56 protein-coding genes, 2 tRNA genes and 1 other RNA gene (2 of these 59 only partly in view) are annotated in these 56266 nt (G+C 63.9%); 36 read left to right on the top strand and 23 right to left on the bottom strand.

Annotation, left to right across the window (positions count from 1 at the left end; genetic code table 11):
* A protein-coding gene (locus tag QM615_RS12140) for a prephenate dehydrogenase (RefSeq protein WP_411741383.1) crosses the window boundary here: on the bottom strand, nt 1–176 show its 5' portion. It extends 796 nt beyond the left edge of the window; 176 of the gene's 972 nt are visible here — the first part of the coding sequence; its start codon is at nt 174–176; the stop codon falls past the left edge of the window.
* A gap of 63 nt (nt 177–239) precedes the next feature.
* Between QM615_RS12140 and QM615_RS12135 the strand changes: the two genes are divergently transcribed.
* The 4 genes from QM615_RS12135 (at nt 240) to QM615_RS12120 (ending at nt 1678) form a co-directional block, all read left to right on the top strand.
* Complete coding sequence (locus QM615_RS12135) at nt 240–779, top strand: tRNA adenosine deaminase-associated protein (protein ID WP_068054716.1); 540 nt, start codon at nt 240–242, stop codon at nt 777–779.
* 9 nt (nt 780–788) lie between these two features.
* Nucleotides 789–1238 carry a nucleoside deaminase gene (locus tag QM615_RS12130; RefSeq protein ID WP_411741382.1) on the top strand — a complete coding sequence of 150 codons (450 nt, stop codon included), beginning with the start codon at nt 789–791 and terminating at the stop codon, nt 1236–1238.
* A gap of 93 nt (nt 1239–1331) precedes the next feature.
* Complete coding sequence (locus QM615_RS12125; RefSeq protein ID WP_269596581.1) at nt 1332–1529, top strand: CsbD family protein; 198 nt, start codon at nt 1332–1334, stop codon at nt 1527–1529.
* A 58-nt stretch (nt 1530–1587) separates the two neighbouring features.
* Nucleotides 1588–1678: transfer RNA gene (locus QM615_RS12120), tRNA-Ser, on the top strand.
* 101 nt (nt 1679–1779) lie between these two features.
* Here QM615_RS12120 and QM615_RS12115 read toward each other — a convergent pair.
* The 5 genes from QM615_RS12115 to QM615_RS12095 form a co-directional block, all read right to left on the bottom strand.
* Nucleotides 1780–2745, bottom strand: a complete 966-nt coding sequence (locus tag QM615_RS12115; RefSeq protein ID WP_283347360.1) for a DDE-type integrase/transposase/recombinase — start codon at nt 2743–2745, stop codon at nt 1780–1782.
* Between the two features lie 47 nt (nt 2746–2792).
* Nucleotides 2793–3197 carry a hypothetical protein gene (locus tag QM615_RS12110; RefSeq protein WP_283347359.1) on the bottom strand — a complete coding sequence of 135 codons (405 nt, stop codon included), beginning with the start codon at nt 3195–3197 and terminating at the stop codon, nt 2793–2795.
* Nucleotides 3198–3358: 161 nt separating this feature from the next.
* The gene (locus tag QM615_RS12105) at nt 3359–3820 is read right to left on the bottom strand and encodes a hypothetical protein (RefSeq protein WP_269595534.1); all 462 of its coding nucleotides are present in this window, start codon (nt 3818–3820) and stop codon (nt 3359–3361) included.
* 36 nt (nt 3821–3856) lie between these two features.
* The gene (locus tag QM615_RS12100) at nt 3857–4771 is read right to left on the bottom strand and encodes an alpha/beta hydrolase family protein (RefSeq protein WP_269595535.1); all 915 of its coding nucleotides are present in this window, start codon (nt 4769–4771) and stop codon (nt 3857–3859) included.
* Nucleotides 4768–5778 carry a PHP domain-containing protein gene (locus QM615_RS12095; protein ID WP_269595536.1) on the bottom strand — a complete coding sequence of 337 codons (1011 nt, stop codon included), beginning with the start codon at nt 5776–5778 and terminating at the stop codon, nt 4768–4770. Before QM615_RS12095 ends, QM615_RS12100 begins: the two co-directional genes overlap by 4 nt.
* Nucleotides 5779–5898: 120 nt before the next feature.
* On the opposite strand from QM615_RS12095, the gene QM615_RS12090 reads away from it, so the two are divergent.
* Nucleotides 5899–6588: a YceI family protein gene (locus QM615_RS12090; protein WP_094611979.1), complete on the top strand. Its 690-nt coding sequence runs from the start codon at nt 5899–5901 to the stop codon at nt 6586–6588.
* Here QM615_RS12090 and QM615_RS12085 read toward each other — a convergent pair.
* Nucleotides 6569–7474, bottom strand: coding sequence for a sterol desaturase family protein (locus QM615_RS12085; RefSeq protein ID WP_094611980.1), 906 nt, complete (start codon nt 7472–7474; stop codon nt 6569–6571). The two genes, QM615_RS12090 and QM615_RS12085, sit on opposite strands and share 20 nt — an antisense overlap.
* 105 nt (nt 7475–7579) lie before the next feature.
* On the opposite strand from QM615_RS12085, the gene QM615_RS12080 reads away from it, so the two are divergent.
* The 7 genes from QM615_RS12080 to tgt all read left to right on the top strand — a co-directional run bounded on the left by QM615_RS12080 (nt 7580) and on the right by tgt (nt 16813).
* Nucleotides 7580–8215, top strand: coding sequence for an SOUL family heme-binding protein (locus QM615_RS12080; RefSeq protein ID WP_256978798.1), 636 nt, complete (start codon nt 7580–7582; stop codon nt 8213–8215).
* Nucleotides 8216–8275: 60 nt separating this feature from the next.
* Nucleotides 8276–8734, top strand: a complete 459-nt coding sequence (locus QM615_RS12075) for an RrF2 family transcriptional regulator (RefSeq protein ID WP_269595537.1) — start codon at nt 8276–8278, stop codon at nt 8732–8734.
* An 86-nt stretch (nt 8735–8820) separates the two neighbouring features.
* Complete coding sequence (locus QM615_RS12070) at nt 8821–9471, top strand: acyl-CoA-like ligand-binding transcription factor (protein ID WP_411741350.1); 651 nt, start codon at nt 8821–8823, stop codon at nt 9469–9471.
* A gap of 2 nt (nt 9472–9473) precedes the next feature.
* Nucleotides 9474–11762, top strand: coding sequence for an MMPL family transporter (locus QM615_RS12065; protein ID WP_269595539.1), 2289 nt, complete (start codon nt 9474–9476; stop codon nt 11760–11762).
* 92 nt (nt 11763–11854) lie between these two features.
* Complete coding sequence (locus tag QM615_RS12060) at nt 11855–13585, top strand: ABC transporter ATP-binding protein (protein ID WP_269595540.1); 1731 nt, start codon at nt 11855–11857, stop codon at nt 13583–13585.
* 8 nt (nt 13586–13593) lie between these two features.
* Nucleotides 13594–15540 (top strand): ABC transporter ATP-binding protein, encoded by a 1947-nt coding sequence (locus QM615_RS12055; RefSeq protein WP_283347405.1) that lies wholly within the window; start codon nt 13594–13596, stop codon nt 15538–15540.
* 34 nt (nt 15541–15574) lie between these two features.
* Nucleotides 15575–16813 carry a tRNA guanosine(34) transglycosylase Tgt gene (gene tgt, locus QM615_RS12050; protein WP_094611987.1) on the top strand — a complete coding sequence of 413 codons (1239 nt, stop codon included), beginning with the start codon at nt 15575–15577 and terminating at the stop codon, nt 16811–16813.
* Here tgt and QM615_RS12045 read toward each other — a convergent pair.
* A complete protein-coding gene (locus QM615_RS12045) occupies nt 16767–17423 on the bottom strand; it encodes a pyridoxamine 5'-phosphate oxidase family protein (protein ID WP_502941878.1) in 657 nt (218 codons plus the stop codon). The genes tgt and QM615_RS12045 overlap by 47 nt on opposite strands.
* 178 nt (nt 17424–17601) lie before the next feature.
* Here QM615_RS12045 and QM615_RS12040 point away from each other — a divergent pair, with 178 nt between their 5' ends.
* The 4 genes from QM615_RS12040 to QM615_RS12025 all read left to right on the top strand — a co-directional run bounded on the left by QM615_RS12040 (nt 17602) and on the right by QM615_RS12025 (nt 21329).
* The gene (locus QM615_RS12040) at nt 17602–18321 is read left to right on the top strand and encodes a VIT1/CCC1 transporter family protein (RefSeq protein WP_283347357.1); all 720 of its coding nucleotides are present in this window, start codon (nt 17602–17604) and stop codon (nt 18319–18321) included.
* Between the two features lie 128 nt (nt 18322–18449).
* Nucleotides 18450–19304: a tryptophan 2,3-dioxygenase gene (locus QM615_RS12035; RefSeq protein WP_269595547.1), complete on the top strand. Its 855-nt coding sequence runs from the start codon at nt 18450–18452 to the stop codon at nt 19302–19304.
* Nucleotides 19301–20512: a kynureninase gene (kynU, locus tag QM615_RS12030; protein ID WP_283347356.1), complete on the top strand. Its 1212-nt coding sequence runs from the start codon at nt 19301–19303 to the stop codon at nt 20510–20512. The genes QM615_RS12035 and kynU overlap by 4 nt, the downstream gene beginning before the upstream one ends.
* Entirely contained in the window at nt 20493–21329 is an 837-nt protein-coding gene (locus QM615_RS12025; protein ID WP_269595549.1) for a PaaX family transcriptional regulator, read from the top strand. The genes kynU and QM615_RS12025 overlap by 20 nt, the downstream gene beginning before the upstream one ends.
* Here QM615_RS12025 and QM615_RS12020 read toward each other — a convergent pair.
* The 3 genes from QM615_RS12020 to gluQRS all read right to left on the bottom strand — a co-directional run bounded on the left by QM615_RS12020 (nt 21326) and on the right by gluQRS (nt 23984).
* Nucleotides 21326–22069: a queuosine precursor transporter gene (locus tag QM615_RS12020; RefSeq protein WP_269595550.1), complete on the bottom strand. Its 744-nt coding sequence runs from the start codon at nt 22067–22069 to the stop codon at nt 21326–21328. The two genes, QM615_RS12025 and QM615_RS12020, sit on opposite strands and share 4 nt — an antisense overlap.
* Before the next feature lie 78 nt (nt 22070–22147).
* Nucleotides 22148–23020 carry a hypothetical protein gene (locus QM615_RS12015; protein WP_269595551.1) on the bottom strand — a complete coding sequence of 291 codons (873 nt, stop codon included), beginning with the start codon at nt 23018–23020 and terminating at the stop codon, nt 22148–22150.
* Nucleotides 23021–23123: 103 nt separating this feature from the next.
* Nucleotides 23124–23984: a tRNA glutamyl-Q(34) synthetase GluQRS gene (gene gluQRS, locus QM615_RS12010; RefSeq protein WP_269595552.1), complete on the bottom strand. Its 861-nt coding sequence runs from the start codon at nt 23982–23984 to the stop codon at nt 23124–23126.
* A 295-nt stretch (nt 23985–24279) separates the two neighbouring features.
* On the opposite strand from gluQRS, the gene QM615_RS12005 reads away from it, so the two are divergent.
* Complete coding sequence (locus tag QM615_RS12005; protein ID WP_283347355.1) at nt 24280–25209, top strand: hypothetical protein; 930 nt, start codon at nt 24280–24282, stop codon at nt 25207–25209.
* A gap of 12 nt (nt 25210–25221) precedes the next feature.
* Nucleotides 25222–26619 (top strand): P-loop ATPase, Sll1717 family, encoded by a 1398-nt coding sequence (locus QM615_RS12000; RefSeq protein WP_502941877.1) that lies wholly within the window; start codon nt 25222–25224, stop codon nt 26617–26619.
* 249 nt (nt 26620–26868) lie between these two features.
* On the opposite strand, the gene QM615_RS11995 is transcribed toward QM615_RS12000, so the two are convergent.
* On the bottom strand, nt 26869–27459 hold the full coding sequence (locus QM615_RS11995) for a TIR domain-containing protein (RefSeq protein ID WP_269595554.1): 591 nt from the start codon (nt 27457–27459) through the stop codon (nt 26869–26871).
* Nucleotides 27460–27535: 76 nt separating this feature from the next.
* On the opposite strand from QM615_RS11995, the gene QM615_RS11990 reads away from it, so the two are divergent.
* Nucleotides 27536–28429 (top strand): DUF4231 domain-containing protein, encoded by an 894-nt coding sequence (locus QM615_RS11990; protein ID WP_269595555.1) that lies wholly within the window; start codon nt 27536–27538, stop codon nt 28427–28429.
* 335 nt (nt 28430–28764) lie between these two features.
* Here the strand turns inward: QM615_RS11990 and QM615_RS11985 are convergent, their stop codons facing one another.
* Genes QM615_RS11985 through QM615_RS11970 form a run of 4 tightly spaced genes read right to left on the bottom strand, consistent with a single transcriptional unit; the run spans nt 28765 to nt 32610 of the window.
* The gene (locus QM615_RS11985; RefSeq protein ID WP_269595556.1) at nt 28765–29796 is read right to left on the bottom strand and encodes an ABC transporter ATP-binding protein; all 1032 of its coding nucleotides are present in this window, start codon (nt 29794–29796) and stop codon (nt 28765–28767) included.
* Nucleotides 29793–30566 (bottom strand): ABC transporter permease, encoded by a 774-nt coding sequence (locus QM615_RS11980; protein ID WP_269595557.1) that lies wholly within the window; start codon nt 30564–30566, stop codon nt 29793–29795. The genes QM615_RS11985 and QM615_RS11980 overlap by 4 nt, the downstream gene beginning before the upstream one ends.
* Entirely contained in the window at nt 30563–31402 is an 840-nt protein-coding gene (locus QM615_RS11975) for an ABC transporter permease (protein WP_269595558.1), read from the bottom strand. Before QM615_RS11975 ends, QM615_RS11980 begins: the two co-directional genes overlap by 4 nt.
* Nucleotides 31399–32610, bottom strand: a complete 1212-nt coding sequence (locus QM615_RS11970; RefSeq protein WP_269595559.1) for an ABC transporter substrate-binding protein — start codon at nt 32608–32610, stop codon at nt 31399–31401. Before QM615_RS11970 ends, QM615_RS11975 begins: the two co-directional genes overlap by 4 nt.
* 167 nt (nt 32611–32777) lie before the next feature.
* Between QM615_RS11970 and QM615_RS11965 the strand changes: the two genes are divergently transcribed.
* Together QM615_RS11965 and QM615_RS11960 are read left to right on the top strand one after the other, a co-directional pair.
* On the top strand, nt 32778–33446 hold the full coding sequence (locus QM615_RS11965; RefSeq protein WP_269595560.1) for a TVP38/TMEM64 family protein: 669 nt from the start codon (nt 32778–32780) through the stop codon (nt 33444–33446).
* Entirely contained in the window at nt 33443–34054 is a 612-nt protein-coding gene (locus tag QM615_RS11960) for a CDP-alcohol phosphatidyltransferase family protein (protein WP_283347353.1), read from the top strand. Before QM615_RS11965 ends, QM615_RS11960 begins: the two co-directional genes overlap by 4 nt.
* On the opposite strand, the gene QM615_RS11955 is transcribed toward QM615_RS11960, so the two are convergent.
* Nucleotides 34026–35489, bottom strand: a complete 1464-nt coding sequence (locus QM615_RS11955; protein ID WP_283347352.1) for a dihydrolipoyl dehydrogenase family protein — start codon at nt 35487–35489, stop codon at nt 34026–34028. The genes QM615_RS11960 and QM615_RS11955 overlap by 29 nt on opposite strands.
* Before the next feature lie 36 nt (nt 35490–35525).
* On the opposite strand from QM615_RS11955, the gene QM615_RS11950 reads away from it, so the two are divergent.
* The 3 genes from QM615_RS11950 to QM615_RS11940 are packed head-to-tail and all read left to right on the top strand — an operon-like array spanning nt 35526 to nt 37750.
* Nucleotides 35526–36173 (top strand): class I SAM-dependent methyltransferase, encoded by a 648-nt coding sequence (locus tag QM615_RS11950; protein ID WP_269595563.1) that lies wholly within the window; start codon nt 35526–35528, stop codon nt 36171–36173.
* A 59-nt stretch (nt 36174–36232) separates the two neighbouring features.
* Nucleotides 36233–37099 carry an alpha/beta fold hydrolase gene (locus QM615_RS11945; protein ID WP_269595564.1) on the top strand — a complete coding sequence of 289 codons (867 nt, stop codon included), beginning with the start codon at nt 36233–36235 and terminating at the stop codon, nt 37097–37099.
* A gap of 33 nt (nt 37100–37132) precedes the next feature.
* On the top strand, nt 37133–37750 hold the full coding sequence (locus tag QM615_RS11940) for a dihydrofolate reductase family protein (protein WP_269595565.1): 618 nt from the start codon (nt 37133–37135) through the stop codon (nt 37748–37750).
* Between the two features lie 12 nt (nt 37751–37762).
* Here the strand turns inward: QM615_RS11940 and QM615_RS11935 are convergent, their stop codons facing one another.
* On the bottom strand, nt 37763–38485 hold the full coding sequence (locus QM615_RS11935; protein ID WP_269595566.1) for a mycothiol-dependent nitroreductase Rv2466c family protein: 723 nt from the start codon (nt 38483–38485) through the stop codon (nt 37763–37765).
* Between the two features lie 29 nt (nt 38486–38514).
* A complete protein-coding gene (locus QM615_RS11930; protein ID WP_149407250.1) occupies nt 38515–39423 on the bottom strand; it encodes a LysR family transcriptional regulator in 909 nt (302 codons plus the stop codon).
* A 137-nt stretch (nt 39424–39560) separates the two neighbouring features.
* On the opposite strand from QM615_RS11930, the gene QM615_RS11925 reads away from it, so the two are divergent.
* Both QM615_RS11925 and QM615_RS11920 read left to right on the top strand, forming a co-directional pair.
* Entirely contained in the window at nt 39561–40976 is a 1416-nt protein-coding gene (locus QM615_RS11925) for an MFS transporter (RefSeq protein WP_094669902.1), read from the top strand.
* The gene (locus QM615_RS11920) at nt 40973–41719 is read left to right on the top strand and encodes a 3-hydroxybutyrate dehydrogenase (RefSeq protein WP_269595567.1); all 747 of its coding nucleotides are present in this window, start codon (nt 40973–40975) and stop codon (nt 41717–41719) included. Before QM615_RS11925 ends, QM615_RS11920 begins: the two co-directional genes overlap by 4 nt.
* A gap of 210 nt (nt 41720–41929) precedes the next feature.
* On the opposite strand, the gene QM615_RS11915 is transcribed toward QM615_RS11920, so the two are convergent.
* Nucleotides 41930–42017, bottom strand: a tRNA-Ser gene (locus tag QM615_RS11915).
* Nucleotides 42018–42112: 95 nt separating this feature from the next.
* Between QM615_RS11915 and ffs the strand changes: the two genes are divergently transcribed.
* An RNA gene (ffs, locus tag QM615_RS11910) (signal recognition particle sRNA small type) lies at nt 42113–42207 on the top strand.
* Between the two features lie 53 nt (nt 42208–42260).
* Nucleotides 42261–43547 carry an aspartate aminotransferase type Ic gene (locus tag QM615_RS11905; RefSeq protein WP_269595568.1) on the top strand — a complete coding sequence of 429 codons (1287 nt, stop codon included), beginning with the start codon at nt 42261–42263 and terminating at the stop codon, nt 43545–43547.
* Between the two features lie 60 nt (nt 43548–43607).
* On the opposite strand, the gene QM615_RS11900 is transcribed toward QM615_RS11905, so the two are convergent.
* Nucleotides 43608–45125, bottom strand: coding sequence for an MFS transporter (locus QM615_RS11900; RefSeq protein ID WP_269595569.1), 1518 nt, complete (start codon nt 45123–45125; stop codon nt 43608–43610).
* A 104-nt stretch (nt 45126–45229) separates the two neighbouring features.
* On the opposite strand from QM615_RS11900, the gene QM615_RS11895 reads away from it, so the two are divergent.
* Both QM615_RS11895 and QM615_RS11890 read left to right on the top strand, forming a co-directional pair.
* Nucleotides 45230–45901, top strand: a complete 672-nt coding sequence (locus QM615_RS11895) for a TetR/AcrR family transcriptional regulator (protein WP_094671499.1) — start codon at nt 45230–45232, stop codon at nt 45899–45901.
* A gap of 173 nt (nt 45902–46074) precedes the next feature.
* Nucleotides 46075–47319 (top strand): lipase family protein, encoded by a 1245-nt coding sequence (locus QM615_RS11890; protein ID WP_269595590.1) that lies wholly within the window; start codon nt 46075–46077, stop codon nt 47317–47319.
* 24 nt (nt 47320–47343) lie between these two features.
* On the opposite strand, the gene QM615_RS11885 is transcribed toward QM615_RS11890, so the two are convergent.
* Nucleotides 47344–47673: a YnfA family protein gene (locus QM615_RS11885; protein WP_269595570.1), complete on the bottom strand. Its 330-nt coding sequence runs from the start codon at nt 47671–47673 to the stop codon at nt 47344–47346.
* 101 nt (nt 47674–47774) lie between these two features.
* Here QM615_RS11885 and phoU point away from each other — a divergent pair, with 101 nt between their 5' ends.
* The 5 genes from phoU to QM615_RS11860 are packed head-to-tail and all read left to right on the top strand — an operon-like array spanning nt 47775 to nt 54727.
* Nucleotides 47775–48428 carry a phosphate signaling complex protein PhoU gene (gene phoU, locus QM615_RS11880; protein ID WP_068050449.1) on the top strand — a complete coding sequence of 218 codons (654 nt, stop codon included), beginning with the start codon at nt 47775–47777 and terminating at the stop codon, nt 48426–48428.
* 37 nt (nt 48429–48465) lie between these two features.
* Entirely contained in the window at nt 48466–49269 is an 804-nt protein-coding gene (locus QM615_RS11875; RefSeq protein ID WP_068050450.1) for a transglutaminase-like domain-containing protein, read from the top strand.
* Between the two features lie 29 nt (nt 49270–49298).
* Nucleotides 49299–49874, top strand: a complete 576-nt coding sequence (locus QM615_RS11870; RefSeq protein WP_269595571.1) for an HhH-GPD-type base excision DNA repair protein — start codon at nt 49299–49301, stop codon at nt 49872–49874.
* Between the two features lie 51 nt (nt 49875–49925).
* Nucleotides 49926–52319, top strand: a complete 2394-nt coding sequence (locus QM615_RS11865) for a helicase-associated domain-containing protein (RefSeq protein WP_269595572.1) — start codon at nt 49926–49928, stop codon at nt 52317–52319.
* Nucleotides 52320–52363: 44 nt separating this feature from the next.
* Nucleotides 52364–54727 carry a DNA polymerase III subunits gamma/tau gene (locus QM615_RS11860; RefSeq protein ID WP_283347351.1) on the top strand — a complete coding sequence of 788 codons (2364 nt, stop codon included), beginning with the start codon at nt 52364–52366 and terminating at the stop codon, nt 54725–54727.
* Between the two features lie 12 nt (nt 54728–54739).
* Here the strand turns inward: QM615_RS11860 and QM615_RS11855 are convergent, their stop codons facing one another.
* A complete protein-coding gene (locus QM615_RS11855; protein ID WP_269595574.1) occupies nt 54740–54976 on the bottom strand; it encodes a hypothetical protein in 237 nt (78 codons plus the stop codon).
* Between the two features lie 234 nt (nt 54977–55210).
* Between QM615_RS11855 and QM615_RS11850 the strand changes: the two genes are divergently transcribed.
* Nucleotides 55211–56266: the 5' portion of an acetyl-CoA C-acetyltransferase gene (locus tag QM615_RS11850; RefSeq protein WP_149407263.1), read on the top strand. The gene runs 156 nt beyond the window's last position; the window shows 1056 of its 1212 coding nt (coding positions 1–1056); the start codon lies at nt 55211–55213; its stop codon lies off the right edge, out of view.

The raw sequence follows: 56266 nt of genomic DNA, 5'->3' as shown, positions 1-56266 counted from the left end.
AGGTCTGTGCCGACGTCGTAGCCATCGGCGATAGCACCGGCGATCGCGTCGGCCGATCGGTTCCATCCCCACACCTGTCGACCGGTGCCCTGTGCCGCGCGCAGGATCGACCCGCCGATCAGTCCGAGACCCAGAACGCACACCGAGGCAGAAGTCACCCGATCAGATTGGCACAGGTGGGTGACGTCGAGGGGAGGTGGACTTCGAATACCGGCCCCTACCGGACTACCGTTGCGCGCATGGCCGCACAGCGCGCGAACAACAACCGCGCATCCGCACCGGAGTACGACGACCTCGAGGGATTCGGCGTTGCAGTTGTCCGAGAGGAAGGCAAGTGGACTGTCACGCCGCTGTCCGACGACGCATTGACCAGTCTGTCGGCGGCAGAGACCGAACTGCGTGAACTGCGCAGCTCGGGAGCTGTGTTCGGACTGCTCGACGTGGACGAGGAATTCTTCGTCATCCTGCGTCCCGCACCGAACGGCACCCGACTCCTGCTGTCCGACGCGGTCGCCGCAGTGGACTACGAAATTGCCGCGGACGTGCTCGATGCGTTGAACATCGAGATCCCCGACGTCGACCCCGATGAACTCGACGACATCGAGCCCTACGAAGAGGGCGACCTCGCCCTGCTGGCGGACCTCGGACTGCCCGAGGCCGTGCTCGGCATCATCGTCGCCGAGACCGACGACTATCCGGACGAGCAACTGCAGTCCATTGCCGAACGACTGGGTTTCGAAAGCGAGTTCGCCGCAGCGGTGGACAAGCTTCGGCGGTAACCGATGCCGATGTCCGACGCGGACATGATCCGAGCCGCACTGTCGGCTGCGGCCGAGGCATCGGATGCCGACGTCCCCGTCGGAGCCGTCGTGTTCGACGCCACCGGACGTGAGATAGCCCGGGCCTGCAATGCGCGGGAGGCGTCGGGCGACCCCACCGGACATGCAGAAGTGATCGCGTTGCGTCGAGCAGCGGCCATCCACGGTGACGGTTGGCGACTCGAAGGCTGCACCCTGGCCGTCACGTTGGAACCGTGCACGATGTGCGCCGGGGCGCTGGTCCTCGCCCGCGTCGGAGCGGTGGTGTTCGGAGCATGGGAGCCGAAGACCGGAGCTGTCGGCTCGCTCTGGGACGTCGTGCGCGATCGCCGACTCACCCATCGGCCACAGGTCCGCGGCGGTGTATTGGAAGCCGAATGCGCCGACGTGTTGACCCGATTCTTCGCCCGTCAGAGATAACGATCTCGTCACATGGTGGCCTGCATGTCCGATTTTGTGGAGGGTAGAGGGCAGAGCGCAACGCTGCGCTCCGAACTTGTGAAGGAGACACTCATGGGACTCGGCGACAAGGTTTCGAACAAGACCGAAGACCTCGGCGGCAAGGCCAAGGAAGCCGCAGGTTCGGCCACCGGAGACAAGGACCTCGAAGCAGAGGGCAAGGGCGACCAGACCTCGGCCGCAGTCAAGGACGGCGTCGAGAAAGTCAAGGACGCAGCCTCGAACATCAAGGACAAGCTCACCGGTAACTAGATTTGCGCGCTGAGCAGGCGATTTAGCCTCAGGCCGTCATTCCGGTACAGTCTTCTGCGGTGGCGTGTCCGAGCGGCCTAAGGAGCACGCCTCGAAAGCGTGTGACGGGTAATCCCCGTCCGAGGGTTCAAATCCCTCCGCCACCGCCAAGAACTCCCCACCTGTTCACGCAGGTGGGGAGCTTTTTTGTGCGCCGGGTGTCGCCGGGTTCGCCGCAAATGCGCGCGCATTCGTCAGACGCCGCTCAATGTCAAGCTGTCTGGAGTCGGTTGTTGTTGATTCCGACTGTTGTGGGCGGTTGTGGTGTGCAGGGGCGGCGGCGGAACCGTTCGGGGTGTCGGTCGTAATAGGCCTGGTGAGCTCGGTCTCGGTCGGTCCACAGGTTTCGCCAGTTCCCGGAGTGGACGTCCGCTGGTGAGAACAGGGCGATGCCGGAATGTTTGTGGTCGGTGTTGTACCAGTGGACGTAGTCGGTGAGGTGCCCGCGGGCGGCATCGATGTCGGAGAAGATCCCCGGGTAGTTCGGCCGGTATTTCATGGTCCGGAACTCGGACTCGGAGAACGGATTGTCGTTACTGACGTAAGGCCGGTTGTGGGTGAGCTGGACTCCGTGGGCGGTCAAACAGTTCTTGAGGGTGTTCGAGCGCATCGCTGCACCGGAGTCGGCGTGAACGAATGATGGTGCGCCGTAACGCTGTATGGCTGTCTCGAACATCTCGGCGGCGAGGTGGTCGCTCTCTCGTTCCTCCACACGCCACCCTGCGATCAGGCGGGAGTGGATGTCGATGATCGAGTACGCCTTGAACGAGGCACCGCGCCACGGGGAGTGCAGATCGGTGATGTCCCAACTCCACACCTGACCGGGTGCGGTAGCGGTGTGCACGGGCATCGGGCGCGGGGTTCGGGTGCTCTTCTTGGTCGGTGTCTTCGGGCGGTTGCGTTGGTCGAGGACCGCTGCTGCGATACGCCACCACGAGCGACGGGATGCCATCATCGACCCGTTGTCCCAGGCGGTGGCGAAGGAGTGATCGACCGAGTTCCCGGCTTGCCACCCGGTGTCGATCAACGCTTCGACCCGGGTGCGATCGGTGGTGTCGATTCTGCTCGGATACTTCCGATCTCGTTGGTGCACAGGGTGTTCGGTCTTGACCCTGGGGTTGCGGCGGTAGTGCCACGTCGAGCGGGACAACCCGACCAACGTCAATGCTCGACGCACCGATCCGGTCAGTGGGGCCAGTTCGTCGACGAGGGTGTTCTCGGCGCTCAGGAATCGGTGGGATCGGTTCTCGTCGGGGTGTCGTCGGGCTCGGGCACGTTCAGTGTGTGCAAGAGCCCGATAGCTTTTCCCAGCAGCTCGTTGGTCTCCTTGAGCTCACGGATCTGAGCGTCACGTTGGGCGAGTTCCTCGGCGTGGCGCGCCGTCTCGATGGCTCGCCGTTCGACCATTCCCTGCCGGCCCTTCGGTTGCGAGTTCATCGGTTCAGTCTGACGCGGAACCAGCCCGCGGTCCACGTCGCCGTCGAACACCGCCGTCCGCCACCGCGTCATCATTCCTCTCGAGACGGACGGATGCGCCGCCATCCATGGCCCATGCTGGCCATACGGCAACCGGCAGTACTCGAACACCATCTCCCGAATCTGCTCCCCTGTGAACTCAGCACTCAACATGCAGTAACCCTCCATAGCTTCTCGAATGACTCACCAGAAGCTTGGCAAAGAGGGGCACCTGGCGAACGCGCGCGCGTTTGCGGGATCACGGGGGTGGGCCTGGGCGGGGTGAGCGGGCCAAGGGGAGCGGGGCAGAACCGAACCCCACGCGACTCAGACGCTCAGCATTGTCCCGCCCCCGCGGCGTCGAGTCCCCGCAGAATTTCGTTCTGATCGCCGGGCGGGACGTCGTTCCAGCTGGGCGCGGTGGTCATTTCGGTGCGCAGACCCTCGACCGACTTGGCGCGATCGGAGATTCCGGTCTGCTCCAGCGCGTCGATGGACGGCAGAAACTGGGTGCAGGTTTGCTGGTAGAGCGCTTCACCGGTGACGCCGGAGGTCGCGTCGGTCGGAGTTGCAGGCTCGGCAGCAGGCGGTACCTCGGACACAGGCGCAGGAGCGGGCGCGGGCGCAGGTGATTCGACCGTGGTGCTGGTCGGGACCGTGGTGGAGGCGACAGCAGACGTGGTCGTAGCAGCGGCGGAAGTGCTCGACGCTTCCTCGGTCGACGCCTCGTTGCCGCATCCGGCCACCGAGACGGCCACGATCAGCCCGAGCAATCCGGTCGCGATTTTTCCGTTCATCGCAACTGTGTACCACCTACGGCAGAACCGCCGACGTCAAAGCAGGGTCTGCGCACGTCCGGTGATGGTGCTCAGCGCCGTCGACCAGGCGAGGTCTTTCGGGTCGAGGAACGCTCCGTGGCCGGCACCGGGCAGCACGACGAGCTCGGGATCGGTACTGCCTGCCTTCGTGGCGGCGTCGACGTAGACGCGGCTCTGGTTCACCGAGACGGTTTGATCGGCGTCACCGTGCAGCGCGGTCAGTGGAACGTCGAGGGGGAGGTATTCGATGGGTGAGGCGATCTTGTAGCGTCCGGGCACCTCGTTCGGCATGCCGCCGAGGAAGGCAGGCACGAACTTGTCGCCGCCGATGTCGGCTGCCCGCTTCATGTCGAAGACGCCGGCCATGATTGTGGCGCTGCGGGGCTTGATCTTCGGTTCTGCTCCGGGCGCATCGACCGGCATCAGGTGTCGAGCAGCAACCCATGCGGCGAGTTGGCCACCGGCCGAATGTCCGGCGACGTGGACGCGATCGAGATCGAGTCGCCCGTCTGCTGCGCCCTGTACGACGGTTGCCAGGGCCTCGGTGGCGTCGTCGACGTCGGAGAGGGTGTTGGCCCAGTTGTTCGGGCCACGTCGGTACTCGACGTTCCACACGGCGATGCCCTCGTCGGCGATGGCCGTCGACATCTGCTGGAAGTAGGACAGGTCGAGGTCTTCCTGCCATCCGCCGCCGTGAATCATCACCACCACCGGGAGCGAGGTGGCGTTGTTGTCGGGGAGGTACAGGTCGCCGATGTTGTCCGGTTCGTATCCGTACTTCAGTCGGATGGGATCCCCGGCCGGACCCGATACCGGTTGCAGCGCAGCCGAATACGTCTCGGCGGTACTCGGTGAGGAGTCGGTGTCGGCCGAACTGCAGCCGACCAACGCGACCGTCAGCAGACCGGATAGGAAATGACGACGATTCACGCGCGCTGCGCCGTCCACTCGAGCAGTTCGGTGAGGGGCCAGGTGTTGATCACGCGCTCGGCAGGCACACCCTGCGCTTCGGCGCGGATGCAGCCGTAGCCCTGCCAGTCGAGCTGGCCTGGTGCGTGGGCGTCGGTGTCGATGGAGAACAGGCAGTCGCGCTCGAGGGCGATGTCGATCAGTCGCTCGGGGGGATCCTGGCGCTCGGGTCTGGCATTGATCTCCACCGCGGTGCCGAACTGGCGGCAGCCCTCGAACACCACGGGGGCGTCGAACGTCGATTCGGGTCGGGTGCCGCGGCCACCTTCGACGAGCCGTCCGGTGCAGTGGCCGAGGACGTCGACATGCGGGTTGGCGATTGCGGTGACCATGCGCTTGGTCATCGTCTTGGAGTCGGCTCGCAGGTTGGAGTGCACGCTCGCCACCACCACGTCCAGCTCGGCGAGCAGACCCTCGTCCTGGTCGAGGGATCCGTCGTCGAGAATGTCGACTTCGATTCCGGTGAGGATGCGGAACGGTGCGAGCCGCTCGTTGAGCTCGGCGATCACGTCGAGCTGTGCGCGCAGGCGCTCGGCGGTGAGGCCGTTGGCGACCTTGAGGCGCGGGGAATGATCGGTGAGAGCGCAGTATTCGTGGCCGAGCCGCGCGGCGGTGCGCATCATCTCCTCGATGGGGCTGCCGCCGTCGGACCAGTTGGAATGGGTGTGCAGATCGCCCTTCAGCGCGGCGCGAAGTTCGTTGTCGCCGATGGGTTCTGCTGCGTCTCGTCGCTCGCGGAGATAGTCCGGGACGTCCTGAGTCAGAGCCTGGCGAATGATCAGCGAGGTCTTGGCTCCGATACCGGTCAGCGAGGACCAGCTGTCTGCCTTCTCGTGCTCGGATCGTTGTGCGGGCGTGAGAGATTCGACGACATCTGCGGCCCGGCGGTAGGCCTTGACGCGATGGGTGTCCGCGCGAGAGCGTTCGAGCCAGAAACCGATCTCTCGAAGTGCGTCCACCGGATCCATGCGGTCCATTGTGCCTGGCGGTACCGACACGTGTTCACGGGGTAAACGGACAAAACTCTCAGGGAGTTACCAGGTCGCTCACTCCCCATCGGCTTGAAGCTGCAACTACCATCGGCAGTCATGACCAAGAAATGGTGGATCGTAGGAGTAGTTGTCGTCGCCGTGGTGGCGCTCGGGCTGTACTTCGGCCCCAAGATCTATGCATCGCTGCAAGAAGACGACGCCCCGGCAGCATCGGTGTCCACCTCGGGCGCGCAAGCCGCCAGCACCGAGAGCATCGATGGACGGTGGATCGTCACCCCAGGTGACGCTGCGAACGCGACCGCCGCGGGCTACACCGTCGACGAGCTGCTCAACGGGTCCGATGTCACCGTCGTCGGGTCGACGACCGAGGTCGCGGGCAACGTCGTCATCGCCGACGACACCCTCACCGAGGGGCAGGTGGTCGTCATGACCAACTCGATCAGTACCGACAGTGATCGTCGTGACAGCCAGTTCCGCGGCAACATCTTCGACACCGCCACCTACCCGACGGCGACGTTCAACATCGACTCGCCCATCGATCTGTCCTCGCTGCCCAAGGACGGCACCACCGAAACCGTCACCGCCGAGGGCACTTTGACGCTCAAGGATCAGACGCGTCCGGTCTCGGTGGAGATGGAGGTGCTGCAGTCCGGTGACACGCTCATCGCGTCGGGCGCAATTCCCACCACGTGGACCGATTACGGCATCGAACCGCCGTCGCTCGGCTTCGTCACTGTCGAGGGCTCGGGAACCGTCGACTTCCTGATCAATCTGAGTCAGCAGTAGCGCGTTCTCTCGCGGTCGCAGGCGACCATCCCGGCGGTCCGACGAGATATCCGACGCGTTCCTTCCACGACCGCGATGCCGCAACGTCCCGCGCGATGTTGCGGTATTCGTGTGTCTGGAGGGTCCAGATGTTGAACGTGTCGACAGGCTTGGTGAGTCCGTAGTTGGGTCGCTCGACCTCCTCGGCGTACGTGCCGAACAGGCGGTCCCAGATGATGAGGATGCCGCCGTAGTTCTTGTCCAGATACTGCGGATCGCGGCCGTGATGGACGCGGTGATGCGAGGGCGTGTTGAAGACGAACTCGAACGGACGCGGCAGTCGGTCGATGCGCTCGGTGTGCACCCAGAACTGGTAGACGAGGTTGATCGAGAAGCCGACGAACACCATCCACGGCGGCATGCCGAGCAGGGGGAGCGGTAGCCACATGATGACCTCGCCGCTGTTGTTCCACTTCTGTCGCAGCGCCGCCGCGAAGTTGAAGTATTCGCTCGAATGATGGGCCTGATGCGTCGCCCAGATCAGTCGGGTTCGATGCGCGATGCGGTGATAGCCGTAGAACAGCAGGTCGACGCCCAGGATCAGGATCACCCACGTGTACCAGGCGTCGGCCGGAAGATGCCACGGCGCGACGTAGACGTAGATCGCCGTGTAGCCGACCAGCGCCAACGCCTTCCAGGCCGTTGTGGTCGCGATGGACACCAGTCCCATGCTCAGGCTCGAGCGCGCATCCCGAGCCGAATAGCTACCCCGCTCACCGTCTTCGAGCTTCGCGGCCGCAATCCACTCGATCGCCAACAGCAGTGCGAACGCGGGAATGGCCAGCGCGACGGGATCGCGCAGCGGTTCGGGCAGTGCATTCCACGCCGAACCGATCCACTCGCTCATCGAACCTCCCGCGTGACAATTAGAGGTTGAGTGTAACGCTTCCTGGCCGGTTTCCCCACGGCTCGTACCGTGGAAGGGGCATCGGCCGAAAGAGCGGAGTCGAACTTGTTGCAGAAAATCGCGTTCACGATCGGACAGGTGGTCGAGTCGGCGTTGGGTGTCGTCGGTATCCGAGTCGGTACCGAGGAACCGCCGCACACGAGCCGTCGACTGACCGATGCGGTGGAGATCCGTCGTTACGAACCACGCATCGCGGCGCAGACCATCGTCGACGCCGATGAGGAAGAGGCACGGCAGGAGGGTTTCCGCCGCCTGGCTCGATACATCTTCGGTGGGAACGGGGGCAAGAAACGGGTCGCGATGACCGCTCCCGTCAGTCAATCACCGGCAGGGTCGCAGAAGATCGCCATGACTGCGCCGGTATCGAGTACACCCGGCAGCGACGGGTGGGTTGTTCGGTTCTTCATGCCGTCCGAGTGGACGATGGACACGCTGCCCGAGTCCGACGACGACCGCGTGACGTTGACGGAGGTTCCGGCGGAGACGGTCGCCGTACTGCGTTTCAGCGGTGGCCGCGGCCGAGGCGACGTCCAACCGCAGATCGCGGCGTTGACCGATGCGTTGCGTGCCGAGGGCATCGAGATGCTGGGTGAGCCGATGACCTGGTTCTACGATCCTCCCTGGACCTTGCCGCCGTTGCGTCGTAACGAGGTGGTCGTGGCGATACCGGACGGTTCATGACACGTCGGGGTGGTCAGGTGAACACTCGCTATTTCCCTACTGCGATGGTAGGAATTGAACGTGCACATCACGGCCAAGGCGGACTATGCGGTTCGCACGCTTGTCGAACTCGCGGCGGTCGGTGGGCAGCGGCCCGCGAAGGCCGAGGCGCTGGCCTTGGCGCAGGGCATACCGCACAAGTTTCTCGAATCGGTGCTCTCGGATCTGCGTCGCGCAGATCTCGTGTGCAGTAGACGGGGACCCGACGGCGGCTACTGGCTCGCGCGTGAGGCGTCGGACATTTCTGTTGCCGATGTGATGAGGGCCGTCGAGGGCCCGTTGGCGTCGGTGCGCGGTCAGCGGCCCGAGGATGCGGAGTACGCAGGCCCGGCCGAGCCACTGACCCGGGTGTGGCTGGCGGTGCGCGCCAATCTGCGTGCGGTGCTCGAGGCGGTGTCTCTGGCCGACATCGTCGAGGACGATTTACCGGACCTCGTGAACGTGCTGATCAGCGAACCGACCGCCTGGGCTCGACGATGATCCGGGACACATGAGCAGTCCTGTGTGACGCGATCGACAATATTGCACGTCACTGCAAACTTGCAGATGGGTGCAAGTTCCGTATCTTGGTAATCGTGACCTCTCCGACGGGCCTTCGCGATCTCAAGAAGGCTGCCACCCGCGACGCGCTCGGCCTGGCCGCCGTTCGTCTGGGCAAGGAGCACGGTTTCGACGCGGTCACCGCCGACGGCATCGCGCACGAGGCGGGAGTGTCCACCCGCACGTTCCACAACTACTTCTCCAACAAGGAAGAAGCGGTTCTGCACCACATCGAGGTCTCCGCACTCGAATGGTTCGAGCTGCTGCGTGCCAGGCCGTCGACCGAACCGATCTGGGACTCGTTGCGGCACATAGCAATCAACTTGGTCGCCGATCCCGGACGGGACCTGGAGGACACCTTCGCGGCGGCCCGGCTCATCGAAGCCAACCCCGCACTGATGGCCCGGAAACTCGAAATGCACCACTCGCTGACCCGCAAGCTCGGCGAGGCCATCGCCGAGCGAACCGGCACCGACATCGACACCGACCTGTACCCCAACCTCCTGCAAATGGCCGTCGGTGGTGCCGTGACCTCCGCGCTGAACATCTGGATCACCGACCCAGCAGGTGCGTCGACGCCCAAGGCCCTCATCGAAGAAGCCTTCGACCAACTCCGCGCTGGACTCCCTGAACCACATCCCCACCCCGACTCGTCCGAACACAACCGAGGAGCTTGACAGTGGCCACCTATCTCTACCGAATCGGAAGATTCGCGTACCGACGCAAGGGCATCGTCCTCGGACTGTGGCTGGCGATTCTGGTTCTCGCCGGAGTGGGTGCCGCGACGCTGTCCGGCCCCACCGCCAACTCGTTCAACATTCCGGGCACACCGGCGCAGGCTGCGTTGGACCTGCAGGAGCAGCGCTTCGGCAACGCCGAGGATCCCCTGACCGCCGTCAATGCCGAGTATGTGTTCCAGGCACCGGACGGGCAGACGCTCGACACCCCGCAGTACACCTCGGCCATCGATGCCACCATCGCCGAGATCGAGAAGGTGGATGCGGCAAAGCCCGCGGAAGGTGCTCCGCCGCTGGCGAACCCGGTCGCTGCAAACCAGTCCACGATCGAGCGATACACCGAGGCGGCAGCGGAAGCGGGTACCCCCGCCGACGAGGTAGCAGCCGACGCCGCAGCCACATCGCCGTTGAGCCCCAACGGCAACGTCGGAACGGTCACCGTGCCGATCAACGTCGAGCTCGGCGACGTCACCGACCAGATCCGCACCGAACTCGACGAGGCAGCACAGCCCGCGCGAGACGCCGGATTGACCGTCTTGCTCGGCGGAACCGTCGCGCAGGACACCGCCCCGCCCGGCGGTACGTCGGAACTCGTCGGTCTGGCCGTCGCCGCCGTCGTGCTGCTCATCATGTTCGGATCCGCCGCGGCCGCCAGCCTGCCTCTCATCACCGCCATCGTCGGTATCGGCATCTCGAGTCTCGCGATCACCACGGCATCCGGTTTCGCCAGCTTGTCGACGTTCACACCGGTGCTCGCCATCATGATCGGCCTTGCCGTCGCGATCGACTACTCCCTGTTCATTCTGGCTCGCTATCGACACGAGTTGACGCTGACGGACGACCGTGAGGAAGCCGTCGGCCGGTCGGTGGGAACCGCAGGCTCGGCCGTCGTGTTCGCCGGTGCCACCGTGCTGATCGCACTCGTTGCGTTGCGCGTCGTCGGAATCCCGTTCTTGTCGCAGATGGGTCTGGCCGCCGGGTTCGCAGTGTTCATCGCGGTACTGATCGCGCTGACGTTCCTGCCCGCCATGCTCGGTCTGTACAAGGGCAAGGCCTTCGCGGGCAAGATCAAGTTCGTCAACACTGCCGACCCGGAATCTCCCGACGCCAAGCCCACCAACGGACTTCGGTGGGCCAGGTTCCTGGTCAAGCGGCCCGCGGTGGGACTCATCGGCGGCATCGTTCTGCTCGGCGTCATCGCAGGCCCCGCCACCGGTCTGTCGCTGGCCCTGCCGTCCATCGCCACGTCCGATCCGTCGACGCCGGCGCGTCAGGCCTACGACATCGTCGACGAAGGGTTCGGCCCCGGACGCAACGGTCCGCTGTTGGTCATCGCCGACGCCTCCAGCGTCGCCGAGGCCGATCGGACGGCGTCGTTCGGCAAAGTGGTCGAGACCATCACCGAGCAGTCCGATGTCACGAATGCCCAGATCGTCGCCGTCAACCCGGCCGGTGACACCGCGCAGATCCTCGTCACGCCGTCGTCCTCGCCGAATAGTGAGCAGACCAAGGATCTGGTGGCGAATCTGCGCGACGCCGAACCGGGCGTGCAGGCCAGTGACGGTGTCTCCTACGGCGTCACCGGGCAGACGGCGCTCGAGCTCGACGTCTCCGAACGCCTGCAGGACGCGCTCGTTCCGTACCTGGCAGTGGTGGTCGGTCTGGCGTTCGTGCTGCTGATGCTGGTGTTCCGCTCCATCCTGGTGCCGCTGACCGCGACGCTCGGATTCCTGCTCAGCGTGCTCGCGACCTTCGGTGCCACGGTGTTCATCTTCCAAGAGGGCGGGCTCGGCCTGATCTCCAACCCGCAGCCGATCGTCAGCTTCATGCCGATCTTCCTCATCGGTGTGGTGTTCGGCCTCGCGATGGACTACCAGGTGTTCCTCGTGTCGAGAATGCGCGAGGAGTTCGTCCACGGAGCCGCCGCCAAGGATGCCGTCGTCAACGGCTTCAAGTACGGCGCACGCGTGGTCACCTCGGCCGCAGTCATCATGATCTCGGTGTTCGCGGCCTTCATCGCCGAACCGGACTCGTTCATCAAGTCCATCGGATTCGCGCTCGCCGCGGCCGTCTTCTTCGACGCGTTCGTCGTGCGCATGGTGCTGATCCCGTCGGTCATGGCGCTGATGGGCGACAAGGCCTGGTGGCTGCCGAAGTGGCTGGACAAGATCCTGCCCAACGTCGACATCGAAGGGGCCAAGTTGAAGACGGCTCCTGAGAAGAACAAGTAGTACTCACCCTGGGCTGGTCGGCCGAAGATTACCCGCAACACTCGAAAAACGGAGAGACTGTCATTCATGTGTACGAGTAATCTTCGGCCATCATGCTGATTCCGCTGCTTCGCACGTATCTGGCTCCGTACAAGCTGCCGATCGTCGCGTTGGTTCTGCTGCAACTCGTCGCCACGTTGGCGGCACTGTTCCTGCCCAGCCTCAATGCCGACATCATCGACAAGGGCGTCACCACCGGAGACACGGGCTACATCCTGTCGGCCGGTGGAGTGATGCTGCTGGTCTCGGCAGTGCAGATCATCAGCTCGGTAGCCGCGGTGTTCATCGGAGCGCGCACGGCCATGGGTGTCGGACGCGACCTGCGCGGTGCGATCCTGCATCGCGTCGGCACGTTCTCGGCCCGTGAGGTGGGCCAGTTCGGTGCGCCGTCGCTGATCACCCGCAACACCAACGACGTTCAGCAGGTGCAGTTGGTGATCGTCATGGGGTTCACCATCGTGGTGATGGCCCCGATCATGTGCGTCGGTGGCATCGTGATGTCGCTGCGCGAGGACCTCGGCCTGTCCTGGATCCTGTTGATCGCGGTGCCGGGGTTGGCGATCTCCATGGGCCTGATCATCGTCAAGATGGTGCCGGCCTTTCGTTCGATGCAGAAGCGCATCGATGCCGTCAATCGTGTTCTGCGTGAGCAGATCACCGGAATTCGCGTGGTGCGAGCGTTCGTTCGCGAGGATTTCGAGATCGACCGTTTCGGGGCGGCCAACAGCGCGCTCACCGACACCGCCCTGCGCGTCGGACGGCTCATGGCCCTGATGTTCCCGACGGTCATGCTCATCAGCAACGTCACCAGCGTTGCCGTCATCTGGTTCGGCGGTCATGCGATCGACGACGGCACGATGCAGATCGGCTCTCTCACAGCGCTTCTGAGCTACATCATGCTGATCCTCATGTCGGTGATGATGGCGTCTTTCATCGCGATGATGGTGCCCCGTGCGTCGGTGTGTGCCGATCGCATCAGCGAGGTACTCGCCACCGAATCCTCGGTCGTGTTGCCCGACAAACCGAAGACTTTCGCGTCCTCGCCGGGAACGGTCGAGCTCGTCAACGCCGAATTCTCGTTCCCCGGAGCCGAATATCCAGTGCTGTGTGGGGTGAACCTGCGGGCCGAAGCAGGCAAGGTCACCGCCATCATCGGCGGTACCGGCTCGGGAAAGTCCACCCTCGTCAACCTGATTCCGCGACTCATCGACGTCACCGGCGGTGAGGTACGCGTCGGCGGGGTCGATATCCGCGAACTCGATCTGGACCTGCTGCGCTCCGAGATCGGCCTGATTCCGCAGAAGCCATACCTGTTCTCGGGCACCATCGCGAGCAACCTGCGCTACGGCAAATCCGATGCCACCGACGAGGAATTGTGGGAGGCACTCGAGATCGCGCAGGGAGCCGACTTCGTTCGCGCCATGCCGGAGGGACTGGAAACACCCGTCGCGCAGGGCGGTACGACGGTATCCGGGGGTCAGCGGCAACGTCTCGCCATCGCCCGCGCGTTGGTCCGCAAACCCAGCATCTATCTGTTCGACGACTCGTTCTCCGCACTGGACCTCACCACCGACGCCAATCTGCGTGCGGCTCTGAAGGCAGTGACGCGAGATGCCTGCATGATCGTTGTCGCTCAACGCGTCTCGACCATCATCGACGCCGATCAGATACTCGTACTCGACGACGGAAAGCCGGTAGGTGTGGGTACCCACGACCAATTGATGGCCGATTGCCCCACCTACGCCGAGATCGTCGACTCGCAGCACGCCGTGGGTGCACTGTGACCGCGCAGGTGGAGAAGGCGGAAGAGGAAGACGCCGCCCCCGTCTCCAAGACTGTGAAGCCGGGAACCAAGGCCCGCAACTTCAAGGGCTCGTTCAAACGACTGATCGGCCTGCTCGCTCCCGAGCGAGTGTTCCTGTCGATCATGCTGGCGTTCGGTATCGCCAGCACCGTGCTGACCGTCGCCGCGCCCAGCGTCCTCGGACACGCGACGGACCTCATCTTCAACGGTGTCGTCGGCCGCGAGCTCGATCCGGGTCTGACCAGAGACCAGGCCATCGACCAGCTGCGCGCGGAGGGGAACGACTCCGTCGCAGATCTGGTGTCCGGGACGAACCTGACTCCCGGAGCCGGAATCGACTTCGGTGCGGTCGGAACCGTGCTGATGTGGGTCCTGGTTCTGTACGTGCTCTCTGCGGTGCTGGCCTGGGCGCAGGGATACATCCTCAACATCGCCCTGCAGCGTCGAATCCTGTTGCTGCGCGGCAGCGTCGAAGCGAAGGTGCATCGACTGCCGCTGAAGTACTTCGACAACAATGCTCGCGGCGAGACGCTGAGCCGCGTCACCAACGACATCGACAACGTCTCGACCAGCCTGCAGCAGACGCTGAGTCAGTTGATCACGGGCATTCTCACCGTGCTGGGGATCCTCGGCGTCATGATCTGGATCTCGCCGTTGCTCGCTCTCGTTGCGGTACTGACCATTCCGGCGTCGTTCGCGGTCACCGCCGTCATCGCCAAGCGCTCACAGCCGCACTTCGTCGCGCAGTGGAAGCACACCGGCAAGCTCAACGCGCAGATCGAAGAGACGTACACGGGCCACGAGATCGTCAAGGCCTTCGGCCGTCAGGCAGACGTGGAACGCGAATTCGGCGACCGCAACGAGAAGCTGTTCCAGTCGAGCTTCCGGGCGCAGTTCATCTCCGGCATGATCATGCCCGTCATCATGTTCCTCGGGAACATCAACTACGTGGTCATCGCCGTCGTCGGCGGGCTGCGGGTCGCGTCGGGCACGCTCACGCTCGGTGAGGTGCAGGCGTTCATCCAGTACTCGCGTCAGTTCACGCAACCGCTCACCCAGGTGGGTTCGATGGTGAACCTGGTGCAGTCGGGCGTCGCGTCGGCCGAGCGCATCTTCGAGGTCCTCGACGCCGAGGAAGAAGACGCCGACCCGGCCGATGCGGTACGGCCCACCGAGCGCCGAGGACGCGTCGAATTCGAGAACGTCTCGTTCGGCTACTCGCCCGACCGCCCGCTGATCGAGAACCTCTCGCTGGTTGCCGATCCCGGGCACCTGGTCGCGATCGTCGGACCGACCGGTGCGGGCAAGACCACGCTGGTGAATCTCATCATGCGGTTCTACGAGATCGATTCCGGCCGCATCACCCTCGACGGCGTCGACACCATGAAGATGACCCGCGAAGAGCTGCGCGCCCGCACCGGAATGGTGCTGCAGGACACCTGGCTGTTCGGCGGAACCATTCGCGACAACATCGCCTACGGCGACCCGACTGCCAGCGAGGAGGAAATCCTCGAGGCCGCGCGCGTGAGCTACGTCGACCGATTCGTGCACTCGTTGCCCGACGGCTACGACACGATCATCGACGAGGAAGGCAACAACGTCAGCGCCGGTGAGAAGCAGCTGATCACCATCGCCCGCGCCTTCCTGGCCAAGCCTTTGATCCTCATCCTCGACGAGGCCACCAGCTCGGTCGACACCCGTACCGAACTGCTGGTGCAGAAGGCCACCGCGAAGCTGCGCACCGATCGCACCAGTTTCGTTATCGCGCATCGGCTTTCGACAATCCGCGATGCGGACACCATCGTGGTGATGGAGAACGGCAGCATCGTCGAGCAGGGCAATCACGAGGAACTGCTCGCGGCCAGGGGTGCCTACTTCCGGCTCAATGCGGCTGGCGCCACAGTGGCAGGAATAAGTGCCGTAGAGGGCACTTAACCGCACCACTGCCGCGGAGCGGCATACTGACGCGGTGAGTTCCTCCAGCTTCGGCTTCGATATCGGCACCCGGCTCGACGGTGAGCTGGGCCGCACCGGCACCATCCACACCCCGCACGGTGACATCGCCACACCCGCGTTCATCGCGGTGGGTACCAAGGCGACCGTCAAAGCGGTGCTGCCGGAGGCGATGAAGGAACTCGGCGCGCAGGCTGTGCTCGCCAATGCGTACCACCTGTATCTGCAGCCGGGCTCGGATATCGTCGACGAGGCGGGTGGGCTGGGCAAGTTCATGAACTGGGACGGGCCGACGTTCACCGACAGCGGCGGATTCCAGGTCATGTCGCTCGGCGTCGGCTTCAAGAAGGTCATCTCGATGGACGCTTCTCGCGTGCAGTCCGACGACGTCATCGCCGAGGGCAAGGAACGGCTCGCGCACGTCGACGAGGACGGGGTGACGTTCAAGTCCCATCTCGACGGTTCCAAGCATCGCTTCACCCCCGAGGTGTCGATGCAGATTCAGCACCGCCTCGGTGCCGACATCATGTTCGCGTTCGACGAACTGACGACACTGATGAATACCCGCGGCTACCAGGAGAAGTCGGTCGATCGGACGCAGGCGTGGGCCAAGCGGTGCGTCCTCGAACACGAACGACTCACGGTCGAGCGCGCCGACAAGCCGTACCAGGCGCTGTTCGGGGTGGTGCAGGGCGCGCAGTACGAGGATCTACGACGCAAGGCCGCACACGATCTCGAGACCATCACCGGAGAGACCGGCAGAGGATTCGACGGCTACGGCATCGGCGGCGCACTCGAGAAGCAGAACCTCGGCACCATCACCCGGTGGGTGAACGAGGAACTGCCCGAGCACAAGCCGCGTCACATGCTCGGCATCAGCGAGCCGGACGACTTCTTCACCGCCATCGAGAACGGTGCCGACACGTTCGATTGCGTCAATCCCTCACGGGTGGCGCGCAATGCGGCCATCTACGTGCCGACGGGCCGCTTCAACATCAACACCGCCAAGCATCGACGCGACTTCACCCCGATCGACGAGAACTGCGACTGCTACACCTGCGCGCACTACACCCGCGCGTACATCCATCACCTGTTCAAGGCCAAGGAAATGCTCGCGTCGACGCTGTGCACCATCCACAACGAGCGCTTCACGGTCAAGCTCGTCGACGACATTCGCGCCTCCATCGATCAGGGACGCTTCGCGGAATTCAAGACGGAGTTCCTGGGTCGTTTCTATGCTGCGAAGACTGCGTGAGCTGATTTTCGAGCTCCGAAATACGCTGTAGCAGTTCCTGTTCCCGCTCGGCTGCCTTGCGCTGGTAGACCTCGGACAACTCCGCGAGGTATGCCGCATCGTAGCGGGGGATGATGCTGCGGGTGCAGTTCCAGTCGAAGGCCTCGACGTCGATGACGACGCTGCGTTCGCACGTGGCGGCGACGGTCATGTCGCCGATCTTTTTCAGTCGGTCCAGCAGTTCGGGGTCGTCGGCCGCCTCGACGGTGCGTGCCCGTCCGTAGAGCTTGAGGCGTTGGCGCAGAGGATAATTCACCAGAAGCAGTGCGACGCGATCGTCGTGATCGAGATTGGCAGCCGTCACGTACTGGTGGTTACCGGCGAAATCGGCGAAACCCAACGTGTGATCGTCGAGAACCTGCAGAAAGCCTTTCGGGCCACTTCGGTACTGGATATAGGGCCACCCGGTCTCGGCGACAGTGGCGATCTGGAACTGATCGAGCGCGCGAATCATGGCCTTCTCGCGTGTGTCGAGAGGCGTCGGGCCGTCATCTGGTCGTTCGGTCTGTGAGCCGTAGGCGGTGTAACTGCCGTCGACCTTCTGCCGCGCAATCGCAGCAGGGCCGAACATCAAGTGGTGATAGTGGTTGTTCGGTGGCACGAATGAACTCTATGAGCCTCGGCCGCAAGCTGCGCACACGGTGTCGTGGTCTATGCAGTACCGATCGGAGCGACGACAATCGTGCAGGTGTACAGAATCGGAGAGTCCGGCGCGCGTGCCGCGTGGGAAGACGCGACAGCGGTCGGTAATGGCTGAGCCCGAGCCGGCCCTGCACGACCACGAACCGCACAGTGATCTGTCGGGTCGGTTGAACTGGCTTCGAGCAGGCGTATTGGGCGCGAACGACGGCATCGTGTCCACGGCCGGCCTGGTGGTCGGCGTGGCAGCGGCTACCACCGATCGCGGGTCGTTGCTCACCGCGGGCATTGCTGGTCTGGTGGCCGGGGCGGTGTCGATGGCGCTCGGCGAATACGTATCGGTGAGCACGCAGCGCGACGCCGAGCGATCTCTGCTGATCAAGGAGAGGCGAGAGCTGGCCGAGGAACCCGAGGAGGAGGTGGCCGAGCTGGCTGCGCTCTATGAAGCCAAGGGGCTTTCGGCGGAGACCGCGCAGAAGGTTGCGCAGGAACTGACCGATCACGATCCGTTCGCCGCGCACGTGGACATCGAGTTGGGAATCGACCCCGACGCGTTGACCAATCCATGGCAAGCGGCCGCGTCGTCGGCGGTGTCGTTCATCAGCGGTGCCCTCTTGCCGTTGCTCTCCATCTTGCTTCTGCCTGCTTCGCAACGTATTCCGGTCACGTTCGTCGTCGTGTTGGTGGCGCTGGCGCTGACCGGAACCATCAGCGCGCGCCTCGGTGGTGCGCCGAGTCGCCCGGCGGTGACTCGAGTCGTGATCGGTGGCGCGATCGCGATGGCCGTCACGTACGCGATCGGCCAACTGGCCGGAGTAGCCGGGCTCTGATCGACCGATGGGCTGAATTGAGGGCGTCGCTGGGTTCACTCGACTTGATCCGATATTTCATATTGACAGCGGACGGCATGTTTCTGTAATACTCTGTCGAGATCAGCCCATCACCTCGAGGACCAGCCATGAGCGTCGAAGGCAATACCCGCGCGATAGAGAAGACAGTCGTCACCGACTTCAGCGACCGTATGAGTTACGGCGCGTACCTGGACCTCGACACGTTGCTCAGCGCCCAGAAGCCGGTGAGCACCCCCGAGCATCACGACGAACTGCTGTTCATCATTCAGCACCAGACCACCGAACTGTGGCTCAAGCTGGTGCTGCACGAGACCCTTGCCGCACGGGCGGCTCTCGATGCCGACGACATCGGTACCGCGCTGAAATGTGTGGCCCGGGTCAAGCACATCCAGAAGACGTTGACCGAGCAGTGGTCGGTACTGGCCACTCTCACCCCGACGGAGTACTCGCAGTTCCACGACTTCCTCGGCAACTCGTCGGGTTTCCAGTCGTATCAGTACCGGGCGGTGGAGTTCGTCCTGGGCAACAAGAATGCGGGCATGCTGACGGTCTTCGAGTCCGATCCGGCTGCTCATCAACAGCTTTCGACTCTGCTGCACCAACCGAGCCTGTACGACGCCTTCTGGCAGTCGCTGGCGCGGCAGGGGTACGACGTACCGGCATCGGCGCTCGATCGCGACGTCACCACCGCGTACACGTTCAACGAGGACCTGATGCCGCTGATCAAGTTCGTCTACGAGAATCACACCGAACATTGGGCGGTGTATGAGGCCTTCGAAGAGTTCGTCGATCTCGAGGAGAATTTCCAGCTGTGGCGCTTCCGGCACATGCGGACGGTGCTCCGTACCATCGGAATGAAGAGCGGGACAGGAGGCTCGAGTGGTGTCGGATTTCTGCAGAAGGCACTGGAACTCACCTTCTTCCCCGAATTGCTCGCTGTGAGAACGGACATCGGACGATGACGGAACGCGCACTCGAACTCGACGAGAAGGATCCACTCCGCAGCTACCGCGACAAATTCCTCGGTAGCGACGACCCGTCGATCAGCGCGTATCTCGACGGCAACTCGCTGGGCCGGCCCACCAAGGCCAGCGTCGAACGGATCAACACCTTCATGACGCAGGGCTGGGGTGGACGCCTGATCCGTGGCTGGGACGAGCAGTGGTTCGACCTCCCCGTCACCATCGGCGACGCCCTGGCCGACGCCACCCTGGGGGCAGCGCCCGGTCAGACCACCATCGGCGATTCGACGACGGTACTGCTGTACAAGCTGGCACGGGCGGCGATCGCCATGCGGCCGGGCCGCACCGAGATCGTCATCGACCGCGACAACTTCCCGACCGACCGATACTTGCTCGAAGGCATTGCAGCAGAACTGAACATGACGCTGCGGTGGATCGAGACCGACCCTCGCGGTGGCATCACGCCGGAACAACTTGCCGAGGTGGTGGGGGAGAACACCGCCTTGGTGGTGATCACCCACGTCGCCTACCGGTCTGGCTTTCTCGTCGACGTCGCCGAGACGACGCGCATCACGCATGCTGCCGGAGCACTGATGCTGCTGGACGTGTGCCACTCCGTCGGATCGGTACCGCTCGAACTCGATTCCTGGGGAGTGGATCTGGCCGTCGGGTGCACCTACAAGTACCTCAACGGAGGACCCGGATCGCCGGCTTTCGCGTACGTGCGCAGTGATCTTCAAGGCGATTTCGTCCAACCGATCTGGGGCTGGATGGGTCGCGCCGATCCGTTCGAGATGGCGCAGGGTTACGTTCCGGCACAGGGTATTCGACGCGTCATCAGCGGCACGCCGTCGGTGTTCGGGATGATCGCGATGCAGGACACCATCGAGATGATCGCCGAGGTGGGGATGGACGCGATACGCGCAAAGTCCGTCGCACTCACCGAATACGCGCTCGAACTCGTCCGCGAGATGCTGGTTCCGCTCGGGGTGGAGATCGCCTCACCCGAGGACTCGAATCGACGGGGCGGGCACGTCACCATCGACCATCCCGAGTTCAAGGCGATCACCGCTCGCCTGTGGGAGAAGGGCGTCATCCCGGATTACCGCGCGCCGCAGGGTATTCGCCTGGGATTGAGCCCTCTCAGTACTTCCTACCGAGAGGTGTATCTGGGAATCGTGGCGATCCGTGACGAACTCCGCGTCTAGCACTGCCGGGGCGATCCTCGACGACTTCGACTCTCGTCCGGGAAGCGCCACCTCACTGGTGCGCACGGTGCTCGGGGCCTACGTTCGCCCGCTCGGAGGGTGGTTCGCCATCGCCGATGTCGTCGTCTGGATGGACGCGCTCGGGGTGCCACCGGAGAGCACGCGCATCGCGGTGGCAAGGTTGAAGAAGAAGGGCGTCGTCGAATCGAGTAATCGTGAGGGCCGCACCGGCTATCGCATCACCGAGCAGGCCGACGCCATGTTCGCGCGCGGCGACGGTCGGATCTTCGGGTTCCGGCGGATGGCCGACGGCGATCCGTTTCGGCTCATCTCGTTCACCATCCCCGAGACCCAACGCGCCGCACGCCACCAGCTGAGGCGTCGACTCACCGGAATAGGCTGCGGCACAGTGTCGCCCGGATTGTGGATCGCACCCGACTACCTCGCGGACGAGGCCAGAGCCATCGTCGACGCGTTGGAGCTTTCGCCCTACGTGACGACGTTCGTCGCCTCCGAGGTCGCGCCGCCGACCACGTTGCGTGAGAGCGCAGCGCAATGGTGGGACCTGGCCGGCATCGCCGATCGGCATCGGGCATTTCTTTCCGCTTACGAGACCGTCGCCCCGGCTCGGAATCCGCGGGACGCGTTCGTCACGTTCGCGACGCTGCTCGACGAGTGGCGCGTCATTCCCTACGTCGACCCGGGCCTCCCACCGTCCATGACGCCGGAGGACTGGCCGGGAACCCGGGCCGTCGCGACCTTCGAGGCAGCGCGAGGGCGCTACCTCGAGGTCAGTCGAGAATGGGTTGCGAGCTAACTGCTCTGGTACGACGGTTCGCGCTTCTTGATGTACGAGATGACGCGGTACGTGATGGGAAGGACGAGGACCTCGACGAGTGTCTTCCACAGGAATCCGACGACGACGTAGTTGGTGAAGTCGGTCCACGTGCTGATGCCGATGACGCCTGCGGCGATGGCGCAGAAGATCAGCGTGTCGAAGAATTCGCCGACGACGGTCGAGCCGATCAGGCGCGCCCACAGGTGCTTTTCCTTGGTGCGTTCCTTGATCTTGACCAGGACGTAGGAGTTGAGGAGCTGGCCGACGGCAAAGCCGGCGAGACCGGCGAGGACGAGTCGGGGAACGACACCGACGACGGTTTCGAGTGCCTCTTGGTTCTCGTAGAACGAGGCGGCGGGGAGTTCGATGGCGATCCAGAAGCACACCGAGGTGAGGATGAGGGAGCCGAAGCCGAGGTAGATCGCGCGGCGTGCGGCTTTGAAGCCGTAGACCTCGCTGAGGACGTCGCCGAGAATGTAGGCGAGGGGGAACAGGAAGAATGCGCCGTCGGTATTGATCGGCAGGATCTGCAGTGGTCCGAGCATGACGTCGGACGAGGCGAAGAAGGCGACACCTTTGCTGGCGGCCACGTTCGAGATCAGCAGCGTCGCGACGAAAAGCGCGACGATGGTGGGGTAGTAGCCCCGGCTGATGTGAGCGAACGTGGCCTGCCCAGACTCGGTGCCGCCGTTGGCGGCGGTGTGTTCGGTAGTAGTCACTGCTCGATCCAAGCACCGAGACGACGATGGGCGCGAATCCCGGGTGAGGGATGCGCGCCCATCGAGGCGGATCTCAGGTCAGGCGACGCGTCCGCGCACCGTGACGCGGTAGGCGTAGGTTCCGGCGATGATCGTGATCGGAATGGTCACCAGCAGGCCGACTACGAGCAGTATCGCGCCGAGGACGTTGAGGCCGAACAGGGCGAGCGCCAGCACGAAGATCGTGCCACCGTTCGACGCGATCGCCTTGGCGCTGGCCTTGATGGCGGGGATCGGTTCGTCGCCGCGGTCGATGACGAATTGGAAGGTCCACCACGTGAAGAACGTGACGACGAGTCCGGGGATGACCAGCAGGATGTAGCCGATGCCGGTTGCGATGCCGACGAGGACGCCGGCGATGACGATGGCGAAGACGTTGTTGAACTGGAAGAACGACCCGAACGCGGGCTTCATCCCGTCCACCTCGTGCAGAGCGCCGCGGACGAGTGCCGCCTGAATGAGGAGCGTGGCGACTCCGACGATGACACTGAAGATCAAGCTGAGGACGAAGTTGTCGGAGCTCAACACGTAGTTCAGAACGCCCTGGATGATCGCGGCGATGAGGACTATGCCGATCCAGACGAGGGCATTTTCCTTGAATTTGTTGAAGCCGTAGCCGATGGCCGTTCCCACGGACAGCTGCGTCGGCATCGGTGACTCACCGAAGGCCGGAGGCGGCGGATAGTTGCCCTGCGGGGGCGGTGGGTAGTTGCCGGGTGGTGGGTAGTTGCCCTGCGGAGGAGGTGGGTAGTTGCCGGGTGGTGGGTAGCCGCCCTGCTGAGGTGGTGGGTAGTTGCCCTGGGGCGGTGGTGGGTAGTTGCCCTGGGAAGGTGGCGGGTAGCCGCCCTGCGGCGGGGGATAGCCGCCGGGGTTCTGTGGATCCTTGTCGGGGTCGTAGCCGCCTGAGGTCATCGTGTCCTTCTCCCTCGGGAAGAGTTGTCGCGGCTACTGTACGTCCGATTCCTCCCGAGTTGGGCCCTGTCGCATTGCAACGTGATCTCGATCGGTTCGTAGATCAGAGATTCGCGGGGTCGAACACCCACGGTTCGCGCGGTACCCGCGTCGGCTTCCACTGTTCGAGCAGTTCCTCGGCGTTCTTCGCATTCGGCATGCCGAGCGAGGCGGTGATGAGCGACCACGCGTCGGGCCGCTCGCGCAGTGTCACAGCGCCGTCCCGCTTGGCCAGACGCTTGCCCTCGATATTGAGCGCGAGGGGCACGTGAACGTACGTCGCGGGGGTGAGGCCGAGGAGCTGAGCGAGATATCCCTGCCGCGGGGCGGAGGTGAGGAGGTCGTCACCGCGCACGATCTGGTCGACGCCTTGCGCGCCATCGTCGACGACGACGGCGAGGTTGTAGGCGGGGACGCCGTCGGATCGGCGAAGGACGAAGTCGTCCACCTGGCCTCGGAACAGACCGTGCAGCTGATCGACGACGGTGAATTCGGTTACCTGCGAACGCAATCGGATGGCGGGTGGGCGGTCCTTCGCTGCTTTCTGGTCCGCGGTCAGGTTTCTGCAGGTGCCGGGATACGCGCCGTCGGGAGCATGGGGTGCGGATGCGGCCTGTTGGATTTCCCGACGCGTGCAGAAACATTCGTACGTCAGCCCGGCGGCGGTGAGCGAGCGAATCGTGGCGTCGTAGATGTCCCGACGCTCGGATTGCCGCATGATCGACCCGTCCCAATCGAGTCCGATGGCGGCGAGGTCATCGAGTTGACGTTGCTCCGAGCCGGCTTTCACGCGATCAAGGTCTTCGACGCGCATCACGAAACGTCGTTCAGTGGAGCGGGCGAAGAGCCAGGCCAGCAAGCCTGTGCGCAGATTGCCGAGATGAAGATCGCCGGAGGGACTGGGTGCAAAGCGTCCGGCGGGCATGAGAGCAGCCTAGTTTCAGGTTCTTGAACATGCGAGGTGAGTGGCCGTAGTCCTGGACACTGAGGCTGACCGACCAGCAGTTAACGACAGCCACGGCGAACTAGTACTCTTGATTGCGGCAGAAAACTGCAGCATTGCTGCCGCCACGATGTGCGTTGCCTATGGGCTCAGCGACCTCGAAGGTACCCGACTGCCAACCCAAAATTGTTCGTGGCACTATTCATAGATGCAGCATGACTCGAACGCGTCAGTGTTCTTTGCCTATGCGTCTCAGCCCGCATCATGCGATGAAGCCATGACCACTGCCGCCGGTGAACTCCGTGCTGTCGGGTTGTCCGCACGCACCTGGCGGGACATGAACCCTAGTGGCCAGATCTTGATCGATGCCATTACTCGATCGATCGACGAATCCAGTACCGTCGTTGCTGAGATTAGCTCCATGAACCGTAACGTTCTGTTCGAAGCCGGGTATGCGCTAGCCAAAAGCAAACGACTACTTTTCGCAATCGATGAATCCCTTGAGAGCGCTCGACGGCTCTGGGACGGTGTGCAGCTTTTCTCGACTATTGGCAGGTTGAACTACCACGGAAATGGCCACGACTTGGCCAGTTTAGTCTCGGCAAGTCTAGCTACGTCATCGGCCAGTGAGTCGCTGTTGACAAGCATTCTTTCTGAGGCAAAGCTTCCCCAGAACAATGCTGTTTTTGCACCTACGGTGCCCGTACGCTTTCAAGCTGCCGACATGCTGGATAAAGAACTTGGCAATCGCGGAACTATTCAGGTTTTGGCAAGTGGAGATGATTTGGGCCTCGCCCCATTAGCGTACTACGCCGGTGAAATAGCTCGATGCAGCGCGGCGATTTTTCATCTAATGAATCCGGACAGGACTCGTGGAACCGAGCATAACGCACGTTCCAGCTTTTTGGCCGGCTTGGCCTACGGCTGGGAAGTTCCAGTGCTGATGGTGGCTGAGTCCGAATATGTCAGTCCGCTTGACTATCGCGATCTGCTTTTCAACTACTCGACCGCAGCGCAGATGGTGCGACATGTCGACGATTGGCTTTCGAATCTTCCGTTGAAGCCTGGCAGTAGTCGGCGGCTAGGGCGACTCGCAATGGACCTTGATCTCCCGGTCAGTTCTTTCGGTCAGTATGTAGCAGAGAACGAGGACTCCCGGCTTGACGACTACTTCCTGCCGACAAACGAATTCACTAGTTTGGTGTAGGGTGATGCATCCATCTTTGTGGGCCGTAAAGGTACGGGAAAGACTGCGACAATGCTTCAAGCCGCAGCCGACCTAGCTAAAGACCGGCGCAATCTGGTTGTTAAAGTCAAACCGACCTCCTACGAGCTCGCCGGATTGGTTGAACTGGTCAAAAGATTCGAGGCGCACGCCGGAAGTGAATATCTGCTAAACAATCTGTGGAATTTTCTACTCTCCACAGAAGTTGCCTGCCGCCTCCTCTCTTCGGCTGACGACCACGCTGCCGGAATCGGAGGATCATCCCAGTTGGTGGCGTTGGACCGGCGTCTTGAAAACATGAAGGTTAACAGGGCGTCGGATTTATCTACCCGCTTGGAAGACGCCGTGCAGTTCATTGAATTAGGGTCTGTATCCGCGAGAGACGACCGAGAACTTCGCGAAGTGGTTAGTGCAGCGCTAAGCGTCCACTGGTTTAGGGAGCTCCACCGCGAAATTCGTGAGGCTGCAGCACTGCACTTCAAGCGTGTCGCTATCCTCATCGACAATCTTGATAAAACTTGGGAGCGGGGCGCAGACTTCGAAGCAATATCACGCTTTCTGTTAGCGCTTCTGAGCGCGTCGGGCCAGTTCAAGAAGTCACTTTTAAAAGGTACTGAGAAAATTGATTTGACCCTTGGTGTATTTATTCGATCTGATATCTACGAAATGATGACTAAGTATGCGCGCGAGCCTGACAAAATAGGTCCGTTGACCGTACATTGGAATGATTCATACCTATTAGTTCGAGTCTTGGAAGAACGGTACTCGATTAACCGGCGTCGACCCAAGGCGGCTGACGATGACATGTGGTCTTCGATATTTCCGGCCGAAGTGAATGGGCTTCCGTCGAAAGATTACATCCTTTGGCGAATCCTGCCAAGGCCTCGCGATATTATCTACTATGGTAACGCGGCTCTGACAACTGCCGTGAACCGTCGGCATTCGATGATCACTCAGGACGACATTGCAATGGCTGACGAAACTTACTCGCGCTTTGCGTACGACGCGCTTGTTGTTGAGAGTGAGGCGCAGGATTTTGACTTGGAAGAGGTTCTATATGAGTTCGCTGGATTAAACGCTAATTTGACGGAGGGCGAGTTAAACGGAATTTTCCAAACGTTTCCGCAGGATTTCTCAGATATTTTGTCATGGCTATTACGCACCTCGTTCCTTGGAATCGAGGTTCGAGAGGGCAAATTTGCGCATGTCGAGGGTCAGAAAGAGGTAGATAGAAAGTTACGGGTGGCCCGTCGGTCCTCAGAGCGTTCGGGACGCCCCATGCGCTTTCGTGTCCACCCTGCGTTTCGTCATTATCTCGACATCCGCGACGACGATTTGCACGCGCCTGGATTTGAAGACCTTACTCTCAAGACGGGCAACGAGCTTGATTAAGGGGCAGATCCGCTAAGATCGATCTTACGCAGCGGTAGTTGCCGCGGCAGTTTTTGACAGATGGTGAACAGATATGGTGGGGAAGGTTGGTAAAAGATTATGAATATTTCAGATTGAGTTAAAGCGAACAAATGACAGTAGGTGAAGTTTCGGTAGATGCGCAACCGTGATGGGTTTGCATTGGCATTGCTCAGCCGGACTGTTGACGCGAAAACTCGACATAGAAAATGGCTGATATATGGGTACGCGTCATGTGCATGGAGCGCTGCTAAGTCGCCGCGATCGCGAGTTGTTAATCAAAAGATTACGGGTGGTTCGTGCGGTGAAAGCGTCGCTAATAGACGTCCGTAGCGAACTCTTCGATGTTGGATAGGTTTCCCATCGCGCATAGCCGATGTCAACGCCGCTTTTCGTCCGTTCAATATTGTCTTTGATTCGAGCCTGTAAATCACCACCACTAGGAAGCCTGATGGCCAACAGTCCATTGACCTTACTTAGTTTACTACTTCTGAGTGAAGAGTAAACCTCCCAGTCAATGTAGCGCCGCGCCCAAGTGCACTTGCCCATCAGTGCGATTGTAACGGTCGAGTCTCCCAAGTATTTGGTGCGAATTCGGTCCATCACATAGTCGGAGTCGTTGCTGTCAATGAAATCATCCTCATCAGTAACCCCTACAGTCTTGGCAATAAACTCTGTCCCGAATTCATTGATAAACTCAGTAACTTCGTCAATATCCGCAGCATGGTAGGACACAAAACACTTATGGCGCGTCGGGTCCTCCTTCCTAGCCGCCACGCGTGCTGCAAAGGCTTCGAGTTGACGTTGTTGGTAGTGGCCCATGCTGACGCTCTCCTCAGGTTGGCTGGTTCGCGTGCCAGTATGGCGCAGGATGCCCCCAGGGGTGATGATTACGTGTATGACATTTGTCCAACGGGTGCCCGACACCGACATGCCGCAGCTCTTCCAGGCGGCAGATCGAGCTTCCATCGATGCTCAGCGTGCGCACGTCGAGGGCATTCGACGGCGCCTGCTCATTCTCTCGTTTGCGGCAATCGTCGGGGTCTTTTCGTGGCGGGTCGGCAGCGGTCGCATTGATCTGTGGGGCATCGTCGGTGTCCTCGCTTTCACAGCCGCGATGGCGATGGAGCTCGACGCATGGAAGTCCAGGCCTGACAAGACCTGGTACGACGGTCGAGCCGTAGCGGAGTCCGCCAAGACTCTGGCATGGAAGTTTGCTGTTGGTGCCCTGCCGTTCCCCTGCGAGATGGACCTCGCTGTGGCCCGGCGGGCACTGGTTGAACGATTGCAAGAGGTGCAGAGCTCGTTTCAAGGTTTAGAAGTTGCAGCGCTAGACGCTCCAGCAATTTCGCAGTGGATGGTTGACCAACGTACCTCCTCATTGGAGGATCGCAAGAGGAGCTATTTGGCTGCACGGATTGAGGACCAAAAAAGTTGGTACGCCACGAATGCTCAGCTCAACAGGAAAAAGGCCCGTCAGTGGAGATCGGTGCTCGTACTCTGTGAATTCTTAGGGGTTGCATTATCGCTAGCTGTCGCGTTAGTGGAAAACCTGGTGGCGCTCTCGCCCGCTATTGCAGTACTTGTAGTGGCGACTGTGGCGTGGTCCGAGACCAAACAGTATGACTTCAATTCGCGCGCATACTCCGCCGCGGTAAACGATCTGGCAAACGCTGAAGCGAAGTTGGAACTGGCAATAGATGAATCGTCATGGGCTAAAGAAGTAGATGACGCAGAGGAGGCGATCAGCCGAGAGCATGTCATCTGGTGGGCAACACGATCACGCATTTGACGCAGTGACATGTGGCATTTACCAGTATCTAGTACTCTCGCTACTGGGTGGAAAGCAGAGTTTCCTGTCATTAAGCTCTGATTCGACCACGCACGCCAGCGCATTTTTCGTCGAGTAGTTACGGCATGCGGGATCTTCATGTTGCCGCCGCAGGAGGGGCTCGCAGGATTTTTAAACTGAGTAGAGTGCACTTCGGAGGGAATTGCGCACACATATCATGGGCTCCACGGAATTATCTATCGACGGTCAATTCGATAGCACTGTGCGGGTGGCTTTTCCGTATCGTTGTGGGTAATCCAACTAGATGACGGCCGATTGATTGCAATAGGTGGCCGTCAGGCGCCAGCTATAAACCGCGCCCCACCCGGAATCCGCAATCCCACTGCATCCCCGACCCGTACCGCAGATCCCGCCGCCAACTCCACTTTCACTATCGCCGACCCCACCGTCACGTCGGCAATGCTGCGAAATCCGGTAGGCCTCGAGCTCGAAACAACCCCTCGAATCCCGTTGTCATCCAGTGTGATCAGCTCATGCCGCAGCAGCAACACAGCAGGTCCGGCCGGCAGATCTACCCCGTCCACTTCCAACTCGCCGAGCTCGGAGCGATGCACACCAACCCCGTCCCACTGCCCCTCGATTTCGTTCATCCCACCCATCAGTCGCGAGACTGCCAACGTGCTCGGCCGCGTGTAGGCCGTCGCGATATCGGAGTGATGCTCCAAGCGACCGTCGATGAGCACTGCGACCGAATCGGCCAGCACCGCCGCTTCCTGTTGATCGTGGGTGACGAGCAGCAGAGTCTGATCCAGCGAAGTGCGCAATTCGCGAACCAGGTCGTGCATCTCGGTGCGCAACACCGGGTCCAACGCACTGAAGGGCTCGTCCAACAACAACACTCGCGGCGAACCGGCGAGTGAGCGCGCCAACGCCACCCGCTGGGCCTGCCCGCCCGACACCTCGGACACTGCACGATCACCGATGTCACCGAGATGGACCAGGTGGAGGTACTCCCGGGCCCGCTCGCGCGACCGCTTGCGACTCTCCCCGGCAGCGCGGTACGCGAAGCCGATGTTGTCCAGTACCGACATGTGCGGGAACAACATCGGACGCTGGAACACCATCCCGACGCCGCGGTTCTCGGCCGCAACACCGTCCACCTCGTGGCCGTCGATGCGCACCGTGCCGGCGGTGGGTGAATCCAGTCCCGCGATGAGCCGCAGCGCAGTGCTCTTGCCCGAGCCCGAGGGCCCGAGAATCGCCGTACACGAACCCGGCGGCACGGTGAGATCCAACGAATCCAGAGCCGCAACCGATTGACCAGCATGAACTTTCGTGAGCCCGTGAACGGACAACTCGACGCTCATCGTGCACTCCTCCGACGTAGCCGGGCCAGCATGAGCACCAGCAACAGCGGCGGCACGACGGCGGCGACCGACAGCGCAGCCACCACTGAATCGTTGCCGGTCCCGGCTGCGAACGAGGCGACGAGAATGGGCACGGTGACCAGTCTGCCTCCACCGATCAACAAGGTGATCACGTAGTCGCTCCACGCCACGAGGAACGCGAGCAGTGCCGCCCCCGCCAACGCCGGGGCCAGTAGCGGAATGCGAATCCTCCGCAGCACCATGGCACTCGAGGCACCGAGCGTGCGCGCCTCTTCCTCGTAGCCGATGTCGTACGCGCCGAATGCCACTCGCATCAGGTACGTCGTATACGGAATGGCCGCGACGGTCAGCAGTGCGATCACCGCCACCGTGCTCGGAATGCGCGAGCGCAGCACCAGAACATCGAGTCCCAACGCCACGGCGAACGGCGGCAGGGCCAGTGGTGCGAAGAGAACTCCGGCCACCACAGCGGGGAAACGCACGGTTCCGTTCACCAGCGCGCGAGCAGCCAACGCGCCCAATGGTGTTGCGATGGCGGCGACGGCGAGAGCGAGCAGGGTCGATCGCACGAACGCCTCGACGCCCCCGGCGTCGAGGGCGCTGCGGACGCCGTCGAATCCCCATTCCTGCGGAATCGAACCGGGAAACGACCAGCGATTGCTGATGGCCCACAATGCAACCGGAATCAGCGGCAGCAGGAACCACAGGACCAAAACGGACCTGCCGACAGCGGGAAGAACCCTGTTCATTTCCACGCTGCCGATCTGCGCAGATAGTGCAGGGCCAGCGCGGCCACGACCACCGTCAGAGCGGTGGCGACCGTCGCGGCAGCTGCTGCCTGTGGGCGCGTCTGAAGGTCGATCGAGGTGAAGAGGCGAATTGCCATCACCGACAACGGCTCCGGATACGGTCGACCCAGAATGCGGGCCACCTCGTAGGAACCGACGGTGTAGGCGAACGCGATGGCCGCCGACGCGATCAGCGCGGGACGAGCCAACGGCAGAGTGACCAACCGGAGCCGAGCCCACCGGCCGGCACCCAAAGTCGCCGCCGTCTCTTCGAATGCGGCGACTCGGGTGGCGAGCGTTCCGGCCACGACGACGGCTACGAAAGCCGATTCCTTCCAGGCATATTCGGCGACGACAGCGATCCACCACCGCCCGCCGACCAACTCCGGCCAACCGCCGTCGGTGAGTCCGAGAATGCGGGGCAGCATGCCCGAATCCGCCAGCAACAGGGCCATCGCGGCCGTGCCGATCAGGTGGGGCACCGTCACCGTCAATCCGGCGGCCACGAGCACAGCGCGCGTACCCGACAAGGCCGTCAGCGCCGCGGCAAGCCCGATCACCGTGGCCAACGCTGTCGAGACGACGGCGATCGACAGCGTCAACGCCACCGAGCGCCACAGGTCACCGCCCAGCGCGGAGTACGCGTCGACCGATAGTTCGGGGGTTCCGACCAACGGCATCAAACCGAGGCTCTGCAGCACCACGGTTCCGAGACCGCAGCCGACGACCAGAACAACCAGCACGACGGCGGGGAGCACCGCCGCCGTCCCGCGAAAGCTCTTCGTGGACGCGCTCACTGACCGGCGAGCACGCTTCGACGCCAACCCTCGTCGACCGGCGAAACCCAATCGGCCGAGAGTTCGGGATGCGCGTTTTCCGAAAGCTCCTCGTAGGAGGGCAGAACCGTCGAGCTCGGCAACGCCTCGAACCGGGCGCGGGCGTCATCGGGCAGTCGGTCGATATCGAGCACGGTGAACTGCCCCCACACTTCCGGCGTCGCCTTCTCGAGTTGTTGCTCGGGCGACAACGCAAGATTGGCGACCACCTGTGCCGCGGCCGACTTCCCCGACGTCGACGGAATGGCAAGGAAACTCGCATTCCCGACGGTTCCCTCGTCGATGGTCAGCACGCGTGTCTCCGGTGGGAAGGTGCCGTCGGCGACGAGCTTGGGGAGGGTCGCGGGGCCGTACGTCATGGTCATGTCGACCTGGCCACCGGCGTAGAGGGCGTCGAGCTCGGAGGAGGACTGCGGGTACGTCGTTCCCTCGCGCCACAGTGACGGGGCGAGTTCGTTCAACTGATCGAACAATGCCGGGGCGAGTCGGTCGTAGGAGTCCTGGTCGAATTGAGCGGGAACCTCGTCGACGCCGCCGGAGGCATTGATCAACGCCTCACGTACGAACACCGAGCCGGTGAAGTCCGGGGGAGCGGGGTAGGTGAAGCGGCCCGGGTTCGCTCGGGCCCAGTCGAGGACGCCGTCGAATGTCGTCGGCGGATCAGGGATGGCTGCCGCGTTGTAGACGAGGGTGAATTGAGCTTTGTGCCAGGGTGATTCGCAGTTCTCGACCGGGGTGCCGAAGTCGTCGAGCAACAGAGGATCCTCGGGATCGGTCAGATCCATGTTGGGCAGATTCTGCGTCCAGCCGCACAGCCACGCGCCTGCCTGCTTACCGGTGCCGAAGTTCGCGCCGTTGACCCACACCAGATCCACTTCGCCGTCGGTGACCCCGGCCTGCCGCTCGGACAGGATGCGGTTGACGGCGTCGGTCGTCGATTCCACCGGTACGCGGCGCAGCGTGACACCTTCGGCAGCGGCCGCGGGGGTGAGCACGTCGTCGACGTAGGCATTGCCCTGCTCGTCGCCGCCGTACATCCACAGCGAGACGGTCTGCCCCTGCGCCTGCTGTTCGATCTCGCTCCACGACTGCGCCTCGGCAATCGGCGCTTCCGAATCCGGCGCAGCGCAGGAGGTCAGCAGCAGCCCTGCGCTCGCCGCAATCGTCACTGCGCACCGTACTGAACGAATCACCGTGGGCCCTCCAGATCAAGAAAACAGCCGTCGTCGACGCTGCCCTCACCACCGTAATCGGTCGAATGAGACAACCGCTGAACACGCGGGCACACGGGTCTTGTGCACAATGGATCCTGACCGCCGGACGAGAGGCACATACCGTGACGCAGGACCGCCCGACGCGTAGTCGCCGCGGCACGACCCTGAAATTGCTCGCGGCTGCCGTGCTCGTCATCGCTCTGGTGATCGTGCTCGGCACCGTCGACCTACCCGACCCGTCGTTCATCCGTGACCGAGTGGCGTCGGCCGGGCCGTGGGGCATCGCGCTGTTCGTGGTGCTCTATGCCGTCCTGTCGGCCACTCCGTTCCCCGCCAGCACGTTGACCATCGCGTCGGGCCTCCTGTTCGGGTTGGCGGTGGGTGCAACCGTCGTGGTGTTCGCCGCCACGATGGGGGCGTATCTCGGGTACTGGGGAGCGCGGGCGCTGGGACGCGGCCAGGTGGCCCGCACCGAATGGGACAGGCTCCGCCGGCTCGACGCCATGCTCGGACGACGCGGATTGCTATCGGTGCTGCTCGTGCGTCTGGTGCCGCTGCCGTTCTCCTTGGTCAACTACGCGGCCGGAGTCAGTGCGGTGGGTCAGCGTGACTACGTGGTGGGGACGATGGTCGGCATCGTGCCCGCGACCGTCGCCTACACCGCCCTCGGGGCCTACGGAACGTCTCCGTTCTCGTGGCCGTTCGCCATCGCATTGCTCGCCGTGCTGGCCATCGCGGCCGGTTCGGCGCTGTTGGCACGCCGCCTGGGACTCACCGGCGCAGCCGAATGATCGACAGCTATCTGCGCCGCCACCTCGAAGGCCCGCTCGATCGCTGTGCCCGCGCCCTCGACCGCCCCGCGATCACCCCCGACCGCATCACCGCCGCCGGACTGGTGCTCGGCCTCGGTAGTGCTTTGGCCGCGGGGCTGCAGTTCTGGTTGCTCGCCTTGGTGTTGTGGATCGTTTCCCGCATCGCCGACGGCCTGGACGGGCCACTTGCGCGTCGGCGTTCCAATACGGGCGGCGCCGGCGGATTCTTCGACATCACCGCCGATTTCGTGGTCTACGGCACGACGGTGGTGGGCGTCGCGGTCGGTGCCTCGGCCGGATACGACGCCCCGTGGTGGCCGTTCTTGCTGGTGCTGTTGGCGTACTACATCAACGGCACCGCGTTCCTGGCGTTCTCCTCGATCGCCGAGCGCACCGGCCGCACCATCGACGACGGCCGATCGCTGTCGTTCCTCGGCGGCTTGGCCGAGGGTGCCGAAACCATTGCGGTGCACAGTCTCTGGCTACTGCTGCCCGGTATCTCGTGGCAGATCGCGGTGGTCTGGGCGGCGGTGGTCGCGGTGAGCTCCTGTCAGCGCATCATCGCCGGGTATCGCGCCCTCTCCTGATCCATACACTCCTGCCTTTCGCCAAGGCCCCAACTGCTCGGGAAATCACTGGAGAACCCAACTGCGCCTTCACGTCTGCTATCGCCGCGTTCCACGGACCATCGTTGTAGGTCGGATACGGGTGCGTGGCTCCGGCGAGGTCGCGGGTACGCAGCCCCTGCTCGATGGCGATGATCAGCTCCCCGATCGTCTCGCCCGCTCGCGGTCCCACCACACAGGCCCCGACGATGCGACGCTTGGCATCGAGCACCAGTGTCGTCGATCCGTTCGTCGCTTTCTCGGTGACGGCTCTGTCGACGTGATGGTGGTCGAGCGTCTGCAGTCTGAGCCCGCGCTCCCTAGCGGTCCGCACATCGATTCCCGCCGAGGCGATCTCGGGATCGGTGAACGTCACCCGCGGAGTTCCCGTCGTACTCACTTTTCGGTTCAGACCGAGTGCCGCATTGCTCGCAGCCAGACTGCCGTGCACACCGGCGGTGTGCGTGAACTGCGGATGTCCGGTGAGATCTCCGGCCGCCCAGATACGGGGATTGGTGGTCCGAAGATTCTCGTCGGCACGCACGAATCCGTTGTTCTCCACTTCCACACCGGCCGTGTCCAAGCCGATCGACGACGTGCGCGGAGTCCTTCCGGTGGCGATGAGTACTCGATCGAATTGGATCTCGACACCCGTATCGGTCACGGCCGAGCTTTTGTCGATGCGTACGACGGCGGTGGAGGTCAGGACGCGCACGCCCTCGTCGGTCAACGCCTGCGTCAGGACCGACGAGGCCTCAGGGTGCTCGCGAGGCAGGATCGTGGCCGACCGTCCGACGAGGGTGACGTCCGATCCCAGACGCGAGAATGCTTGCGCCATTTCACAACCCACCGACCCGGCTCCGACGATCAGCAGTCGCTGCGGCAAGTCCTTCAGATCCCACAGGGTGTCGCTGGTCAGGTAGTCCACGTTGTCGATGCCGTCGATCGCGGGCACCGTGGAATGCGCGCCGGTGGTCACGATCGCCTGACCGAAATGGAGTATCCGCGTACCGACTTTCACCGTGTTCGGACCCGTGAAAACAGCGTCCCCGCTGATCACCTGGACTCCCGCCTCGGTGAGGGCCTCCGGTGAATCGATCGGCGCGATCTCGGCGATCGAGCCGTGCACGTGCTGCATCACGCGCGCGAAATCCACGATCGGCGGCTGGGTGACGATGCCGAAGCGGGACGCGGATCGAACAGTCTGTGCCACCGAGGCCGCCGCGAGGAGCGCCTTGGACGGCACGCATCCGGTCCACAGGCAGTCGCCTCCGGTCCGCTCGCGCTCGATCAGCACGACGCGAACGCCGAAGCCCGCCGCGGTCTTCGCCGCCACGATGCCGGCGGTGCCGCCGCCCACCACAACCACGTCGGCGCGGTTCTCGGGCACACTCGAAGACGAACGACGGATTCCCATACTTCCCACTATGCCCGCGCCCTGGAGAGACCCGACATGAGACGACCGACGAAATACACGATGTCGGCCCGCCTGTACGACGTGATCTCCTTCGAATGGCCGGTGTATCGAGCCGGTCGGGAGTCGGCGTTCGAGCTGCTGAATCTACCTGCCGGAAGCCATGTTTTGGACCTCGGCTGCGGGACGGGACTGAACTTCGCCGGGTTGCAGCGGATGATCGGGCCGACCGGCTCGATCACCGGAGTCGACGCCAGCTCACAGATGCTCGAACAGGCCAGGCGGCGAGCCGACCGAGCAGGCTGGGACAACATCACGCTGGTCGCCGCCGACGCCACGGCCCTCACCAGCGCGGATCTGGGCGAGGCTGAGTTCGATGCTGCGCTCAGTACGTATGCACTCTCGCTGATGACGCCGTGGCAGGCGGCCCTCGACTCGATGATCTCGCACACTCAAGTGGGCGGAGTAGTTGCCGTCGTCGACATGCAGCGGCCCGTCGGACGAGCCGCTGCCTGGACCCCGCTGGCGAAGCTGGCATGCCGACTCGGAGGGTCAGACATCGAGGCCCATCCGTGGACGGCGATGACGCCACTGCTGCGTGATCTGTCGACTCGCTCCGTTCGCGGCGGCCACATCCAGGTCCGCGTCGGGACTGTTGCATCACGCCCAGCAGCGCCGAGTTCGTAACCGACGCTCGCCTGCGTGACGACCGGTGAGTTTTTGCTCGCGCCGAGGTCCAACCGATCATGACTACACAGACCGTTTCCGTTCCCGGTGCGACCCTGACCTACGACGTGATCGGCGAGCTCGAGGCCGGGGTCACCCCCCTGCTGCTCATCGGTTCACCGATGGACGCGAGTGGGTTCGGTACGTTGGCGTCGCACTTCCGCGACCGGGTGGTCGTCACCTACGACCCGAGAAATGTCGGACGTAGTCGACGAGACGACGCGACCGCCGCGGTCACCTTCGGCGAACATGCCGACGACCTGCATGCAGTGCTCACTGCCGTCGGCCATGGTCCTGTCGATGTCTTCGCCTCCAGCGGGGGTGCGGTCAATGCGCTGGTTCTCGTCAGCAAGTACCCGTCCGACGTTCGAACGTTGGTTGCCCACGAACCGCCCGCCGGAGGCACTCTGCCGGACCGCGAGAACATCGCGACAGTGTGCGCACACATGGTGGCCACGTACGACGCTCACGGCCGCGGCCAAGCGATGGCCGAATTCATGTCGCTGCTGATGCACGCGGGCCCCATCGACGACGCGTTCTTCGCTCGCCCGGCACCTGCCCCGGCGCAGTTCGGCCTTCCGACCGAGGACGACGGAACCCGCGACGATGCCCTGATGTCCAACATGCGAGGGGGAGGAGTCGATTTCGCGCCGGATGTCGATGCATTGCGTGCTGCTCCCACCACTGTGGTGATCGGAGTAGGTGAAGAATCCGGCGGCCCAGAGGACGGTCACATCGCTGCTCGCGCAGCGTATTCGACTGCAGCGCTCCTAGGATCGGAGCCGATTGTCTTTCCCGGCGGCCACTCGGGATTCCTCGGCGGCGAATTCGGTCAGACCGGTAAGCCGACAGAATTTGCCGAGAGTCTGCGAAAAGTATTGAGCTGAAGAAGATTCCGTCTTACAGAACCAGGAGCAATCATGGGCCTCATCACGTTGGAGTTGTTCGCCACCCTCGACCTCGTCGCACAATCACCAGGAAGCCCCGAGGAAGATCCCGAGAACTTCCCCTTCGGTGGTTGGCAGGCTCCTCTGCTCGACGAGGTCTCCGGAGCACAGGTCGACGCCGCATACGAGGGCACGGATGCGCTCCTGCTCGGCCGACGCACCTACGACATCTTCGCCGCCTACTGGCCGAACCAAAAAGGCTCGTTCGCAACGCTGTTCAACGCCATACCGAAATACGTGGCCTCGCGCGGCACACCCGATCTGCGGTGGGACGGTTCGACTCAACTCGGACCGAACCTGGTCGATGCGGTGCGTGAGATCAGAGATCGACACGACCACATCAAAGTGGTCGGAAGCCTCGATCTGGTTCAGACGCTGTTGCGCGAGAAGCTTTTCGATCGACTCGATCTGTGGGTGCATCCCATCCTGCTGGGAGTGGGAAAGAGAGTGTTCGCCGACGGCACCGTGCCCAGCAATCTGACGTTGCTCGAGCCACCGGCCGTCGACGGGAATGGCACCGTCTACCTGCGGTACGGCCTCGATGCCGGAACCCCGGGAACCGGCAACATGGACGACGTCCTGGGCGACTAGTTCTGCGGGAACTCACTTCTTCTGGCGTCGGCTCCCGCCGTGCCAGTCCTGCTGCACGCCCGCTTCGTCTTCCTGCACGCCGAGGGCCTTGAGTTGTGGAAGCTCACGCAGACTGCGCTTCATCTCGGCGAATCCGGGGAAGCGAGCGAGTCCGATCACGTTGTCCCACAGCGGCACTGCCTCCTCGTCGCTGGGCAGTCGGCTGATCACCGGCCCGAAGAACGCGACGCCGTCCGGCGGCTCGAAGGCGATGATCGGGGTTCCGACGTCCTTGCCGGTGAGCGAGAGAGCGTGATCGGTTTCGGCTCGGATCTCCTCGTCGAGCGACGAATCATCCAGTGCTGCAGTGTGATGGGTGGGCAGTCCGAGTTGTTCGAGGATCGGCCCCAGGAATTGTGCGGTGCCGCGATGGCCGTGGCTCGTAGCGTCGTCGGGCACCACCTCGGTGTCGAAGATGTGGGTGCCGAGGGCCTCGTACAGTGGCCCGATCGTTGCCGATCCGTGCTCACGACGAATAGCGGCAGCAGCCCGCAGCAGTCGTAGACCTGCGGTGTGGCCGGCCTCGTACTCGGGCGGGAAGTGGGCGTCGTAGTCGATGTGCGAGTTGAGCAGTCGCAGCGAGATGAACCGCCAGTCGACGGTGTAGTCGCGCTGGGCCTGAACCTTGCGAACCCATTTGCTGGTCATCCAGGCGAACGGGCACACAGGATCGAAATAGAACTCGATATCTGTCATCGGGGGACTCTCCTTGTGGACGTAGGTATTCAGTGTTCACCCAACAGTGCCGAACGTTGTTCGGTGACGACGGCGCGGATGGCGTCGACCACCGCCGACACCTCCGGCCGTCGCAGGGTTTCGGTACGCGTGACGAGCCAGTAGGTCAGTTTCACCGCGATGGCGTCGGGCAGGACTCGTCGGAGGTCGGGGTGGCGATCGGCCATGAAGCACGGCAGCAGTCCGATGCCCGCGGATGCGCGGGTGGCCTCGACGTGGACGAAGACGTTGGTGGAGGTGACCGATTCGCGCATCGTCGGGGTGAAGTTGGGGGCCAGATCGAGATCGTCGACGTGCAGCATCGAATCGATGAAGTAGATGAACGGGTGTGCGGAGAGATCGGCCGGCACCTGCGGAGTTCCGTGGTCCTCCAGATAGTCCTCGGAGGCATAGAGGCCGAGTAGATAGTCCCCGAGCCGGATGGCCTCGGCGCGATGCACTTGCGGTTGCCCGACGACGATCTCGATGTCCAGGCCCGATCGTTGCTGCGACGCGCGCCTGGTGACCGCCACGATTTCCACGGACACGCGCGGATGAGCGCGCTGCACCCGCGCCGCGGCCGGAGCCGCGATATAGGCACTGAATCCGTCGGTCGCCGAAATTCGCACGACGCCTTCCAGCGCGCCGACATCGCTCGAGACGAGGGTGCGCAGCGCATCCTCGACGGCCTCCGCCGCGGCCAGCGCGCCGCGGCCCAGCTGCGTCAGTTCCCAGCCACCGGCACCACGGGTGAGGACCCGGCCGCCGAGCGTGTCCTCGAGTGCGGCGATGCGTCGGGAAATGGTCGTGTGGTTGATGCCCAGGTCGTCGGCGGCCGAGCTGTAGCGACCGGTGCGACTGACAGCGAGCAGCACCAGCAGGTCGTCTGCACTGGGGATCTTCGCGCCACCGAGCGTCATGTGTGCAGTTTTGCAGATCCGACCTGCGTTCATGGCTCTTGCGCCCACAAACATCTGCACCAATACTCAGACCAGCCCGCAGTTGTGTGGTCCATCACATGCATGAACGTGACGTGCTGAGTAACACAGGAGAAAACATGAGCGTCGATCAGCCGCTGACAGAACGACCAGAACCGGATCCCGATGCCACGCCCACAGGCCTGAAGAAGGTCGTCGGGGCGTCGATGGCCGGCACCATCGTCGAGTGGTACGAGTTCTTCCTCTACGGCACCGCCGCAACGCTGGTGTTCAGCAAGATCTTCTTCGCTGCCGGAACCAGTGAGCTCGACGCGATCCTCGCGGCCTTCGTCACCTACGCCGTCGGCTTCGTCGCACGTCCGTTGGGCGGCATCGTCTTCGGTCACTACGGCGACAAGTACGGCCGAAAGAAGTTGCTGCAGTTCAGCCTCGTCCTCGTCGGCGGGGCCACGTTCCTCATGGGCTGCCTACCGACCTTCGAGGCCATCGGCTACTGGGCACCGGGACTGCTGGTGACCCTGCGATTCATCCAGGGCTTCGCCGTCGGCGGCGAATGGGGCGGCGCGGTTCTCCTTGTCGCAGAACACAGCCCGAACAAGTCCCGCGGATTCTGGGCCAGCTGGCCGCAGGCAGGCGTCCCCGCAGGCAACCTGCTCGCCACCGTCGCGCTGCTCGTCCTGACGACCACACTGTCCGACGAAGCCTTCCTCAGCTGGGGCTGGCGCGTCGCATTCTGGCTCTCCGCCGTCATCGTCTTCGTCGGCTACTACATCCGCACCAAGGTCTCCGACGCCCCGATCTTCCTCGAGGCTCACAAGCAGGCCGAGGTCATCAAGGCCGCGTCGTACGGCGTCTTCGAGGTCGTGAAGCGTTACCCGCGTGGCGTGTTCACCGCGATGGGACTGCGCTTCGGTGAGAACGTCATGTACTACCTCGTCGTCACCTTCTCCATCACGTACCTCTCGGTCGAGGTGGGTACCGACACCTCCACGATCCTGTGGTGGATGCTCATCGCCCACGCGATCCACTTCTGCACGATTCCGTTGGTGGGCAAGCTCGCCGACCGCGTCGGACGTCGCCCGGTCTACTTCGCCGGAGCCGTCACCGCAGCGACGTGGGGCTTCTTCGCCTTCCCGATGATGAACAGCGGCCACAACGTCGTCATCATGCTGGCCATCATTATCGGCCTGATGTTCCACGCCTTCATGTACGCCACGCAGCCGGCCATCATGGCCGAGATGTTCCCGACGCGGATGCGGTACTCCGGTGTATCCCTCGGCTACCAGGTCACCTCGATCGTCGCCGGTTCGCTGGCCCCGATCATCGCGGTCAAGCTGCTCGACATCTACGGCTCGTCCGTCCCGATCGCGGTGTACCTGGCCGTGGCCTGCGCGATCACCGTCGTGGCCGTCGTCGTCGCTCGGGAGACCAAGGGACTGGCGCTCGAAAGCATCGACATCGCCGACGCCAAGAACCTGGCCACCGAGGCCGAGCTGGCGAAGGCCGGTCTGCTCGACAAGACTGCACAGCGATGACCGACCTGAACGGACGCTCCGCCCTCGTCACCGGGGGAGCGTCCGGCATCGGGGCCGCATGTGCGCGCGAGCTCGCCGGTCGCGGTGCCCGCGTCACCGTCGCCGATGTGAACGACGTTGCCGCAAAGGAATTGGCGTCGGAGATCGGCGGAGACGTCTGGTCGGTGGATCTGCTCGACACCACCGCGTTGGACGACCTCCGCCTGGACGTCGACATCCTCGTCAATAATGCGGGCATCCAAACCGTCGCACCGATCGTCGACTTCGACCCGGGCGCATTCCGCAGAATCCAGGCGCTGATGGTCGAGGCACCGTTCCTTTTGGTTCGAGCTGCGTTGCCGCACATGTACTCTCGCGGTTTCGGTCGAGTGGTGAACCTGTCCTCGGTGCACGGACTGCGGGCCTCGGAATTCAAGGTCGCCTACGTCACCGCGAAACACGCCCTCGAAGGACTGTCGAAAGTGACGGCCCTCGAAGGTGCCGCCCACGGTGTGACGAGCAACTGCGTCAACCCGGGATACGTCCGAACGCCTCTTGTGGAAACACAGATCGCAGACCAGGCCAAGGCACACGGCATCCCCGAGAACGAGGTACTCGAGAAAGTTCTGCTGACCGAGGCGGCCATCAAGAGACTCGTCGAACCGGCCGAAGTCGCCTCACTGGTGGGCTGGTTGACCTCCGAAAACGCCGGCATGGTGACTGGAGCGTCCTACACCATGGACGGTGGTTGGTCGGCTCGCTAGTTCGGCCCCCGCCCCGCGTCAATGGACCATCTGGCCGCGTCAATGTGACATCGACGCGGAGAGGTGAACTGGGTGGATGGACCACTGCATACGTCTGACCGGTGCAGTGGTCCATTGACGCGAACGGGGTGGGCGCGAACCAGAGCGGACGGGTGAACCACCTCGCCTCGAACAGCAAGAAGCCCCCGTGACATGTCACGGGGGCTTCTCTGGCGGAGGATAGGGGATTTGAACCCCTGAGGGCGTTAACCCAACCCGCGTTCCAGGCGAGCGCCATAGGCCACTAGGCGAATCCTCCGTGGGGGAGCTTACCCGGTTACCCCCACCATCTCCCAAATCGGGAGGCGTGAAGGGTGGTGATGTGTTGTCGGACGGGAGGCGGCTACACTTCCTAACGGATCCCGCGCGGCGCGCATCCTGTGAACTCCCCCAGGGCCGGAAGGCAGCAAGGGTCAATGGGCTCTGCCGGGTGCGCGGGGTCCCCTTTATTTCAGTGACATCGACACTGTCCGGGGAACCCGTCACCGAGAGGCCGCTCCGCATGCCAGCGCAAACCCAGTTGGGTCTGATGAACCATGAGGAGCTTGCCTCCGAGCACGAGCGGCAGAGCGCGAAGTACACGCAGCTCAAAGCCGAGAAGCTCACTCTCGATCTCACTCGCGGCAAGCCGTCGCCAGAGCAGCTCGATCTCGCTGCTGGCCTGCTGACGCTTCCGGGTGCGGATTACAAGGACGGCAACGGCACCGACTGCCGCAACTACGGCGGCCTCGCGGGCCTGCCGGAACTGCGTGCCATCTTCGGTGAACTGCTCGGCATCCCGGTGAAGAACTTGCTCGCCGGCAACAACGCCAGCCTCGAGATCATGCAGGACCTGGTGGTCTGGGCGCTGCTGCACGGGCTGCCCGATTCCCCTCGCGCCTGGTCGGCCGAGCCGAACGTGCGCTTCCTCTGCCCTTCGCCCGGCTACGACCGGCACTTCGCGATCACCGAAAGCTTCGGCATCGAGATGATCCCGGTTCCGATGGGGCCCGACGGCCCGAACGTGCACGAGATCGCCAACCTGGTGGCGTCGGATCCGCAGATCAAGGGCATGTGGGTGGTGCCGAACTACGCGAACCCCACCGGAGCCGTCTACTCGGAGGACGTCGTTCGCGCGCTGGCCACCATGCCTGCGGCCGCACCCGATTTCCGACTGTTCTGGGACAACGCCTACGCGGTGCATCCACTGACCGAGGAATTCGCGCCGTCGTACGACGTGTTGGGCATGGCCGCCGAGGCCGGGTTCCCCAACCGCCCGTTCGTGTTCGCGTCGACCTCGAAGATCACGTTCGCCGGTGCGGGGGTCAGCTTCCTCGGCAGTTCCGAGGAGAACCTCGCCTGGTACCAGAAGCATTTCGGCAAGAAGAGCATCGGCCCGGACAAGTTGAACCAGCTGCGGCACCTGCGCTTCTTCGGCGACGCCGCCGGTGTGCGGGCCCACATGGCCAAGCATCGCGAGGTCCTGGCCCCCAAGTTCGCTCTGGTGCAGCAGATCCTCGAGGACCGTCTCGGTGCGTCGAAGATCGCATCCTGGACCGAACCCAAGGGCGGCTACTTCATCAGCCTCGACGTGCTCGAGGGCACGGCCGCGCGGTCGATCGCGCTGGCCAAGGAAGCCGGAATCGCTCTGACGGCCGCCGGCTCGGCCTTCCCGTACGGAAAAGATCCGGAAGACAAGAACATTCGCCTCGCCCCGAGCTTCCCCTCACTCGGTGAGCTGGAGAAATCGATGGACGGCGTCGCGACCTGCGTTCTGCTGGCCGCGACCGAAAAGCTGCTCGAAGGCTGACGCACGTGAGCGGAACTTCGTAGCAGGCTACGAGGTTCCGCTCACATGCGGCGGAGCCGCTCAGTGTCCGACGACTACCGCACCTTCGGGAGCCGACGGCAACGGTCCGTTCTTCAGCAGCGTGGCCGACAGCACCGCGCCGAGCAGGAAGATTCCCGACGCCCACCAGAACGTGGTGGTGTAGCTGGCGATCTCCGCGTTGGCCTGTAGCAGTGCCACATCGGTTGCCGTCGCCATGTTCGAGCTGACGTAGCTGGTCGCCGCATTGGCTGCCACGGTGCTCAGCAGCGCCGTGCCGATCGAGCCGCCCACCTGCTGCATGGTGTTCACCGTTGCCGATGCGACACCGGAATCGTCGGGGTCGACGCCCGAGATCGCGCCCTGCATGGCCGGGGCCATGGTGGCACCGAGGCCGAGGCCCATGATGACCAGGCCGGGCAGGATGTGCGTGACGTAGCTGCTGTCGACGTCGATCTGCGTCAGCAGCGCCATGCCGATCGAGGCCACGACCAGGCCGGTCGTCATCAGGATGCGGGGTCCGAAGCGGGGCAGGATCAGCGCCGTGGACAGAGTCGCCGTGAGGATCAGCGACGCGATCATCGGCATGAAGGCGAACCCGGTGGTGATGGGCGTGTACTTCAGCGTGTTCTGCAGGTAGTACGTCAGGAACAGGAACACCGCGAACATGCCTGCGCCGGTGACGAATACCGCGAGGAACGATCCCGCACGAGTGCGGTTCAGCACGATCCGCAACGGCAACAACGGATGCTCGACGCGCATCTGGATGGTCACGAACACTGCGAGCAGTACGACACCGGCGGCCAGGAATCCGAGGGTGACCGAGTTGCCCCAGCCGTCGGACTCGGCGTGAGCGAAGCCGTAGACGATGGAGAACAGTGCGGCCGAGACGGCGAGGGTGCCGGGGATGTCGAGCTTGGGGCGGACGTCGACCTTGTGCTTGGCCAGTAACAGGAATCCGCCGACGAATGCGAGCGCGGCGAAGATCAGGTTGACGTACAGGCTCCAGCGCCAGTTGGCCCATTCGGTGAGCATGCCGCCCAGCAGCAGGCCGAGAGCGCCGCCGCCGCCGGCGATGGCACCGAAGATGCCGAATGCCTTGGCGCGTTCCTTGGTGTCGGTGAAGGTGGTGGCCAACAGGGACAGGGCCGCGGGGGCGAGCAGAGCGCCGAAGACACCCTGACCGGCGCGGGCCGCGACGAGCATGCCGAAGTTGACGGCCGCGCCGCCCACAGCCGACATCAGCGCGAAACCGACGAGCCCGATGAGGAAGGTGTTGCGTCGTCCGAAGAGGTCGCTCAGTCGTCCACCGAGCAGCAGCAGGCTGCCGAACGCGAGTGCGTACGAGGTGACGACCCATGAGCGGTCGGCGTTGTCGAAGCCCAGGTCGAGCTGAGCAGCGGGGAGTGCGATGTTCACGATGGTCGCGTCGAGCACGACCATGAGCTGAGCCAGTCCGAGCGTCGCGAGAATCAGCCAACGATTCCGATGCGCACGTTCGTCGACCGGCGTCGTGGTCGACGTCGAGTCGCCCACGTTCTCCGATGAAAGGGCGGTCATAGTGTCCTCGGTTCGACTATGCGGAGGTGTACCCTCCGGTTGTAGAACAAGGTAGCAGCGAAGTGGAGGGATGTCCTCCGCTTATCGGGTGAAACGGACATCGAATGAGTGTGAGAGCGGACACAGCGGCATCGAAGCCACTTCGGGCCGATGCCGAACGCAATCGACGTCGCATCGTCGACGCGGCCCGCGAACTGTTCGCGTCACACGGCATCGACATCACGCTCGACGACGTCGCGGCGCACGCCAAGGTGGGCGTCGGCACCGTCTATCGGCGGTTTTCTTGCAAGGAAGAACTGATCGACGGCGTGTTCGAGCAGCGTCTCGAAGACATGCTCGCGACCGCCGAACGGGCGCTCGAGGCAGAGGATCCGTGGGACGGTTTGGTGCAGTTCCTCGGCGATGTGTGCGCGGGAATGGCACTCGATCGCGGTCTCGGAGACGTCGTACTCGGGTCCGATCAGGGCTGCCGAGGGATCGCTCAGGTTCGCTCGCGCATCGATCCGTTCTTCGAGAAGATCGTCGAACGAGCACTGGCATCCGGTCAGCTTCGGCCGGACGTCGCCGTAAACGACTTCTATCCGGTGCTCGGCATGATCGGCGCGAGCGTCGAATTCTCCAGCACCGTCGACGCGTCGAACTGGCGACGCTATTTCACCGTGTTGCTCGACGGTCTGCGCGGCGACGGCGTTCCAAGGTCGACGCTGCCGGGGCGGCCCTTCACCAGCGACGAGGTCGATGCGGCCAAGACGGCGATGCATCGTCGTCGACGCTGATCGTGAGGACACCGAACTAGCCCTATGCGTTGTGTGGCGCATCACGTAAGGTGCGTCACGATAAGTGCTACACGGGGTAGCGCTCACTTGAAGTCAAGTGATCGACGTTGGGGGTTTATCAGGTGCGTTGCACACGCGTGTTCGGGTCGGCTGTGGCGGTAGCGGCAGTATTCATGGGGGTGACGGCACCCGCGGTATCGGCGGCACCCTCGACGGGATCGACCGTCGAATCCGATTTCTACATTCCACCGAGCCCGCTCCCCGCAGGCTCCCCGGGTGACGTGATCCGGTCCGAGCCCTCGCATCTCGCGCTGTCGGTTCCCGGGATCGGTGGCCCGCTGCCCGGTGCGGCAACCCGAATCATGTACCGCAGCAACGATTCCAACGACGAAGCCAATGCCGTCACGGGAACCTACATCGATCCCGCCGCGGAGTGGACCGGGCCCGGCCCGCGTCCGCTCGTCGTCCTCGCCCCGGGAACTCAGGGACAGGGCGATCAGTGCGCGCCGTCGAAGATGCTCAACAACGTCATCACCTACACTCCGCCGCTCGGCTTCATGGTCGAGTACGAGGTGCTCGCGGCATACTCGCTGCTCTCGCAGGGTTACGGCGTGGTCATCACCGACTACGAGGGCCTCGGTACGCCGGGTGCGCACACGTACGTCAACCGCGCCTCGGAAGCTCACGCTGTGCTCGACGCGGCCCGCGCCGCACAGAACCTGCAGGGTACCAAGATCTCCGCCGACGGCCCGGTGGCCGCGTACGGCTACTCGCAGGGCGGCGGAGCAGCCGCTGCTGCAGCGGAACTCGCCGATGAGTACGCACCCGAGATGAACCTCGTCGGCACCTACGCCGGTGCACCTCCCGCAGATCTGAAGGCGACCCTCGAGCAGGTCGACGGCACCATTCTCACCGGAGTCATCGGATACACCCTCAACGGTCTGCTCAACTCCGACCCGGGTCTCCAGCCCATCATCGACGAGAACATCAACGACGCAGGCAAGGCCATGCTGAATCTGGTCGCGAATCAGTGTGTGGGAGAAACGATTCTGAACGTCGGGCTGCACCGCACCAACGAGTACACCAAGACCGGCGAGCCGCTGTCGGTGGTGCTGGACAGGCTGCCCGTCGCTCAGGAGATCCTGGCCAAGAACAAGATCGGTGAGCGGACGCCGAATGCGCCGGTGCTGATTCAGTCCGGTACGTCCGACGACATCGTTCCTCACGGACAGGCCGTCGGACTGGCCGGTGACTGGTGCGGCAAGGGTGCCACCGTGCAGCTGAGCGCCGCGCAGGTTCCGGCCATCGTCCCGGGTTCGGGTGCCGGACACCTGATTCCGGATATCCTCGGCCTCGGCGAGGCGCAGAACTGGATCAAGGACCGGTTCTACGGGGTGCCCGCGCCGTCGAACTGCTGATCTTCTCGGTACGGCCCGCGTGAGTCAGCGCGGGCCGTACATGATCACCGCGACGCCGATCAATGCGATCGACGCTCCGGTGATGTCCCACCGGTCGGGTCGGAAACCGTCGACCACCATTGCCCAGAGCAACGATCCCGCGACGAAGACCCCGCCGTACGCCGCCAGAATCCGACCGAAGTTCGCGTCGGGTTGCAAGGTCGCCACGAAGCCGTAGGCGCCGAGAGCGAGCACCCCGGCTCCGGCCCACAGCCACCCGCGATGCTCTCGAATCCCTTGCCATACCAACCATGCTCCGCCGATCTCGAACAGAGCGGCGACGCCGAACAGCACTATCGACTTCAACACAGTCATGGCGTTCAGCGTCGCACAGCGCCGTGAGAGGTGTAGAAACAAGTGTTCGGGGGTAAGGCCTACAGGCCCAGCAGGGCCGAACGGTAGGGGTTGAGTACTTCATGCGGGACAGTTACGCCGAGACGTTGGATTCGCTGGCGTCGAATTTGTCCGAAATGTCGCGAATTGCCGAGAAGGCGATGGCGGACGCGACTCGATCGTTGTTGACGGCAGACATCGTTCTCGCCGAGCAGACCATCGAATACCGCGAAGAGATCGACATGCTCGCAGTCGAGTGGGAGCACGGAGCCTTCGGCTTCCTGGCGCTGCAGGCACCCGTTGCCCACGATCTACGACGCGTCGTCTCGGGCATCAACATCGTCGCCGATCTCCAGCGCATGGGTGGCCTGGCCGTGCACATCGCCGAACTGGTTCGCCGTCGCCATCCCGCGCACGTTTTGCCGCCCGAGGTCGAGGGCGTGTTCGAGCAGATGGGTCGCGTTGCCGTCGCGCAGGCCGAGTCCACCCAACGCGTCCTGGAGACCCGAGACGCCGAGCTCGCCGCCGACCTGCGAATTCAGGATCAGGAGATGGACGCGCTGCACCGCAGCCTGTTCATGCTGACCTCCGCACCCGACTGGCCGCACGGCGTGCCTGCCGCAGTGGACATAACGCTGCTCGGGCGCTTCTACGAGCGATACTCCGACCACACTGTCGAGGTCGCCAAACGCGTCATCTTCCTGGTGACCGGCGATCGCCCCACCGACGAGTCATAGTCTGCGCGAACGGCTCGAAGATGGCAGGATCGGCACGATGAAACGTGATGTCTCTGCGTACCTCGATGTCGACGTGACCGAGGCCAGCACCCTCGAGTTCCAGATCGCAATTGCACCGCATCCAGGAACCGACGTGTGGGAAGCACTCTCGTTCACACTCGACGGTCAGCCGATCGAGGCGCAGGAGATCAGCGGTGCTCACGGCACCCGCATCCACAAGATTCACGCCGGCGTCGGCAAGCTCGAGGCGTCGTACTCGGCAACCATCTACGGCAACACCGAGCCCGCTCCGGTCTCCGACTACGACCTCTCGCTGTACCTGCGGCCCAGCCGCTACGCCGAAGCCGACAAGTTCTTCGGCTTCGCAGCAACGGAATTCGGCTCGTACCCACCCTCGGAGAAGCTGCTCGCCGAGGTGTCCTCGTGGGTCGGCGCGCGGCTGAGCTACGTACCGGGCAGCAGCGACCCCATCGACGGCGCAGTCGACACCCTCCTCGCCGGTGCCGGAGTCTGCCGCGATTACACCCACCTCGTGGTGGCGCTGCTGCGAGCGGTCAACGTCCCGGCTCGCCTGGTCGCGGTGTACGCGCCGGGCTGCGATCCGATGGACTTCCACGCGGTTGCCGAAGCATTCGTCGAAGGCCAGTGGCGAGTGGTGGACGCGACCTGCCTCGCACCGCGATCGACCTTGGTGCGCATCGCCACCGGACGCGACGCATCCGACACCGCGTTCCTCGACAACCACGGCGGATCGATCATCCTCAACAGCGCCGTCGTGGGAGCCGTCGTCGACGGCCCCTTGCCCTTCGACGACATCACGCAGTTGGTCTCGATCACCTGACCCCAGGGGTGCGTGGCAGGATCGAGGCCATGTCTCGCACACTGCACCTCGTCGGCGATCCTGAGGCCGATGCACTGCTCGCCGAGGATCCGTTCGCGCTGCTGATCGGCATGCTTCTCGATCAGCAGGTACCGATGGAATCGGCGTTCGCAGGACCGAAGAAGCTCGTCGACCGTCTCGGTGACCTGAACGTCGACACCGTCGCCGACACCGATCCCGAAGAGTTCGCTGCCCTGTGCGCGCAGACCCCGGCCGTCCACCGGTTCCCGGGTTCGATGGCCAAGCGCATCCAGGGGCTGGCGGCGTTCCTAGTCGAGAACTACGACGGCAAGCCGCAGGAGATCTGGACTCGGGACGATCCCGACGGTGCCGAAGTACTGAAGCGTCTCAAGGCCCTCCCCGGCTACGGCGATCAGAAGGCCCGTATCTTCCTCGCGCTGCTCGGCAAGCAGATGGGCGTCACGCCAGACGGGTGGCGCAAGGCCGCGGGAGCGTACGGCGACGACGGTGCGCGTCGATCCATCGCCGACGTGGTGGACGAGAAATCGCTGCTCGAGGTACGTGAATTCAAGAAGGCAGCGAAAGCCGCAGCCAAGAACAAATAAGTCTGTCGGTGCCCGTCGATACAGTGGCCAGAACTTTCACCGGGGGGCGAAATGACCGACAGTATCGAAACCTACGAGGGCTGGCTGGCGACTCTCGACGAGGACGCACTGACCGATCTGCTGCACCGTCGGCCGGACGTGGCGACCGACCCGCCACCGCGCTCGTTCGGGTTGCTCGCGCAGTTGCTCGGTGCACCGTCTCGGGTGTCGATGCTGCCGCGTCGACTCGACAGCGGCGCGCTCGCTCTCCTCGAATTGTTCGCGCTCATGGGAGATCTGAGCCGCGCCGAGATCGGGCACTGGGCGAGTGAGGGCCCGATCAACGAGACGCCGCACATCGATGCCGCTCTCGCCACACTGACGGCCTACGGGTTGATCTGGCCGCACTCCTCGCCCGGCGCAGGCACGGTCGAATACTCACCCATCGATCTGTCCGGGGTGTTCTCGCATCCGTTCGGACTTGCCCGCAGGCAGCGAAAACTGTTCCTGCACTGCGCCGTCGAGCAGGACCGGCTGGCTGTGCTGTCGATCCTCGGAATCGACCCGGCGCTCGAGCGAGGGACGCGCGCCGACGCCGTTGCAGCCGCGATGACGCCCGAACGGATCAGGGCGCTGTTCGACGGCGGGTCGGAGGAGATGCGAGCGATGTTGTCTCGCTTCGTCGATGGCAAGCCGGTGTCACTGATCTTCGACATTCCGTCGAGCGCGGGGACCCCTGCCTTCGAGCGGGGATTGTTGTATCGACTCGACGGGCACCGCGTCGAGATGCCGCTGGAGGTGAGCATCGCCCTGCGCGGGGTCGGGTGGCGTCTGCCCATCGAAGTCACGCCGCCGACCTTCGAGACCCGCGCGCTCTCGCACGACGACGTGCGGCGCACTCGTTCCATCGCACTGCTGCAGTTCTGCGAACACACGCAGGCATTGCTGACGGCCATCGACGCCGACGGCCTGACGACGATGAAGACCGGCGGCGTCAGTGCCAAGGAACTTCGGTCGCTCACGAGCAGGTTGGGATTCGCCGACGAACACGACACCGCGTTGATGTTGATGCTGGCACGCGAAGCCGGGCTGCTGGCCGAACGCGGAAAGACCGGCGTCGCGTTGACCTCGGCCTACGAGACATGGTCGACGAGCGCCCGAGCCGAACAGGCGGCGACGCTGGTGACCGCGTGGTGGAGTTCGCCCTTCACTCCCACCCACCGAGTTCCCCGCGCATCCCAGAAGACCGTTCCCGTGCTCAAGAAGATGCTCGACGACCCCGCGGCAGCGGACCTGCGCGCGACGGCGCTGACAGCTCTGCTCCGATACGAGGACGTCGCCTCGCCGGTGACGGTTCTGCAGGATGCCGAGGAGTTCGCCCGGTACCTGGACTGGCACATCCCGGTCGTCTCGACGAGCGCCGGGCCAGGCCACGTGCACGCGCTGTGGTTGGAGGTGAGTCGACTCGGGATATTGGCCGACGGTGCGCCGACCGATCTGTGCCGCACCCTCACCGAGTTCCCCGCGGGTCGAGACGGTGACCCGCGCGAAATCCGTGCGGCTCTGGCCGCACAGTTGCAGGACATGGCCGAGTGGGTGCCGTTCTCCGTTCGGCTGTTGCCCGATTCCACGGCGGTGGTGACCGGACCACCCAGTACCGAGGTGGCGTCGATTCTCGGCGCGGCCGCGCAGCCCGAGTCGAGGGACGTCGCATCGGTCTGGCGGTTCACTCCCGCGACCATTCGGGGGTTCTTCGACACCGGCGGCACCGGCGACGAGTTGATCGATGCGTTGACCGCGATGGCCGACACCGACGTACCCCAGGCTCTGAGCTACACGATCCGGGACTGCTGGCGTACCTACGGCGCACTGGCCGTGCGCAGAATTCCCTGCGCCATCGTCTCCGAGGATGTCGTCCTGCTGACCAACATCGAGACCGACGAGTCCCTGGCCGTGCTGCAGTTCCAGCGCCTCGCTCCGACCGTCCTGGTCAGTTCTGCCACGCCGATCGACACCATCGCTGTGCTCCGCAGGCACGGATACTCCCCGGTGCGGCACTCCGACACCGGGCAACTCCAACTCGACAGCGCACCTCGCATTCGCGCGGGGGACACCCGGCCGACGCATCGTGCCGTCCACCCGGCACGGCACCGACGCGAACCACGCGAGCTCGCGCGGCTCCTGCTGGCAGGCAGCGGCGGAACCGTCGACGAGGCACGAGTGCGGTCTGCGCTGGATTCCCACAGCCGGCTGTTGCCGCGTGAGCTGGATCTGTTGACCGACGCCGCAGCGCGCGGCACGCCCGTCACGATCGACTATCAGAACTCCAGGGGAGCCATCGTCCGGCATGCGATCTCGGATGCGTTGCAGGACGGCCATTGGCTGTACGCGCTGTCGGAATCGACCGGAAGCCGCGAGAGCTTCGCCGTCATGAACATCAGAGCGGTATCCACCGCCGCACAATGACCGGCGATGCAACTGTGTCCGTGGTCGCCGGTACCCTTTCGGGCGTGGCCCTCTACCGGAAGTACCGTCCTGCGACGTTCGCCGAGGTCGTCGGTCAGGAGCACGTCACCGAGCCGATCAGCGTGGCGTTGGACAGCAACAGAATCAACCATGCCTACCTCTTCTCCGGGCCGCGCGGCTGCGGAAAGACCTCCTCGGCGCGGATCCTCGCCCGATCGCTGAACTGCGCCGAAGGTCCCACGTCGACGCCCTGCGGCGTGTGCAACTCCTGCGTCGCCCTCGCCCCCGGCGGACCCGGCAACTTCGACGTCGTCGAGATGGACGCGGCCAGCCACGGTGGCGTCGACGATGCCCGTGATCTGCGAGACAAGGCCGTGTACGCCCCGGCCGAATCGCGCTACGTCATCTTCATCATCGACGAGGCGCACATGGTGACCCCGGCGGGCTTCAACGCGTTGCTCAAGGTCGTCGAGGAACCGCCCGAGCACCTCGTCTTCATCTTCGCGACCACCGAACCCGAGAAGGTTCTCCCCACCATCCGCTCGCGTACCCACCACTACCCGTTCCGGCTGCTCGCGCCGTCGACGATGCGCGTTCTGCTGGAAAAGATCTGCGGCCAGGAACAGGTCCCGGTCGAAGACGCGGTCTACCCGTTGGTCATCCGCGCCGGCGGCGGCTCGCCCCGTGACTCGCTCAGCGTCATGGATCAGCTCCTGGCCGGAGCCGGTCCGGAAGGCGTCACGTACCCGCGAGCACTGTCGCTGCTCGGCGTCACCGACGTCGCGCTGATCGACGAGGCCGTGGACGCATTGGCTGCGGGCGACGGCGGCGCACTGTTCGGCACCGTCGACAAGGTGATGGACGCCGGCCACGACCCACGCCGGTTCGCCATCGACCTCCTCGATCGCATGCGAGACCTGATCCTGATGAAGGCCGTGCCCGACGCCGGAGAACGCGGTCTGGTCGACGTGCCGGGCGACGTACTCGAGCGACTTCGTGACGAGGCCGATCTGCTCGGCTCGGCGACGCTGACTCGCTACGCCGAGATCGTGCACTCGGGACTCGGCGAGATGCGTGGTGCCACCGCCCCGCGTCTGCTGCTCGAAGTGATGTGCGCCCGCATGCTGCTGCCCTCGGCCTCCGACGCGGAATCGGCGGTGCTGCAACGACTCGAACGCGTCGAACGTCGCTTGGACGTCACCCTTCCGGCGGGGGAGCAGGCAGCCGTCGCCCAGGCAGTTGCGGATCCGACGCGACCGCAACTGCAACCCACCGAGGAGCCCGCACCCTCGGGTCCGGCACCGGTGAGCAAATTCCAGCGACCGTCACAGCGCCCACCGGCCGCAGAGCCGACAGCGCCGACACCGGCACCGGCACCAGCTCCGGTGGCAGCCGCTCCCGCAGTCTCAGTTCCCACACCGGCACCCACGCCCGAGCCGACACCTGAACCTGAACCGGTTCCGACACCCGCACCAACACCGGAGCCCGAGCCCACACCTGAGCCAGCTCCGGCACCCGAGCCCACACCTGAGCCAGCTCCGGCACCCGAGCCCACACCGACGCCCGAGCCGGCACCGACACCCGAGCCTGAGTCTGTCCCGGAACCCATTGCCGTGCAACAGGATTCGGCCCCGGCTGCCCCGGCTGCCCCGGTCGCCCCGGCTGCACCAACTACCCCGACGTCGCACGAGGATTTTCCGCCGGAGCCCGAGGACGATTACGGTCCCGAACCGGATCCCGTGTTCGAGTCGGAACCGGAACCCGTGGCGGCCCCTGCCGCCGCGTCGAACGAACCCGACGCAGCTGCGGTTCGCGCGGTGTGGTCCGAGGTGCGTACGAAAGTGCGGGAGCGGAGCCGGACCGTCGAGGTGATGCTCTCCGGAGCCTCGGTGCGCGCGGTCGAGAACGGCACCATCACGCTCGGCCACGACTCGGCACCGTTGGCCAAGCGGCTCGAGGAGCCCCGCAATGCCGACGTCATTCGCGACGCACTGCGTGACGTGTTCGGCGTCGAATGGTCGGTGGTATGTCTGGTCGGTGCCGCGGCACCACCGGAACAGTCATCAGCAAAAAAAGATGAACCGGCAGCGAAACCCGCGTCGCTGCCGAAGTTCTCGAGGCCGAGCCAGGCAGGGGCTCCCCGTCCCACGTCGGACGGGTTCGGATCAGCGGGCGACGGATCCTCGGCCGGCATCGGGGCGGACGACATTCCGATGCCCGAAGCCCCGGGCTATCCGGACGAGCCCGAGCCGGTAGGGCCACCGCCGCCGGAGACCCCGGAGGACGAGGAAGAGTTGCTCAAGGCTGCCGCCGAGCCTGCCGATCCCACGGTTCGCCGGGACCCGGAGACAGTCGCGATGGAGCTGCTGGTGAGCGAACTGGGAGCGGTACCGCTCAAAGAGATCTGATCGACGGGTGACTCAGCCGACGGTGAGATCCTCGTTGTCGGCGAACACCAGGCGGCCACTGTCGAGTGCCACGGCCCAACGCCGTGCCACCGCCCATTCCCTCGACGTGGTGTCGGGGGTCTGCACGCCGAAGTCCACGACGATGGCTCCGGTCTCGTAGGCGCCCTGACCGGACTCGTCGTCGCTGCCGGTGGTGTGAATGCGTACTTTGACGCGGGCGCCCACGGTCAGTTCGTTGTCGGTTTCCATGGAGGGTCTTCTTCCGCGCTCGGTAGATCTGATCTATCCGAGTGTCCCATGCCGACTTCGTTCAAACCTGAACTTTCGCGCCGGTCATGGAGAACGCTCGTTTCGGTCCTTATGTCGGATCGACCCGCGGCCCTACTGTGAAGTGAGCTGAGGTCTGTTGTGGCCTCGCATCGACGCGGTCGGCCAGCACGGCGACGGCGACGCCGATCGAGAATGTGGAAGGAACTGCGCGCTGTGACTACAGAGGCATTCATTTATGAAGCCATCAGGACTCCCCGAGGCAAAGGAAAGAACGGCTCCCTGCACTCGGTGAAGCCGATTTCCCTGGTGACCGGCCTGATCGACGAGCTTCGTCGACGTTTCCCCGACATGGACGAGAACCGGATCTCCGACCTCATCCTCGGAGTGGTCTCGCCCGTCGGAGACCAGGGTGCCGACATCGCCCGCACTGCCGTGCTCGCTGCGAAGATGCCCGACACCGTCGGCGGCTTCCAGCTCAACCGTTTCTGCGCGTCCGGCCTCGAGGCCGTCAACCTGGCCGCGCAGAAGGTGCGTTCGGGTTGGGACGAGCTCGTCGTCGCCGGTGGCGTCGAGTCGATGTCTCGTGTGCCGATGGGCAGTGACGGCGGCGCGTGGGCCATGGACCCCGCCACCAACTACGACACCTACTTCGCCCCGCAGGGCATCGGTGCCGACCTCATCGCCACCATCGAGGGCTTCACCCGTGAAGACGTCGACGCCTACGCCGCGCAGTCGCAGGAGCGTGCCGCAGCAGCGTGGTCGGGTGGATACTTCGCCAAGTCCGTCGTACCGGTCACCGACCAGAACGGTCTGCTGATCCTCGATCAGGACGAGCACATGCGTCCGGGCAGCACCGTCGAATCGCTCGGCAAGCTGAACCCGGCCTTCACCGGTATCGCCGCCATGGGTGGATTCGACGACGTCGCACTGCAGAAGTACCACTGGATCGAGAAGATCGAGCACGTCCACACCGGCGGTAACAGCTCCGGCATCGTCGACGGCGCAGCACTCGTCCTCGTCGGCAGCGAGCAGGCCGGCAAGGATCTGAACATGGTTCCGCGGGCGCGCATCGTCGCCACGGCCACCAGTGGTGCCGACACGACCATCATGCTGACCGGGCCGACCCCGGCGTCGAAGAAGGTTCTCGCGACCGCGGGGCTGACCGTCGACGACATCGATCTCTTCGAGCTCAACGAGGCGTTCGCGTCCGTCGTGCTGCGGTTCCAGAAGGATCTGAAGATCCCGAACGAGAAGCTCAACGTCAACGGC

Source organism: Rhodococcus sp. IEGM 1341, from assembly GCF_030056895.1.
Lineage (GTDB): Bacteria > Actinomycetota > Actinomycetes > Mycobacteriales > Mycobacteriaceae > Rhodococcoides.
The sequence above is the reverse complement of the archived record's forward strand: the minus strand, read 5'-3'. Positions and strand labels throughout refer to the sequence as shown.

Coding starts and splice junctions, on each gene's coding strand:
- QM615_RS12135 (WP_068054716.1), top strand. CDS start 240: ATGGCCGCACAGCGCGCGAACAACAACCGCGCATCCGCACCGGAGTAC.
- QM615_RS12130 (WP_411741382.1), top strand. CDS start 789: ATGTCCGACGCGGACATGATCCGAGCCGCACTGTCGGCTGCGGCCGAG.
- QM615_RS12125 (WP_269596581.1), top strand. CDS start 1,332: ATGGGACTCGGCGACAAGGTTTCGAACAAGACCGAAGACCTCGGCGGC.
- QM615_RS12110 (WP_283347359.1), bottom strand. CDS start 3,197: ATGTTGAGTGCTGAGTTCACAGGGGAGCAGATTCGGGAGATGGTGTTC.
- QM615_RS12105 (WP_269595534.1), bottom strand. CDS start 3,820: ATGAACGGAAAAATCGCGACCGGATTGCTCGGGCTGATCGTGGCCGTC.
- QM615_RS12095 (WP_269595536.1), bottom strand. CDS start 5,778: ATGGATCCGGTGGACGCACTTCGAGAGATCGGTTTCTGGCTCGAACGC.
- QM615_RS12090 (WP_094611979.1), top strand. CDS start 5,899: ATGACCAAGAAATGGTGGATCGTAGGAGTAGTTGTCGTCGCCGTGGTG.
- QM615_RS12085 (WP_094611980.1), bottom strand. CDS start 7,474: ATGAGCGAGTGGATCGGTTCGGCGTGGAATGCACTGCCCGAACCGCTG.
- QM615_RS12060 (WP_269595540.1), top strand. CDS start 11,855: ATGCTGATTCCGCTGCTTCGCACGTATCTGGCTCCGTACAAGCTGCCG.
- QM615_RS12045 (WP_502941878.1), bottom strand. CDS start 17,423: ATGTTCGGCCCTGCTGCGATTGCGCGGCAGAAGGTCGACGGCAGTTAC.
- QM615_RS12040 (WP_283347357.1), top strand. CDS start 17,602: ATGGCTGAGCCCGAGCCGGCCCTGCACGACCACGAACCGCACAGTGAT.
- QM615_RS12035 (WP_269595547.1), top strand. CDS start 18,450: ATGAGCGTCGAAGGCAATACCCGCGCGATAGAGAAGACAGTCGTCACC.
- kynU (WP_283347356.1), top strand. CDS start 19,301: ATGACGGAACGCGCACTCGAACTCGACGAGAAGGATCCACTCCGCAGC.
- QM615_RS12015 (WP_269595551.1), bottom strand. CDS start 23,020: ATGACCTCAGGCGGCTACGACCCCGACAAGGATCCACAGAACCCCGGC.
- gluQRS (WP_269595552.1), bottom strand. CDS start 23,984: ATGCCCGCCGGACGCTTTGCACCCAGTCCCTCCGGCGATCTTCATCTC.
- QM615_RS12005 (WP_283347355.1), top strand. CDS start 24,280: ATGACCACTGCCGCCGGTGAACTCCGTGCTGTCGGGTTGTCCGCACGC.
- QM615_RS11995 (WP_269595554.1), bottom strand. CDS start 27,459: ATGGGCCACTACCAACAACGTCAACTCGAAGCCTTTGCAGCACGCGTG.
- QM615_RS11990 (WP_269595555.1), top strand. CDS start 27,536: ATGACATTTGTCCAACGGGTGCCCGACACCGACATGCCGCAGCTCTTC.
- QM615_RS11985 (WP_269595556.1), bottom strand. CDS start 29,796: ATGAGCGTCGAGTTGTCCGTTCACGGGCTCACGAAAGTTCATGCTGGT.
- QM615_RS11980 (WP_269595557.1), bottom strand. CDS start 30,566: ATGAACAGGGTTCTTCCCGCTGTCGGCAGGTCCGTTTTGGTCCTGTGG.
- QM615_RS11960 (WP_283347353.1), top strand. CDS start 33,443: ATGATCGACAGCTATCTGCGCCGCCACCTCGAAGGCCCGCTCGATCGC.
- QM615_RS11955 (WP_283347352.1), bottom strand. CDS start 35,489: ATGGGAATCCGTCGTTCGTCTTCGAGTGTGCCCGAGAACCGCGCCGAC.
- QM615_RS11950 (WP_269595563.1), top strand. CDS start 35,526: ATGAGACGACCGACGAAATACACGATGTCGGCCCGCCTGTACGACGTG.
- QM615_RS11945 (WP_269595564.1), top strand. CDS start 36,233: ATGACTACACAGACCGTTTCCGTTCCCGGTGCGACCCTGACCTACGAC.
- QM615_RS11940 (WP_269595565.1), top strand. CDS start 37,133: ATGGGCCTCATCACGTTGGAGTTGTTCGCCACCCTCGACCTCGTCGCA.
- QM615_RS11935 (WP_269595566.1), bottom strand. CDS start 38,485: ATGACAGATATCGAGTTCTATTTCGATCCTGTGTGCCCGTTCGCCTGG.
- QM615_RS11930 (WP_149407250.1), bottom strand. CDS start 39,423: ATGACGCTCGGTGGCGCGAAGATCCCCAGTGCAGACGACCTGCTGGTG.
- QM615_RS11925 (WP_094669902.1), top strand. CDS start 39,561: ATGAGCGTCGATCAGCCGCTGACAGAACGACCAGAACCGGATCCCGAT.
- QM615_RS11920 (WP_269595567.1), top strand. CDS start 40,973: ATGACCGACCTGAACGGACGCTCCGCCCTCGTCACCGGGGGAGCGTCC.
- QM615_RS11905 (WP_269595568.1), top strand. CDS start 42,261: ATGCCAGCGCAAACCCAGTTGGGTCTGATGAACCATGAGGAGCTTGCC.
- QM615_RS11900 (WP_269595569.1), bottom strand. CDS start 45,125: ATGACCGCCCTTTCATCGGAGAACGTGGGCGACTCGACGTCGACCACG.
- QM615_RS11895 (WP_094671499.1), top strand. CDS start 45,230: ATGAGTGTGAGAGCGGACACAGCGGCATCGAAGCCACTTCGGGCCGAT.
- QM615_RS11890 (WP_269595590.1), top strand. CDS start 46,075: ATGGGGGTGACGGCACCCGCGGTATCGGCGGCACCCTCGACGGGATCG.
- QM615_RS11885 (WP_269595570.1), bottom strand. CDS start 47,673: ATGACTGTGTTGAAGTCGATAGTGCTGTTCGGCGTCGCCGCTCTGTTC.
- phoU (WP_068050449.1), top strand. CDS start 47,775: ATGCGGGACAGTTACGCCGAGACGTTGGATTCGCTGGCGTCGAATTTG.
- QM615_RS11875 (WP_068050450.1), top strand. CDS start 48,466: ATGAAACGTGATGTCTCTGCGTACCTCGATGTCGACGTGACCGAGGCC.
- QM615_RS11870 (WP_269595571.1), top strand. CDS start 49,299: ATGTCTCGCACACTGCACCTCGTCGGCGATCCTGAGGCCGATGCACTG.
- QM615_RS11865 (WP_269595572.1), top strand. CDS start 49,926: ATGACCGACAGTATCGAAACCTACGAGGGCTGGCTGGCGACTCTCGAC.
- QM615_RS11855 (WP_269595574.1), bottom strand. CDS start 54,976: ATGGAAACCGACAACGAACTGACCGTGGGCGCCCGCGTCAAAGTACGC.